At 46.4% G+C, this 57,671-nt stretch carries 57 protein-coding genes and 1 pseudogene (2 of these 58 only partly in view); 30 read left to right on the forward strand and 28 right to left on the reverse strand.

Annotated features, from left to right (window positions below):
• Positions 1-252: the 5' portion of a hypothetical protein gene (locus ACWJJS_RS05040; protein WP_278071274.1), read on the reverse strand. Its footprint begins 90 nt before the window's first position; 252 of the gene's 342 nt are visible here — the first part of the coding sequence; the start codon lies at positions 250-252; its stop codon lies off the left edge, out of view.
• Positions 253-717: 465 nt separating this feature from the next.
• On the opposite strand from ACWJJS_RS05040, the gene degQ reads away from it, so the two are divergent.
• The 5 genes from degQ to ACWJJS_RS05065 all read left to right on the forward strand — a co-directional run bounded on the left by degQ (position 718) and on the right by ACWJJS_RS05065 (position 5,561).
• Positions 718-858: a degradation enzyme regulation protein DegQ gene (gene degQ / locus ACWJJS_RS05045; protein ID WP_003152043.1), complete on the forward strand. Its 141-nt coding sequence runs from the start codon at positions 718-720 to the stop codon at positions 856-858.
• 184 nt (positions 859-1,042) lie between these two features.
• Positions 1,043-1,975, forward strand: a complete 933-nt coding sequence (locus tag ACWJJS_RS05050; protein WP_025650217.1) for a class 1 isoprenoid biosynthesis enzyme — start codon at positions 1,043-1,045, stop codon at positions 1,973-1,975.
• Between the two features lie 152 nt (positions 1,976-2,127).
• Positions 2,128-4,431 carry a sensor histidine kinase gene (locus tag ACWJJS_RS05055; RefSeq protein WP_070082286.1) on the forward strand — a complete coding sequence of 768 codons (2,304 nt, stop codon included), beginning with the start codon at positions 2,128-2,130 and terminating at the stop codon, positions 4,429-4,431.
• 80 nt (positions 4,432-4,511) lie between these two features.
• Positions 4,512-5,156, forward strand: a complete 645-nt coding sequence (locus tag ACWJJS_RS05060; RefSeq protein ID WP_003152052.1) for a response regulator transcription factor — start codon at positions 4,512-4,514, stop codon at positions 5,154-5,156.
• Positions 5,157-5,177: 21 nt separating this feature from the next.
• Complete coding sequence (locus ACWJJS_RS05065) at positions 5,178-5,561, forward strand: hotdog fold thioesterase (RefSeq protein ID WP_003152054.1); 384 nt, start codon at positions 5,178-5,180, stop codon at positions 5,559-5,561.
• A gap of 39 nt (positions 5,562-5,600) precedes the next feature.
• On the opposite strand, the gene mnhG is transcribed toward ACWJJS_RS05065, so the two are convergent.
• Genes mnhG through ACWJJS_RS05100 form a run of 7 tightly spaced genes read right to left on the reverse strand, consistent with a single transcriptional unit; the run spans position 5,601 to position 11,370 of the window.
• Positions 5,601-5,975: a monovalent cation/H(+) antiporter subunit G gene (gene mnhG / locus ACWJJS_RS05070; protein ID WP_003152056.1), complete on the reverse strand. Its 375-nt coding sequence runs from the start codon at positions 5,973-5,975 to the stop codon at positions 5,601-5,603.
• A complete protein-coding gene (locus tag ACWJJS_RS05075; RefSeq protein WP_012118311.1) occupies positions 5,959-6,243 on the reverse strand; it encodes a Na(+)/H(+) antiporter subunit F1 in 285 nt (94 codons plus the stop codon). Before ACWJJS_RS05075 ends, mnhG begins: the two co-directional genes overlap by 17 nt.
• Complete coding sequence (locus tag ACWJJS_RS05080; protein WP_071392239.1) at positions 6,243-6,719, reverse strand: Na+/H+ antiporter subunit E; 477 nt, start codon at positions 6,717-6,719, stop codon at positions 6,243-6,245. Before ACWJJS_RS05080 ends, ACWJJS_RS05075 begins: the two co-directional genes overlap by 1 nt.
• Positions 6,720-6,724: 5 nt before the next feature.
• Positions 6,725-8,206: a Na+/H+ antiporter subunit D gene (locus ACWJJS_RS05085; RefSeq protein ID WP_071392238.1), complete on the reverse strand. Its 1,482-nt coding sequence runs from the start codon at positions 8,204-8,206 to the stop codon at positions 6,725-6,727.
• The gene (locus tag ACWJJS_RS05090) at positions 8,199-8,540 is read right to left on the reverse strand and encodes a Na(+)/H(+) antiporter subunit C (protein ID WP_003152063.1); all 342 of its coding nucleotides are present in this window, start codon (positions 8,538-8,540) and stop codon (positions 8,199-8,201) included. The genes ACWJJS_RS05085 and ACWJJS_RS05090 overlap by 8 nt, the downstream gene beginning before the upstream one ends.
• A complete protein-coding gene (locus tag ACWJJS_RS05095) occupies positions 8,540-8,971 on the reverse strand; it encodes a Na(+)/H(+) antiporter subunit B (protein ID WP_454023373.1) in 432 nt (143 codons plus the stop codon). Before ACWJJS_RS05095 ends, ACWJJS_RS05090 begins: the two co-directional genes overlap by 1 nt.
• On the reverse strand, positions 8,968-11,370 hold the full coding sequence (locus tag ACWJJS_RS05100) for a Na+/H+ antiporter subunit A (protein WP_454023374.1): 2,403 nt from the start codon (positions 11,368-11,370) through the stop codon (positions 8,968-8,970). The genes ACWJJS_RS05095 and ACWJJS_RS05100 overlap by 4 nt, the downstream gene beginning before the upstream one ends.
• 242 nt (positions 11,371-11,612) lie before the next feature.
• Between ACWJJS_RS05100 and ACWJJS_RS05105 the strand changes: the two genes are divergently transcribed.
• On the forward strand, positions 11,613-11,831 hold the full coding sequence (locus ACWJJS_RS05105; protein ID WP_070082282.1) for a hypothetical protein: 219 nt from the start codon (positions 11,613-11,615) through the stop codon (positions 11,829-11,831).
• Between the two features lie 44 nt (positions 11,832-11,875).
• Here ACWJJS_RS05105 and nupQ read toward each other — a convergent pair whose 3' ends face one another.
• The 6 genes from nupQ to malK all read right to left on the reverse strand — a co-directional run bounded on the left by nupQ (position 11,876) and on the right by malK (position 19,324).
• Complete coding sequence (nupQ, locus tag ACWJJS_RS05110; protein WP_077722763.1) at positions 11,876-12,835, reverse strand: guanosine ABC transporter permease NupQ; 960 nt, start codon at positions 12,833-12,835, stop codon at positions 11,876-11,878.
• Positions 12,836-13,882: an ABC transporter permease gene (locus ACWJJS_RS05115; protein WP_012118308.1), complete on the reverse strand. Its 1,047-nt coding sequence runs from the start codon at positions 13,880-13,882 to the stop codon at positions 12,836-12,838. It abuts the gene before it with no gap.
• Complete coding sequence (locus ACWJJS_RS05120) at positions 13,875-15,407, reverse strand: ABC transporter ATP-binding protein (RefSeq protein ID WP_015387787.1); 1,533 nt, start codon at positions 15,405-15,407, stop codon at positions 13,875-13,877. The genes ACWJJS_RS05115 and ACWJJS_RS05120 overlap by 8 nt, the downstream gene beginning before the upstream one ends.
• Before the next feature lie 141 nt (positions 15,408-15,548).
• Positions 15,549-16,622, reverse strand: a complete 1,074-nt coding sequence (locus tag ACWJJS_RS05125; protein ID WP_179156117.1) for a BMP family lipoprotein — start codon at positions 16,620-16,622, stop codon at positions 15,549-15,551.
• A gap of 400 nt (positions 16,623-17,022) precedes the next feature.
• A complete protein-coding gene (locus ACWJJS_RS05130) occupies positions 17,023-17,730 on the reverse strand; it encodes a response regulator (protein WP_003152077.1) in 708 nt (235 codons plus the stop codon).
• Positions 17,723-19,324 carry a malate sensor histidine kinase MalK gene (gene malK / locus ACWJJS_RS05135; protein WP_015387789.1) on the reverse strand — a complete coding sequence of 534 codons (1,602 nt, stop codon included), beginning with the start codon at positions 19,322-19,324 and terminating at the stop codon, positions 17,723-17,725. Before malK ends, ACWJJS_RS05130 begins: the two co-directional genes overlap by 8 nt.
• 174 nt (positions 19,325-19,498) lie before the next feature.
• Here malK and ACWJJS_RS05140 point away from each other — a divergent pair, with 174 nt between their 5' ends.
• Positions 19,499-20,056, forward strand: coding sequence for a YufK family protein (locus ACWJJS_RS05140; RefSeq protein ID WP_007408662.1), 558 nt, complete (start codon positions 19,499-19,501; stop codon positions 20,054-20,056).
• Positions 20,057-20,070: 14 nt separating this feature from the next.
• On the opposite strand, the gene ACWJJS_RS05145 is transcribed toward ACWJJS_RS05140, so the two are convergent.
• From ACWJJS_RS05145 to ACWJJS_RS05155, 3 genes are all read right to left on the reverse strand, one after another.
• Complete coding sequence (locus tag ACWJJS_RS05145; protein ID WP_003152080.1) at positions 20,071-20,484, reverse strand: thiol-disulfide oxidoreductase DCC family protein; 414 nt, start codon at positions 20,482-20,484, stop codon at positions 20,071-20,073.
• 21 nt (positions 20,485-20,505) lie between these two features.
• A complete protein-coding gene (locus tag ACWJJS_RS05150) occupies positions 20,506-22,380 on the reverse strand; it encodes a transglycosylase domain-containing protein (protein WP_014305709.1) in 1,875 nt (624 codons plus the stop codon).
• Positions 22,381-22,469: 89 nt separating this feature from the next.
• Positions 22,470-23,714, reverse strand: a complete 1,245-nt coding sequence (locus ACWJJS_RS05155; protein ID WP_229154426.1) for a multidrug efflux MFS transporter — start codon at positions 23,712-23,714, stop codon at positions 22,470-22,472.
• 150 nt (positions 23,715-23,864) lie between these two features.
• Here ACWJJS_RS05155 and kapD point away from each other — a divergent pair, with 150 nt between their 5' ends.
• A complete protein-coding gene (gene kapD / locus ACWJJS_RS05160) occupies positions 23,865-24,482 on the forward strand; it encodes a 3'-5' exonuclease KapD (protein WP_003152084.1) in 618 nt (205 codons plus the stop codon).
• Between the two features lie 24 nt (positions 24,483-24,506).
• Here the strand turns inward: kapD and ACWJJS_RS05165 are convergent, their stop codons facing one another.
• From ACWJJS_RS05165 to ACWJJS_RS05175, 3 genes are all read right to left on the reverse strand, one after another.
• The gene (locus ACWJJS_RS05165) at positions 24,507-24,893 is read right to left on the reverse strand and encodes a kinase-associated lipoprotein B (protein WP_003152087.1); all 387 of its coding nucleotides are present in this window, start codon (positions 24,891-24,893) and stop codon (positions 24,507-24,509) included.
• Between the two features lie 47 nt (positions 24,894-24,940).
• Positions 24,941-26,224, reverse strand: coding sequence for an ATP-binding protein (locus ACWJJS_RS05170; protein WP_454023375.1), 1,284 nt, complete (start codon positions 26,222-26,224; stop codon positions 24,941-24,943).
• Positions 26,225-26,346: 122 nt separating this feature from the next.
• Positions 26,347-27,510: a MalY/PatB family protein gene (locus ACWJJS_RS05175; RefSeq protein WP_077722758.1), complete on the reverse strand. Its 1,164-nt coding sequence runs from the start codon at positions 27,508-27,510 to the stop codon at positions 26,347-26,349.
• 86 nt (positions 27,511-27,596) lie between these two features.
• Here ACWJJS_RS05175 and ACWJJS_RS05180 point away from each other — a divergent pair, with 86 nt between their 5' ends.
• Positions 27,597-27,857 carry a DUF1871 family protein gene (locus ACWJJS_RS05180; RefSeq protein ID WP_003152094.1) on the forward strand — a complete coding sequence of 87 codons (261 nt, stop codon included), beginning with the start codon at positions 27,597-27,599 and terminating at the stop codon, positions 27,855-27,857.
• A 24-nt stretch (positions 27,858-27,881) separates the two neighbouring features.
• Here ACWJJS_RS05180 and ACWJJS_RS05185 read toward each other — a convergent pair whose 3' ends face one another.
• The gene (locus tag ACWJJS_RS05185) at positions 27,882-28,703 is read right to left on the reverse strand and encodes an alpha/beta fold hydrolase (protein WP_003152096.1); all 822 of its coding nucleotides are present in this window, start codon (positions 28,701-28,703) and stop codon (positions 27,882-27,884) included.
• Positions 28,704-28,855: 152 nt separating this feature from the next.
• Between ACWJJS_RS05185 and ACWJJS_RS05190 the strand changes: the two genes are divergently transcribed.
• The 3 genes from ACWJJS_RS05190 to yugI all read left to right on the forward strand — a co-directional run bounded on the left by ACWJJS_RS05190 (position 28,856) and on the right by yugI (position 31,114).
• Positions 28,856-29,356, forward strand: a complete 501-nt coding sequence (locus ACWJJS_RS05190) for an Lrp/AsnC family transcriptional regulator (protein ID WP_003152098.1) — start codon at positions 28,856-28,858, stop codon at positions 29,354-29,356.
• Positions 29,357-30,526, forward strand: coding sequence for an aminotransferase (locus ACWJJS_RS05195; protein WP_003152100.1), 1,170 nt, complete (start codon positions 29,357-29,359; stop codon positions 30,524-30,526).
• A 195-nt stretch (positions 30,527-30,721) separates the two neighbouring features.
• Positions 30,722-31,114 carry a S1 domain-containing post-transcriptional regulator GSP13 gene (gene yugI / locus ACWJJS_RS05200; protein ID WP_003152102.1) on the forward strand — a complete coding sequence of 131 codons (393 nt, stop codon included), beginning with the start codon at positions 30,722-30,724 and terminating at the stop codon, positions 31,112-31,114.
• Between the two features lie 46 nt (positions 31,115-31,160).
• Here yugI and ACWJJS_RS05205 read toward each other — a convergent pair whose 3' ends face one another.
• Entirely contained in the window at positions 31,161-31,397 is a 237-nt protein-coding gene (locus tag ACWJJS_RS05205) for a DUF378 domain-containing protein (protein ID WP_003152104.1), read from the reverse strand.
• A gap of 230 nt (positions 31,398-31,627) precedes the next feature.
• Here ACWJJS_RS05205 and ACWJJS_RS05210 point away from each other — a divergent pair, with 230 nt between their 5' ends.
• Entirely contained in the window at positions 31,628-32,791 is a 1,164-nt protein-coding gene (locus ACWJJS_RS05210; protein ID WP_039254089.1) for an iron-containing alcohol dehydrogenase, read from the forward strand.
• 87 nt (positions 32,792-32,878) lie between these two features.
• The gene (locus ACWJJS_RS05215; protein ID WP_039254091.1) at positions 32,879-34,051 is read left to right on the forward strand and encodes an iron-containing alcohol dehydrogenase; all 1,173 of its coding nucleotides are present in this window, start codon (positions 32,879-32,881) and stop codon (positions 34,049-34,051) included.
• Positions 34,052-34,352: 301 nt separating this feature from the next.
• Here ACWJJS_RS05215 and ycaC read toward each other — a convergent pair whose 3' ends face one another.
• Together ycaC and ACWJJS_RS05225 are read right to left on the reverse strand one after the other, a co-directional pair.
• Positions 34,353-34,997 carry an isochorismate family cysteine hydrolase YcaC gene (ycaC, locus tag ACWJJS_RS05220; RefSeq protein ID WP_454023376.1) on the reverse strand — a complete coding sequence of 215 codons (645 nt, stop codon included), beginning with the start codon at positions 34,995-34,997 and terminating at the stop codon, positions 34,353-34,355.
• A 124-nt stretch (positions 34,998-35,121) separates the two neighbouring features.
• Positions 35,122-35,688 (reverse strand): annotated as a pseudogene (locus ACWJJS_RS05225) (NADPH-dependent FMN reductase).
• A gap of 397 nt (positions 35,689-36,085) precedes the next feature.
• Here ACWJJS_RS05225 and ACWJJS_RS05230 point away from each other — a divergent pair.
• From ACWJJS_RS05230 to ACWJJS_RS05240, 3 genes are read left to right on the forward strand one after another with little or no spacing between them, the layout of a single operon-like run.
• Entirely contained in the window at positions 36,086-37,438 is a 1,353-nt protein-coding gene (locus tag ACWJJS_RS05230; RefSeq protein WP_007408647.1) for a glucose-6-phosphate isomerase, read from the forward strand.
• Positions 37,439-37,459: 21 nt separating this feature from the next.
• Positions 37,460-37,858, forward strand: coding sequence for a transporter (locus ACWJJS_RS05235; protein WP_070082274.1), 399 nt, complete (start codon positions 37,460-37,462; stop codon positions 37,856-37,858).
• Between the two features lie 22 nt (positions 37,859-37,880).
• Positions 37,881-38,285 carry a YugN-like family protein gene (locus tag ACWJJS_RS05240; protein ID WP_003152121.1) on the forward strand — a complete coding sequence of 135 codons (405 nt, stop codon included), beginning with the start codon at positions 37,881-37,883 and terminating at the stop codon, positions 38,283-38,285.
• Here ACWJJS_RS05240 and ACWJJS_RS05245 read toward each other — a convergent pair.
• Positions 38,282-39,268, reverse strand: a complete 987-nt coding sequence (locus ACWJJS_RS05245) for a potassium channel family protein (RefSeq protein WP_024085731.1) — start codon at positions 39,266-39,268, stop codon at positions 38,282-38,284. The two genes, ACWJJS_RS05240 and ACWJJS_RS05245, sit on opposite strands and share 4 nt — an antisense overlap.
• Complete coding sequence (locus tag ACWJJS_RS05250; RefSeq protein WP_003152123.1) at positions 39,265-39,519, reverse strand: protein mistic; 255 nt, start codon at positions 39,517-39,519, stop codon at positions 39,265-39,267. Before ACWJJS_RS05250 ends, ACWJJS_RS05245 begins: the two co-directional genes overlap by 4 nt.
• Positions 39,520-39,651: 132 nt before the next feature.
• Between ACWJJS_RS05250 and ACWJJS_RS05255 the strand changes: the two genes are divergently transcribed.
• The 7 genes from ACWJJS_RS05255 to ACWJJS_RS05285 all read left to right on the forward strand — a co-directional run bounded on the left by ACWJJS_RS05255 (position 39,652) and on the right by ACWJJS_RS05285 (position 45,562).
• Positions 39,652-39,915 carry a hypothetical protein gene (locus ACWJJS_RS05255; protein WP_014305698.1) on the forward strand — a complete coding sequence of 88 codons (264 nt, stop codon included), beginning with the start codon at positions 39,652-39,654 and terminating at the stop codon, positions 39,913-39,915.
• A 46-nt stretch (positions 39,916-39,961) separates the two neighbouring features.
• Entirely contained in the window at positions 39,962-40,639 is a 678-nt protein-coding gene (locus tag ACWJJS_RS05260; protein ID WP_003152125.1) for a zinc metallopeptidase, read from the forward strand.
• Positions 40,640-40,681: 42 nt separating this feature from the next.
• Complete coding sequence (locus ACWJJS_RS05265) at positions 40,682-41,971, forward strand: hemolysin family protein (RefSeq protein WP_007408640.1); 1,290 nt, start codon at positions 40,682-40,684, stop codon at positions 41,969-41,971.
• An 89-nt stretch (positions 41,972-42,060) separates the two neighbouring features.
• Entirely contained in the window at positions 42,061-43,719 is a 1,659-nt protein-coding gene (locus tag ACWJJS_RS05270; protein WP_353575220.1) for a glycoside hydrolase family 13 protein, read from the forward strand.
• A gap of 121 nt (positions 43,720-43,840) precedes the next feature.
• On the forward strand, positions 43,841-44,257 hold the full coding sequence (locus ACWJJS_RS05275) for a secondary thiamine-phosphate synthase enzyme YjbQ (RefSeq protein WP_031306543.1): 417 nt from the start codon (positions 43,841-43,843) through the stop codon (positions 44,255-44,257).
• Complete coding sequence (locus tag ACWJJS_RS05280; protein ID WP_326358883.1) at positions 44,254-45,285, forward strand: NAD(P)H-dependent flavin oxidoreductase; 1,032 nt, start codon at positions 44,254-44,256, stop codon at positions 45,283-45,285. The genes ACWJJS_RS05275 and ACWJJS_RS05280 overlap by 4 nt, the downstream gene beginning before the upstream one ends.
• A 25-nt stretch (positions 45,286-45,310) precedes the next feature.
• The gene (locus ACWJJS_RS05285) at positions 45,311-45,562 is read left to right on the forward strand and encodes a hypothetical protein (protein ID WP_003152131.1); all 252 of its coding nucleotides are present in this window, start codon (positions 45,311-45,313) and stop codon (positions 45,560-45,562) included.
• 17 nt (positions 45,563-45,579) lie between these two features.
• Here the strand turns inward: ACWJJS_RS05285 and ACWJJS_RS05290 are convergent, their stop codons facing one another.
• Complete coding sequence (locus ACWJJS_RS05290; protein WP_043867366.1) at positions 45,580-46,317, reverse strand: protein-glutamine gamma-glutamyltransferase; 738 nt, start codon at positions 46,315-46,317, stop codon at positions 45,580-45,582.
• Between the two features lie 141 nt (positions 46,318-46,458).
• On the opposite strand from ACWJJS_RS05290, the gene tlpB (ACWJJS_RS05295) reads away from it, so the two are divergent.
• The 5 genes from tlpB (ACWJJS_RS05295) to ACWJJS_RS05315 all read left to right on the forward strand — a co-directional run bounded on the left by tlpB (ACWJJS_RS05295) (position 46,459) and on the right by ACWJJS_RS05315 (position 55,442).
• Entirely contained in the window at positions 46,459-48,444 is a 1,986-nt protein-coding gene (gene tlpB / locus ACWJJS_RS05295) for a methyl-accepting chemotaxis protein TlpB (protein WP_454023377.1), read from the forward strand.
• Positions 48,445-48,628: 184 nt separating this feature from the next.
• A complete protein-coding gene (tlpB, locus tag ACWJJS_RS05300; RefSeq protein WP_173612853.1) occupies positions 48,629-50,617 on the forward strand; it encodes a methyl-accepting chemotaxis protein TlpB in 1,989 nt (662 codons plus the stop codon).
• Between the two features lie 127 nt (positions 50,618-50,744).
• Positions 50,745-52,730 (forward strand): methyl-accepting chemotaxis protein TlpB, encoded by a 1,986-nt coding sequence (tlpB, locus tag ACWJJS_RS05305; RefSeq protein WP_094247551.1) that lies wholly within the window; start codon positions 50,745-50,747, stop codon positions 52,728-52,730.
• A 115-nt stretch (positions 52,731-52,845) separates the two neighbouring features.
• Complete coding sequence (tlpB, locus tag ACWJJS_RS05310) at positions 52,846-54,852, forward strand: methyl-accepting chemotaxis protein TlpB (RefSeq protein ID WP_182069434.1); 2,007 nt, start codon at positions 52,846-52,848, stop codon at positions 54,850-54,852.
• A gap of 65 nt (positions 54,853-54,917) precedes the next feature.
• A complete protein-coding gene (locus ACWJJS_RS05315) occupies positions 54,918-55,442 on the forward strand; it encodes a type 1 glutamine amidotransferase domain-containing protein (RefSeq protein ID WP_003152143.1) in 525 nt (174 codons plus the stop codon).
• Between the two features lie 31 nt (positions 55,443-55,473).
• Here the strand turns inward: ACWJJS_RS05315 and ACWJJS_RS05320 are convergent, their stop codons facing one another.
• Positions 55,474-56,460, reverse strand: a complete 987-nt coding sequence (locus ACWJJS_RS05320; protein ID WP_063637073.1) for a Gfo/Idh/MocA family protein — start codon at positions 56,458-56,460, stop codon at positions 55,474-55,476.
• Positions 56,461-56,639: 179 nt separating this feature from the next.
• Here ACWJJS_RS05320 and ACWJJS_RS05325 point away from each other — a divergent pair, with 179 nt between their 5' ends.
• On the forward strand, positions 56,640-57,671 hold the 5' portion of the coding sequence (locus ACWJJS_RS05325) for an AI-2E family transporter (RefSeq protein ID WP_014305691.1). It continues 129 nt past the right edge of the window; 1,032 of the gene's 1,161 nt are visible here — the first part of the coding sequence; its start codon is at positions 56,640-56,642; the stop codon falls past the right edge of the window.

Below are 57,671 nucleotides of genomic sequence, written 5' to 3' on the forward strand. Positions count from 1 at the left end.
GTCATTTTTGATGCCGGTCTGCTTAATGAGCCGCTTGACCGCTGCGGTGTCAGATGATTGCGCTGCGGTGAGGATGCTGCGCGCAAGCTCTTTTGACGCCGACAGCCGCGCAAGGAGCAGGCGCGCATCCTCCAGCATGCCCGCAGCTTCTTTTGCGGACGCTGTCAAAATATCTGCGTGAACCGGGGCACTGGGCGCTGGATGCCGGTATGGCACGGCGAAAACAGGGCAGCATGGATACACATAATGCATACGGCGGCCTCCTTCCTGAGAAAACATTCGTTATACATGAGTATAGGCGGCGTGATAACGAGTTATGACATGCAAAAAGACCACAATGCGGGGGTTGCGGTCTTTTCGGTGTTTGTCGGTGGTTATGCGACGCTGTTCGCCCATTCTGTTTTGAAATTGCGACGGCAGGGACTATAGTCCCTGCCGGTTTGTCGGAAAACCGTTGAAAAAACAGCAGAACCGCCAGACTGGTCTGCTTTATCCTAAACGTCTGCCTTTATGGTAGTTATATAGTCCTGTTCGCTAAATGCCCTGTTCGGGACTATGGGATTACCATGGTTTGCGGTGTCACGCAGATACTTTTACACATACTTTTCGGTGAAAAATCCCGCAAAAACGTTTACACTATTAGTAACAGATCAAATACCTAGGACTCGTTCACCATACACAATTCATTGATCTTTCAAAAAAAGGAGTGTGGAAACGGTGGAAAACAAATTAGAAGAAGTAAAGCAATTATTATTCCGACTTGAAAATGATATCAGAGAAACAACCGACTCATTACGAAACATTAACAAAAGCATTGATCAGCTCGATAAATTCTCATATGCAATGAAAATTTCTTAAAAAGACTTGGAAACAAGTCTTTTTTTTGTGCATTTTTTATCCATTTCATGGATAAAGTATTATACGATTGTTAAAAAACGAAAAACCTGCTGTCTTTCATCACCTGCATTTAGTAAAATAGAATGGGAGGGTGAAGACAATTATTGAGCAAATGTGTTTAGATGCCAACCAAATCAAGAATAGAATGAAGAGTATAATAGAGCGGAACATATTTAATGAACATCTAATGCAGCTCCTTCTTCGTTTTATTGAACCAAAAAAAAATTTTTCTCTAGCTGAATCAGCTGTTTTGCATTATGTGATCTTTGACGGCGAAAATCAAGAAACCGCAGTGAACTTAGGTGCCGCTATTGAAATTCTTACACTTACTTCCGATATAATTGATGATCTGGAAGATGAGGATAATCGAGATGCTCCTTGGATGAAGATAGATCGTTCACTAGCATTAAGTGCAGCATTTTCATTATACACAGCAGGATTGCAAAGCATTAATTCGATTAGTACGAATCCTTTAGTGATTAAGTATGTATTAAAATATATTCAAGATGCAATGCAGGGTCAACATGATGATTTGATCAATAAACCAGAGACAGAAGATGAATGTTTAGAGGTAATCAAGTTAAAATGCGGAAGTTTATTTGCGTTAGCAAATGTTACTGGTACGCTTTTAGCAACTGGAGAATTCAATAAGTCTGTTGAAAGTTATTCCTATTATAAAGGGATATTTGAACAAATTTCCGGTGATTATCATGCTATTTTTAAGGATAATACTAGTGATATTCTGAAAGATAAACATACATTGATTAATTTATATCTTAAGCGCTTGTTTAATAAGTCTTCTCAAGAATTGCTTCGTATATTCTCAGATCAAAAATTATATTCGCAACTGCGGCTTAATAAAAAAGAGTTTATTCAAAAGCTGTATGATTCTGGAGCATCTCAATATGTTTCGGTTTTATACCAACTATACATGCATAAGTGTGGAACTGAAGTTGAAAATTTAAATTTAGATATAAAGAAGATAAAAATAATAAAAAAACACTTGTTGAATAATAAGAATAATAAGAAGGATGATGAAGATGCAGAATTTAATAAATTATTTTTTGAATTATCCTGATGTATTAAAGAAACTGAAAAGCAATGAAGCTAGCCTTATCGGTTATGACTCTATACAAACGCAAATTATCATTAAAGGGTTTGAGAATTATTTAATGATGGGTTCGGACAATAAAAAATGGGATAATGAATAATAAGCGAAGGGTGTAAATCTTGAAGAAGCTTATAAAGCCATTTACAATATCCATTATTATTTTAAGTGTTATCTATGTTTGTTATGTCGCTTTTATTAACATGAATGGACTTATTGTAGGCACGAAAATTGTAGAAAATAAGCATAAAGTACTCGAAGTTGCTGAAATGTCAAAAACCTCGTATGGAAAATTTGTAGGTTTAAAACAAGGTGATATGATTGTCAAAATTAATAATAAAAAACCATCTTTAAAATATCTAAAAGGGGATACTCTCTATCACGTTAAGAGCTTAGATATAAAAAGAAATGGACAGCAAATTCATTTAGATGATTTTGATATTGTTAATTTAAATGGATACTACAGTTACTTTTTATTTGTCCTTCCCCTTGTATTTTATTTTTTGAGTTTAATATGTATATTTTATATTGTAAAGGTGAGTCAAACCAGAAAATCGATAGCTGGGTATGTCCTAATTCTCTTCCTGTTAGATATCTCAATAGCTTATATGAGTGCTGGTGGTCCCTCAAGAGGTCATGAATTTAACAGATATATAAATTTGTTTACCTTCATTGCCTCACCTATATTTTATCTCCAGTTTATTCAAGAGTATTTCAAGGAATTAGGTAAAAAATTTGCCAATCGCTTGATTTCTTTTCTATATATCATACCGATAATTAATCTCTTAAACGAACCGTTTCGACATATTTATTCATATGACTTCACAACAAATTTAAATTTAGTATCGTTTTTCTTCGTGACTCTCTATGCATTTATATCTGTTTTCTATCATCTGTATAAATTCAAGTATTCAGAACATGCTTATATTCTTAAGATTTTAATTTTAACAAACACGCTCTCTTTTTTACCTTTTTTGCTTTTTTATGTAATCCCAATTATTTTGACAGGAAGTTATATATTAGATGCGTTGGCAGCGGCATCCCTGCTCGTACTTATCCCATTGGGATTGGTATACCAGTTCGTAGCTAACAAAATTTTTGATATTGAATTCATTTTAGGCAGGATGAGGTACTATGGCTTGCTTGCCTTAGTTCCAGCCCTTTTTATTGTTGGGATTTCAGCTTGGTTCGAGTCAATAGATATACAAATGAATCCTGCTCAGCAAACTGTATTTTTCTTTATTGTGATATTTGTCATTTTTTATTTTAAAGAAGTAATGGATTATAAATTTCGGTTAAAACGTTTTTCTGAAAAATTTAATTATCAAGATAGTATATTCAAATATACTCAGCTTATCAGAAGCATAACATCTTTAAAACAAATGTTTAAAGAACTAAAAAAGACGATTCTGGATGTTCTACTTGTCAGTAAAGCTTATGTCTTTGAAGTTACCTCTGAGGGTGACATTTTATATCATGATAAAAAGGATAATGAGCCTGACTGGGAAATGTATTCAAAAGAATTTAAGAAAGTTACTTCAGAGATTGGAAAAATCATTGAGCTAAACCGCGGTTTTTTAATCAAGATAGGAGAACGCGGAGGAAGTTCTTATGTTTTGCTTTGTTTGTCTACTATTAATACACCGAGACTGACACGAGATGAGATTTCATGGCTGAAGACATTGTCTTTCTATACGAGTGTCTCTATGGAAAATGTGATACAGATCGAAGAACTCATGAACCATTTACAAGACCTGAAACAACAAGGCTCAAACCCGGTCTGGCTCAAAAAGCTGATGTTTACGATCGAGGAAAAGCAGCGTTCGGATTTGGCCCGTGATCTCCATGATTCGGTGCTGCAGGATTTGATTTCTTTGAAGCGCCAGTGTGAGCTGTTTCTGGCCGATTTTAAGAAAGAAGAGCCTTGCCACATAGAGGTGCAGGACAAGCTTCATCAGATGAATGAGCAGATGTCGGATGTTATTTTGATGACCCGGGAGACGTGCCATGAGCTTCGGCCTCAGCTGCTGTATGATTTGGGTCTGGTCAAGGCGGTATCCAAGCTTGCCGCGCAACAGCAGGAGCGTGCGCCGTTTCATATCCGTCTGAATACGGGCCGGTTTACGGCGGCGCTGGATTTGGATACGCAGCTGAATTTGTACCGCATTATTCAGGAATTTCTTTCGAACGCCATGAAGCATTCACAGGCGAATGAGGTGCTGATTATGCTGATCAGCATTCAAAATAAAGTGATTCTGCATTATGAAGACGACGGTGTCGGCTGCAATCAGGAAGAAGGCGGCGGACAGTCGATGAGCATGGGTCTTTCGGGTATTAAGGAACGTGTCCGTGCGCTTGACGGACGGATGAAAATCGACACAAGTGAAGGAAACGGTTTTAAAGCGGATATTGAAATGGAATTGTAACCAATTTATCACCAAATCGACTTGGCAGAAGCCAAGTCTTTTTAATAAAATGGAAATGAGTGAGTAAAAGGGAGGAAACCATGAAAAAGATACTAGTGATTGATGATCATCCGGCTGTCATGGAGGGCACCAAGACGATTCTGGAAACGGACACGAATCTTTCTGTCGATTGCCTCAGTCCTGATGCCAGTGAACAATTCGTTCTCCGGCATGATTTTTCAGCTTACGATCTCATATTAATGGATTTAAATCTGGGTGATGACATCAGCGGCATAGAGCTTTCCAAGAAAATCTTAAAAGAGAATCCTCTCTGCAAAATCATTGTCTACACAGGCTATGAGGTTGAAGATTATTTTGAAGAATCCATCCGCGCGGGCCTGCATGGCGCCATCAGCAAAACCGAATCTAAAGAGAAAATCATGCAATACATATATCATGTGCTGAACGGACAGATTTTAGTTGATTTCTCCTATTTCAAACAGCTGATGACCCAGCAAAAAACAAAAACGTCTTCTTCCCCTCAAAGTGAGCAGGATCGCTTAACCCCGAGAGAGCGCCATATTCTCCAAGAGGTCGAAAAAGGTTTGACCAATCAGGAAATCGCTGATGCGCTTCACTTAAGCAAGCGGTCGATTGAATACAGCCTGACATCCATTTTTAATAAGCTGAATGTCGGCTCCCGTACTGAAGCGGTGCTGATCGCCAAGTCAGATAACGTACTATAAATCTTGAAGGGAGAATGACCTATGAATCTGAACAATACATTGCTCGGCGCACTCGGTATTGAAATCACTGAAAACACGCCGGAGAGATGCGTGGCGGTGATGCCGGTGGATAAGAGGACGGTGCAGCCTTTCGGATATCTGCATGGGGGCGCGTCAGCAGCGCTGGCGGAGACTGCTGCAAGTGTTGGGGCCCAGCATTTTATCGACCGGTCGAAACAGGCGTGTGTCGGGCTTGAGATTAATGCCAATCATTTAAAGTCCGTGAAAGAGGGCGGAACGGTCACGGCGATAGCGGAACCCGTTCACACAGGCAGGGCAACCATTGTGTACGGGATTAACATTTTCGATGAACGAGAAAGGCTGATCTGTGTTTCCCGCTGCACGCTGGCTGTTATAACAAAATAAACAAACAGCCGGAACCCTGAATCGTCCGGCTGTTTGTTTTTACAAATATGAATCTTCTTTTCGTTTGATCACAAAGTTTCTGATCCCTTTGTAATCATCCTGAACGCTTCTTTTATCAAGCGCCGCTCCCGAATTGTACGCGGCCCTGCATATGAGGTGCGCTCCGACCGGCGCCGTCAGCAGGATAAAAATGATGCCGAGCAGTATTTTTACAGAAATTTCTCCGGTCAGCATCCACAAGTAGCCTAACACCCCGAGCAATACCAAATTAACGCCGAGTGTCGAGCCTTTTGAAGAGGCGTGGGCGCGCGTATATACATCAGGAAGCCTGAGTGTGCCGAAAGACGCGACCAGGCAGATCAGCGATCCCATCAGAATACAAACGGCGACAGCCCATTTAACGATTTCGATCATTTTCGATAATCTCTCCTTTCTCCAAAAACTTAGCAAAGGCAATCGTGCCGATAAACGATAAAATGCCAAGCAGCAGAATGATGTCCAAAAAGGCCGATGTGTTTAAGAGAATGGATACAAGTGCGGTCATGGCAATCAGATTAATGCCGATCCCATCAAGCGCGACGACCCGGTCCGGTATCGTTGGCCCTTTTATGACGCGAATGACGTACAGAAGAGTCGAAACCGCCATAATGCCGAGTGATAATTGCAGAATAAACGTAAACATCAGCGGCTCACCTCCTGAATGGCTTTCTCAAAAGAGACGCGGATGTCATGGATCGCTTTCTCCGCATCTTCAATGTCCATGGCGTGTATATAGAGAATCGACCGGTCATCGGAGATATCCATCACGAGCGTACCCGGTGTTAAAGTGATTAACAGCGAGAGCAGCGTGATCTCCCAATCCTCCGTCAATTCCGTCTTAAACGCGAAAATGCCCGGGCGGATGTTCAGTTTCGGCGATATAACGGTTTTCAGCACGCTGACATTGGCCAAATATAATTCCTTTATAAAGATCATCGCCAGTCTGATGACTGACCATATTTTCCAAATGTAAAACGGCCGCGAGAAGAAGCGCCGGAAAAAAAACAGCGCCGCCAAGCCCGCGATAAATCCGGTTATAAAACCCGCCGTGCTGAGGCTGTTTGTGAGAAACATCCAGCAAACAGCGAGAAGAACATTTAATAAAAGTTGAAAAGCCATGCCATCTACTCCTTCAAAACAGCTTCAATGTATTTTTCCGGATTCAGCAGATTCTCAGCCGTCTGATTGACATACGGCGAAACCCATTCGGTTCCGAGCCCGAACAGAAGCGACAAAAGGAGAAAAGCGGCTGCCGGATAAAGAAGTCCTTTTGCGGACCGTCCGCCTGCGCCGGGGATTTCTTTTTCTTCCCCCCAAAAAGCCGTCGTAAAAACCTTCAGCACCGAATAGAGCACAAGCAGGCTTGATAAGAGAATCAATACGGAAAACAATGTTTCCCCCTTATCGAACCCGCCTTCCGCGATCTTCAGCTTGCCCACAAATCCGCTGAACGGCGGGATGCCGGCCAAAGATATGGCTGAAATAAAGAACATCCATCCTAAAACGGGATAACGGGTGATCAGTCCGCCCATTTTATGCAGGCTGGCAGTGCCTGTCAATGCGATAAGCGAGCCGGCAAGCATAAACAGCGCTCCTTTAATCAGCATATCGTGAATCAAGTAATAAACCGCTCCTTGAATGGAGGCCGGCGTGTTCATGGCAATGCCGAACAAAATCACGCCGACGGCTGTAATAATATTGTAGATGACGATTTTCATGACATCCGAAAAGGCGATAGATCCGATTACGCCGAATAGCACCGTCAGCATCGCAAGCCACATCATCAATTGGTGGGTAAAGCCCGTATCGTGAATAAAGATCAGGGTGAATACCCTTAAAATGGCATACAGGCCGACTTTCGTCAAAAGAGACCCGAATAAAGCCGAAATTGCAGCCGGCGGGGCGTAATAAGAGCCCGGCATCCAGAAATACAGCGGGAATATCCCGCCCTTTAAACCGAAAACGACGAGAAGAAGGACGCCGATCACGGTTATCAGCCCGGTCTGGCCCGATTCGCTTATTTTTACGCTTAGATCAGCCATATTCAGCGTGCCCGTCACCGCATATAAGTAACCGACGCCGATGACAAAAAACGCGGATGACACAATGTTAAACACGATATACTTCAATGATTCTCTTAATTGAATTTTCGTTCCGCCAAGCACGATCAGCATGTAGGACGCGATAAGCAGAAGCTCAAAAAAGACGTACATGTTGAACAGGTCACCCGTCAAAAACGCTCCGCTTACGCCGGCCAGAAGAAACTGCACCCCTGAATAATAGAAAGCGCGCTCCCTTTTTTCTCCGATGGAGCGGAAGGAGTACAGGGTGACGAGCAGCCCAATTATGGCGGTTGTCAAAACAAGCAGTGCGGCAAGCTGATCCGCGGCGAGCACAATGCCGTACGGCGCTTTCCAGCCGCCGAGTGTCAGCGTCTGAATCCCGTGTGTGAAAACCGTCTGAACGAGAGCGGCGCTGATGACGATGGAGACACAGGAAGCGGCAGTGCTGAATATCCGCATCAGCATCACGTGCCTGTTCATAAAAATCAGCAGCACTGCGGCAAGCAGCGGCACCAGAATGGGCAATATCACAAAGTTATTCATGTTGATCATTTCCCCTCATTCGATCCATATCGTCCGTTTTCAGTTCCTGATAGGCGCGAAACGCCATCACAAGCAGGAAGGACGTGACGCCGAACGAAATAACGATCGCCGTCAGTATGAGTGCCTGCGGCAGCGGATCGACAAACGACGTGCTTTTTCCGCCCAGTATGGGAGGAGCGCCTTTTTTCAGTCCGCCCATGGTCAGGAGCAGCAAATGGACGCCGTGGCTCAAAAGCGCGGTGCCGATAATCACGCGCAGCAGACTTTTAGAAAGCAGCAGGTAGGTTGCCGCCATAAACAAAATACCGGCAATGACAGACATTAAGATTTCCACTATTCTTCCTCTCCAATCGTTTGAATAATGGTCATCGTCACGCCGACAACAACGAGATACACACCTAAATCAAACAAAGTGGCCGTCGCAAGCTCCGTATTCCCGAGCACCGGGAGATGAAAATGGCCGAATGTATGGGTGAGAAAGGGCGCTCCGAATAAGAATGAACCTGCACCCGTTGCAATCGTGATAAGCAGACCCGCGCCCGCCACATAAATAAAATTGACGGGCAAAATCGATTTAACGGTTTTTAAATCAAAGGCCAAAAGCAGCAGCACGATGGCCGAAGACGTAATCAATCCGCCGACAAATCCTCCGCCGGGAGCGTTATGCCCCGATAAAAATAAATAGAAAGAGAAAAGCAGAATGATAAAAGATACAAGTTTCGTTGCCGTCTGAAGGATGATGTCGTTTGTTTTTTGCTGTCTCAACGCTCTTCTCCCTCCTCTTTTACTTTTGTTCTGATCATGCCGTAAATCCCGAGTGCGGCGATCGACAGCACCGTGATTTCAAACATCGTGTCAAATCCCCTGAAATCAACGAGGATGACGTTGACGATATTGTTTCCTCCCCCGAGCTTATGGCTGTAAGCGGTGAAAAAGGAGGAGATGCTGTCTTTTGTTTTTTCGCTGGAAGACGCGATTCCGAGCATTGTCACGATGACGCCGACACCGAGAGAAATGATAAAATTCGTCATCCGGAATGTTCTTGTCTTCTTTTTCCGCCGCATTTTCGGCAGATGGTAAAAACAAAGAAGAAACAAGGCGACGGATATCGTCTCAATGACAAGCTGCGTGAGCGCCAGATCGGGCGCTCTGAAAATCACGAAAAACAGCGCGAGTGTGTACCCGACAACACCGAGTGAGATAATGGCCGTCAGCCGCGATTTGGCGAACACAGTCGCAATCGTTGCGCTCACCATAACGAGGGACAGCATGATTTCATACAGGCCGATCTCAGCCATGCCTTTCGCTGTCATGGAAAAGCCGCCTTTCATGACGAACGCCGCTCCGATGAGAATGATAAACGACGTAAAGATATACAGCAGATAATCCCGCAAAAATCCGGTCATATAAGATGACGTCAGCTGGTAAGATTTTTTTTCCATACTGCCCGTCACCGCATCGTAAAGCTTGTTCAGCGTCAGTTTTTTCGGAAACAGACCGTACAGACGCTCCCATTTAGACAGCGTTACGTAACCGATCGTGCCGACAATGATGATGCCGAGGGTCATCATTACCTCAGCCGTCACCCCGTGCCACTGGGAAATATGGACATGGAATGTATCTCCGCCGGTTAACAGAGCGGGATAAATGGAGTTCATCGCCGGTTCAATCAGGCTGTAAGACAAAACGTTCGGGGCAAAAAACAGACTGACGGCGCAAGCGGCAAGAATCACCGGCGAAATCAGCATGCCGAGCGGAGCTTCATGCGGCGTCTTTTCAAGCTGAGCAGATTTAGGCGCGCCGCTGAACGTTCTGAAAAACAGCTTCATGCTGTAGATGAAAGTGAAGACGCTCCCGATCCATGCGAGAACGGGGAACAGCACGCCCCACGTATCCAGGCTGAAAATATCTGCATGAGCAATCCGCAGCATACTTGTAAAGAACATTTCTTTACTTAAAAAGCCGTTAAACGGAGGGAGGCCGGCCATGGAAAACGTTCCGATCAGTGAAACGGTAAACGTTACCGGCATGAGCGCCATCAGGCCGCCGAGCCTGCGGATATCCCGCGTTCCCGTTTCATGGTCGATAATGCCGACCGCCATAAATAAACTTCCTTTAAAAGTAGCATGGTTAATTAAGTGAAACACAGCCGCGGTGACAGCCGCCGTAAAATACTCTGAATGCTGATAATGAAGCGCGGCGGCTCCTGCGCCGAGCATCGATACAATCATACCGAGCTGGCTGACTGTGGAAAATGCCAGAATCGCTTTTAAATCGGTTTGTTTAATCGCATTAAAGGAAGCCCATACCATCGTGATCAGACCGACTGAGGCAACCGTCCAAAACCAGACGGGTGAAAAAGCAAAAACCGGACTGAATCTGGCAATCAGATAAATACCCGCTTTCACCATTGTAGCCGAGTGCAGATAGGCGCTGACAGGAGTCGGCGCCTCCATGGCATCAGGCAGCCAGATATAAAACGGAAACTGCGCTGATTTCGTAAAGGCCCCCAATAACAGGAGAACCATCGCCGGAATAAAGAACGGATGGCCTGCGATAATATGCACCTGGTTGACCATTTCCCTGATACTGAAAGAATCCGTCATCAGATACAGCAGGATAAAGCCGCCGAGCATGCACAGCCCGCCGCCGACGGTAATCAGCAGTGATTTTTCCGCCCCGTAGCGTGATTTCTTCCGCTTATGCCAATACCCGATTAATAAGAAGGATGACAGGCTTGTCAGCTCCCAGAACATATAAAGCACGATGACGTTATCGACGAGCACAATGCCGAGCATCGCGCCCATAAACATCAGCAGGTACACATAAAAGGGGCCGAGCTTTTCTTTGTCCTTCGATAAGTAAAAAATACTATAAAGCGTCACCAAAGAGCCGATGCCCGTAATCAATAAAGCGAATAACAGCCCGAGTCCGTCAATATAAACGGTATAGTTAATACCGAGGGACGGAATCCATTCGGCCGCATACCGGACGGTTTCCCCAGCCATTGTGACAGGGAGCTTGCTGATAAAGTAAACAAACAGCACAACGGGCACTATCAGCACAAACCAGCCTGTATGGACTTGTTTTACCCGTTTATAAAGAAAGGGAACGATAAATGCAAATAAAAAAGGCGCCAAAATCGCGAAATGTAACAGCTGCAACAGAAGACCTCCTTTGCTTGTTTTTTCATCAAGCAACTGCTTTATGTAAGAATGAATCAATCAATTCACGGTCATAGGACCCAGTACAAATTATATCGCACTTTTTTTTACCCTGCTACGGCATAATGTATTCCTCTTTGTGTTTTTGTGGTCTTTTGAACCCAAAATAAATTTATCAAATATCCGGATCTTTGTATATACATTTCTTTTTCAGATCAAGCTTTACAAAAGGAGCTGGTCAGATGAAGAGAAAGGCGGCGGCTTGTATTGGAATATTTTGTTCTATTATTGCAGGAACATTCATAGCAGATGATTTCTGCAAAACGCGGCAGCAGACGGAGGCAGATGATTGGGAGCGTTTTTTTCTCGGTGCGGAATACGCAGAAGACAAGCTGAGTGCGGCTGAATCAATGCAAACGCCGTTTCAGCCGCGTGAGTATATCAGAATCGTATATAGATGAAAAGAGTTCCGGCACCAGGGTGCGGAACTCTTTTTGTGTGGCAATCAGCGTTTTCCTTTAATATAAGGGATGCCGTTGGCTTTAGGCGCATCCGCGCGGCCGATGAAGCCGGCAAGCGCGAGAATGGTCAGAATGTAAGGAGCCATCAGCATGTATACATTCGGAATGTCTTTGAACAGGGGCAAAAGCGAGCCGATAATGCTCAAACTCTGCGCAAACCCGAAGAACAGCGCAGCCCCGAGCGCGCCGATCGGATGCCATTTGCCGAAAACCAGCGCGGCGAGAGCGATAAAGCCTTGTCCGGAAATGGTGGAGTGCGTGAAATCAAGCGCGATCGTGGAAGCATACACACCGCCGCCGAGCCCGCCGAACAGCCCGCTGATCATGACGCCGATATAGCGCATGCCGAACACGTTGATTCCCATCGTATCGGCCGCCATCGGATGTTCCCCGACAGAACGGATGCGGAGGCCGAACGGCGTTTTGAATAAAATAAACCAGGAAACAAAGGCCAGTACGATGGCTAAAATCGACGTATAATATACGTCAGAAAAGAAAATCTTTCCTAAAACCGGAATATCGCTTAACACGGGAATGTTCGTTTTGTAAAAGGGCTCCGGGATTTTATCAGTCTGCGCTTTTCCGTAGATCAGCTTGACGATAAACAGTGTTGCTCCTAACGCGAGCATATTGATCGCCACACCGGTTACCGTCTGATCGGCGCGGAAAGAAACCGCGGCAGCCGCGTGGATCAGTGAGAACAGTCCGCCGGCAATCATAGCCGCAGCCAAGGCGAGCCACGGAGCGGCGGCGCCAAGCTCGCGTCCGAAAAATAAGTTGAACATGACGCTTGTAAAGGCGCCGATAATCATCAGTCCTTCAAGACCGATGTTGACAACCCCCGATCTTTCAGAAAACACGCCGCCGAGAGCGGTTAAAATAAGCGGAGCCGCATATACGAGTGTTGCCGGGACAATAATGGATAAAATCTGCAGGAAGTCCACTTACTTCGCCCCCTTTTTCTTCAATTTATCAAGGATGAGACGGATGGCGTAGCTTGATGCCACAAACAAAATAATAATGGCGATGACGATGTCAACGACTTCAGAAGGCACCCCGGATTCAATCGGCATATTTAATGCCCCGACTTTAAGGCCGCCGAGAAGACATGCCGCCAGAACAACGCCGATTGCCGTGCTGCCGCCGAGAAGCGCAACCGCAATGCCGTCGAAGCCGACGCCGGTAAAGGCGCCCTTAACCGCCGCATATTGAAAGGTTCCGAGTCCTTCCATCGCGCCGGCAAGCCCTGCGAAGGCGCCGGAAATCATCATGGCGTACATCATATTTTTTCTGACGCTCATTCCGGCGTATTGTGCGGCGTGCTGGTTAAAGCCGACAGCCCGGAATTCAAATCCGCTTTTTGTTTTATGAATGATAAACCACATGAGGACTGCCGCAAACAGAGCGATCAGAATGCCCCAATGAAGGCGGGAGTAATCTGTCAGCTGCTCTAAAAACGGCGAGCGGAGCGACGCGCTTTCATGAATTTTGTCTGTTTTGTCCCGGTGGTCCGTCATGACATCGGAAATGAGATAATTGGTTAAATGAAGAGCGATATAATTCATCATGATCGTGACAATCACTTCGTGGACAAAAAAACGGGCTTTTAAAAATCCGGGAATCAGGCCCCAAATGCCGCCCGCAGCCGCAGCCGCCAATAATGAAAGCGGAAGGTGGATGTAAGCGGGGGCGTCAAAGGAAGCGCCGACCCACACCGCGGCGGTCCAGCCGACAAGGAGCTGTCCTTCAACCCCGATATTAAACAGGCCGGTCCGAAATGCGAATGCCACGGCCAATCCGGACAAAATATATGGCGTAATCTGCCGGATCGATTCCCCGATGTAATACACTTCACCGAAAATGCCGCTCCAAAGAGCCGAATACCCGCTTACGACATTGTAGCCGCTGGCGAGCATGATGACCGCACCCGCAGCTAATCCAAGGATGATCGCAATCAGCGGCACAGCCAGATGAGAAAGTCGATTAATCATGTGTTTTCCCCGCCTCCATTTGCTTACTACCCGCCATTAAAAGTCCGAGCTCCTGCTCGTTTGTTTCGAGCGGATTGACGTTTGCGATGATGCTGCCTTCAAAGATGACGGCGATGCGATCGCTGAGATTCATTATTTCATCAAGTTCAAAAGATAACAGAAGCACCGCTTTACCGGCATCACGCTGCTCAATGAGCTTTTTATGGACGAATTCAATCGCGCCGACATCGAGTCCCCGCGTCGGCTGGGCCGCAATTAAAAGATCCGGATTTCTGTCCACTTCCCGGCCGATAATGGCCTTTTGCTGATTCCCCCCGGAGAGAGCGCGCGCAGGCGTATATTCATCAGGTGTTCTGACATCGTATTCTTCAATCAGGCTTCGCGCTTTGTCATAAATCGTGTGTTTATTTAATATGCCGAAAGAAGAGTAAGGCTTTTGGTAATAACTTTGCAGCACGATATTTTCTCCGATCGGAAAATCAAGGACGAGCCCGTGTTTATGCCTGTCCTGCGGAATATGCCCGATGCCGGCTTCAGTGACTTTCCTGGGCGGCATGTTTTGCAGCTGTTTGCCGTTTAACATGATCGTGCCGGCATTTGTTTTTCTGAGACCTGTAATGGCTTCAATTAATTCAGACTGGCCGTTCCCGTCAACGCCCGCAATGCCGACGATTTCACCGGCTCTGACAGAGAGGGAGAGCTGTTTGACCGCCTCAACGCCGCGCGCGTCTTTCACCGTTACATCAGAAAGCGAAAGCACTTCTTGTTTCGGTTCAGCCGGCTGTTTATCCGTCTTGAATGACACTTCGCGTCCGACCATAAGGCTTGCCAGTTCATCTTGATCCGTATGTGCGACATCAAGTGTTGTAATGCCTTTTCCTTTCCGGATGATGGTGACACGGTCGCAGACTTCCATAATCTCTTTTAATTTGTGGGTGATGAGGATAATTGATTTTCCTTCATTGACAAGATTTTTCATAATCTGAATCAGTTCTTGAATTTCGTGCGGAGTCAGCACCGCGGTCGGCTCGTCAAAAATGAGAATGTCGGCGCCCCGGTAGAGGGTCTTTAATATTTCCGCCCGCTGCTGCATACCGACGGAAATATCGGCAACTTTGGCTTCGGGATCAATGTGCAGGCCGTAACGGTCGGAAATATCGCGCACGTCCCGGGCGGCGCGCTGTCTGTCAATTCGGCCGAAAGTTTTCGGCTCTTTTCCGAGAATGATATTTTCTGAGACGGTGAAGGTATCCACAAGCATAAAATGCTGGTGCACCATCCCGATGCCGAGATCGTTGGCTTTGTTCGGACTGTTGATGTGAACGCGTTCGCCACGCACCCGGATCTCGCCTTTTTCCGGCTGATACAGGCCGAATAAAACGTTCATGAGTGTCGATTTTCCGGCGCCGTTTTCACCGAGAAGGGCGTGTATTTCGCCTTTTTTCACTTGAAGCGTGACGTCATCATTGGCGACGATTCCGGGAAATTCCTTGCGTATATTAAGCATTTCAATGATATAATCCACCGATTTGTCGCTCCTTTTCAGAGATACTTTGATGAGAAAGAGCTTGGCAAAAGAAAAGCTGCAAGAGATGCAGCTTTTCCTTCACCGCTCTTTTCAAAAAAGAGAGGGGATAAGCACGAAAGTCTCCTTATCCCCTGGTTCTTACTCAGCCTTGAAGGATTTCAATTCTTTTTCAGTTGAAGGGATCACGAGTCCGTCCGCGATTTTCTTCTTCCAATCGTCTGTTGCTTTGATGACATCGTCAGAAAGGTTCTCCTTGTGATCCGAGATGCCGACTGCATCTTGCGCCAAACCGTATGTTAATGTTTTGCCGCCCGGGAATTTACCGTCGCTCGCTTTTTTCGTTAAGTCCTCCACGGCAGTATCCACTTTTTTGACCATTGATGTGAGAGTGACATTGTCTTTTGTTCCTTTGACTTGGCCTTCCGCATACTGGTCTTTATCGACACCGATAACCCATACGTTCCGCTTCGGATCTTCTTTTTTCAGATTTTTCGCTTCTGTGAAGACGCCCGTTCCCGTTGCGCCGGCCGCGTGATAAATGACGTCAACGCCTGATTTGTACATGCTTTCAGCCGTCGCCTTGCCGACATCGGCTTTGTCAAACCCGCCCGCATATTTCACTTCGACGGTCGCTTTCGGATTTGCGGCTTGTACACCCGCGCGGAAGCCGATTTCAAATTTTTTGATCAATTCGGACTCCATTCCGCCCACGAATCCGACTTTTCCCGTTTTGCTCGATAGCGCAGCGGCCGCTCCCACGAGGAATGAACCTTCCTGCTCCTTAAATGTAAGGCTCGCCACGTTGTCTTTTTTGACAACGGCGTCAATGATCGCAAAATTTGTGTCTTTGCGCTGATCGGCGATTTCGCTGATGGAATCCTGCATCAGATACCCGACGCCGTAAATCAGGTCAAAGTGTTCCCGCGCTAATTTATTTAAGTTCGTTGTATAATCTGCATCTGATTTTGATTGAAGATAGTCAAAACCGCTTTTGCCTTTTGTAAGCCCGTTGTCTTTTCCGAATGCCTGGATGCCTTCCCAGGCGGACTGGTTAAATGATTTGTCATCAACACCGCCGATATCCGTTACCATGCCGACGGTAAAGTTTTTGCTGCCGGAGCCGTTTGCTTTGTCACTTGAACCGCATGCGCTTAATATGGTTCCGGCCGCTGCAATGAGCGCCATCGCCATTCCGATTTTGCGTTTTTTCAAAGATATAACCCCCCTGTAAAATATGGCTGTGCCGTTCAATTCAGACTTGAGTCCCCGTGCCGGATGCAGAATCGAAAAAACTTTCTGATAATAATGATGAGACGTCTCTCTTTTTCCCGCCTTGAGCGGCTGTCTCTTCCGGGTTCGGGACTTATGACTTATCTGAAAAGATCTGCTAACCAATCATAATTTATCATTTTACCCGCCATAAATAAATAGAAATTTGCTTATTTTTTAAAAAATATAATTTTATGAATCGGCTTCCTCATCTGGATAAAACAGAGGAGGATCAGCCGGGTCATTATCCTTATATAGCATATCAAAAAGGAATCTCAAGCCTTTTGTCACGGGATATGACAGTCAAAAAGCACCGTTCACAGCGAAACGGCGCTTTTTGACATTATAAATATTGTTTGATGCTGCTGACATTGCCGGTGTTGATATGATATTGAAAGACGGGTCTGCCGATCGTGCCGTACGCCATCTCTACATTCAGCACTTGTATGTCTTCCAGAAATTTAAGGTATTTCCGGATGGAGACTTGCGAGATTTCAGTATGCTTGGCGAGATCTTCCGTGGTAAAAGAGCCGTCGCCGAAAGACTCAATGCTCGCCCAGATGAGTTTAAGCGTGCTCTTTGTCAATCCCTTCGGAAGGTGAACCTTTTCCGCCGCTTCTTTCTTTTGAAAAAGCTCGGCATCCAATTCTTTCTGTGTCATGCTTCTGTGTGATTGATAAACTTTCTGCTTGCGTCTGTAGTCGGAAAGAGCGGTTTGAAAGCGGTCAAATTCAAATGGTTTGATTAAATAATCGACGGCGCCGTACCGAAGCGTTTTTTTAATGACGTCCAGCTCGCTTGCGGCCGAAATGACGATGACATCAACCGATTCATTCTGCTTGCGGATTTCCGTTAAAAGCTCAAGCCCGTTTTTTCCCGGCATGTAAATGTCAAGAAGGATGAGATCGATATGATGCTCGCTCAGCACGTGCAGCGCGCTTTGAAAGGATGATGCGATCCCTTTCAGCTGAAATCCTTCAATCTGGCTGAGATAGCGCTTATTTAATTCACCCACCATGGGGTCGTCTTCAACTATGAGTACATTAATCATCATTTTCCTCCTTCGGTTCATACGGAATGCGAAGACTGAAAGTCGTTCCTTCATTCTTTTCACTTGTCACAATCATATGGCCTTTTAAATTTTCTGTTGCCTGCTGGGTGAAATAGAGGCCGAACCCCCGGTTTGTCCCTTTCGTGGAATAACCTTGTTCAAAAATACGGGCTTGGTCTGCCGCAGACATTCCGGCTCCCGTGTCCGTAATCTCTATATCAAGCTGGCGATCCTGAAACCGCATCGAGCACGTAATGTTTTTTTTCGGCATCTGCGCCACCGCGTCGAGCGCGTTGTTTAACAGGTTTCCGATAATCGTAATGAGCTCATGGATGACGGCCGGATCCGCCGCATTCGGAATCAGGCTGCCGAGCTGAATGTCCAGATCAGCGCCCTGCTCGCGTATGTAGCTTTGTTTTCCCAGAAGAAACCCTGCGAGAACCGGACTTTTGACATCACTTATAATCTCGCTTGTTTCCGTCTTCTGCTGAATGGCAATGTCTTTAATGTAAGTGCCGAGATCATCGTATTCTTTTAACTGGACAAGCCCTAAAATGACATGAAGCTTATTCATGAATTCATGAGACTGGGCTCTTAATGCGTTTGCATACATTTTAACACCGGACAGCTGTTCTGCTAAATGTTTGACCTCCGTTTTGTCTCTGAACGTGGCGATCGCTCCGACGGTTTGTCCTTTCAGATGAATCGGAACTTCATTAAATACCAGCTCAAGTCCGTTAATGCGGATATCTCTGTCCTGAAGCGGTTTTTTCGTTTCAATCACCTGTTTCAGTCGGCTTTTCGGGAGAATATCGTTCACATCTTGATCGACCGGATTAGTCGGAATACCCATTTTAATAAAAAGCCGTTTCGCCTCTGCATTGGCAAGCTTTATTTTTCCCCGCGCGTCAACCGCCAGGATGCCTTCCTTCGTTGATTCGAGCATGGCGCTCCGCTCTTCCAGGAGGGTGGCGATTTCATAAGGCTCAAGACCGTACATAATGTTTTTGACGGTGCGGGCGACAATCACGGCTCCGATTACGCCGACAAAAATACTTACGCAGATGATGAAATAAAGCGGTCTCAAACTGTGGCTGACGACATCCTGTATTTTGTTAAGCGAAATTCCGACCGAAACGACGCCCACTTGTTTTTTATCTTTTCCATAGATCGGTACGAAGGCTCTCATGGATTTTCCGAGAGTTCCCGCTGATGTGCTCGTTTTGATATGGCCGTGCAACGCCGGCTGTTCGTCTCCGCCGGTGAATTTCTTCCCGATTTTATTTGCGTCGGGGTGGGTGAGGCGGATGCTGTTCATATCCATCACCACGACAAATTCGGTTCCTGTCGTATGCTGGACATCCAGTGTATAATTCCGGAGCTCTTTCAGCCCTTTTCTTGTTTGCAATGCCTGCGCGACACTCGGTGTTTCCGCGACCAGCTTTGCGGTGCGCAGCGCGGTTGTCCGTTCTTCTTCTTTCACGCGGTCTGCGGTCTGGACGCTGATCGTGAAAAAGGTGATACAAAGTGCGATAAGGACGACAATACAGACGAATATCGTTAATCGGGTTTGCAATTTTAATGTTTTTTTCATAACAGCCTTCCTTACGTTTATCATTCCCGCGTTCTACTTTACTCCGAAAAAGCCTGTTTGTGAAGATCAGGCCCTTATTTCGTAAAAGTGAGGAAAAATGGAATTTTTTATCTTGTCAATGTGTTTTAAGTCCTCCATAATAAGTGAGGTAGATTACAGAAAGGGACTTTTTATATGAAAAATACTTATTGGACGGGTTATTTTCCGCTCGTTGCGATTCTGCTTTTTAGTTCGTCATTATCCATTTCTACCTCGCTTTATGTCATGAAGATACTTCAGACGCTCGGCATGTATCAGGGGATGCTGGATTATTTCTCTGAGAAAGGGATCAGACTGGCGCTTTTTGCAGCGTTCGCCCTTGTGTATTTTATGCTTTTTTCGGCTTTGAAGCTGATTGCAAACACAGTGACAGAGCTGTCTCTTTTGTTTTTCACAAATGACCCTGAAGGGGACAATCTGAAAAAAATCAGATTAGGCTCTTTAATTTATGTAGGCGGAGGAATTCTTTCCTTTGCGCTCGTGCAGAATGGTTTTTGGATTGCGGCGTTATTTGCCGTTGTTACGCTCGTTTATTTGATTTTCATGGTGTACAGAATCTATTCGACACTCTCGATCGTTTCGCTGATCGGTTTTATATTGCTTGAGATTCTGTTTTGGTTTACTTTTGTTATCGGTATTTTGTACATCTTTATCAAGCTTTATAATAGCATAATGGCTAGCTTACCTGTGTAAGCTAGCCATTTTTGTTAAGACAGAAATCTGTTTTTGATCTCAGGGGAGGGGAGCATGCATGCTTCCCTTTTTCCGAACCATTTGTAACGGCGCCGGGCGATGAAAGAATAGGCTCTGTCCCTGAGGGGGCGGGGCACTGCGAAAAAAATTGCTGACAGCCGCCAGGCTCCGCGGAGATGACGCGAAACCTTTAACACGGCTGCGGATTTTTTGTATATCCGCCCGTTTTCGATAAAAATCATGCTGTCAAATTGTTCTGTCGGAAGTCCTTCTGATGCCAAAAGCTCCCGGGCGGTATCTGATTGCAATGATGCAAATGAGATTTTGCCGGCCGGATCGCGTTTAATGATGAATTGAACGGCGCCGCTGCATAAGTTGCAGACGCCGTCAAACAAAAGCACGCGGTCCGGAAGCTGAGCTGGTTTCAAAGCGGATCCCCTCCGTTATCTTTAATAAGCTGCCTGCAGCGTGTTTTTCCAGATCGAAAGCTGAGGGCTTGCGTCATGAAGGTATTCGACGCTTGACGGTGTATCCTTGCCGACCCATACCCCCATCGTATAAGCATCCGTCAGGCCGACAAACCACATATCGTGATAGTCATTTGACGTTCCTGATTTTCCGCCGACGTACGGAGCTTTAAAGTTCGCTTTCTTTCCTGTTCCGCTTTTGACGACGGCTTTCATCATTTCTTTGATCTGCATGTTGGTCCGCACGCTGAATACCTGCGCCGGCTCATCTTTCCATTTTAATATCGTTTTTCCTTTTAAATCAGTCACTTTTGTAATCGCGTGACTCGGCGTATAAACGCCGTTGTTGCCGAACGTGGTGTACGCATTGGTCATTTCAAGCGGCGTCATGCCGTTTGTAAAACCGCCCAGCGCCGCAGGCAGACGGTAATCCGCGCTGACCAGCTTCGCGAAATGAAACGGTTCAAGGTAGCTGAACGCCTTATTAACGCCGACGCGGTCCATGATTCTGATGGCCGGTGTGTTGTACGAGTATTTAAACGCCGTTTCCAGGGTAACCGTGCCATACGTGCGGTTATTATAGTTCTGCGGGCAGTAATCCGCACTGCAGAATTTGCTTGCGTCAATCTTGCTGTGCGGCGTTGCGCCGGTCTTTTCAATGTAAGGTCCGTAATCAAGCAGCGGCTTAATGGATGAACCGGGCTGTCTGTATGCTTGATAGGCGCGGTTGAAATCATATTTATGATAATCTTTCCCGCCTGAAAGCGCGATAATCTGATGTGTCTGATGATTAATCACGGCCGCTCCGCCCTGGACGCCTGCATACGGCAGATTTTGATTCACTTGGGCGACGACCTGGTTTTGCATATACGGATTCAGCGCCGTATAAATCTTCACGCCGTCTTTTAACAATGTGCTGACTCTGTCGGAAAGCTCACTCTGTATTTTTTGTTTCGCCTTTCCGGAAGCTTTTTCAAGACGTTTGTCATAGCCTTCGGATGAGGAAACAAGCTGTGTGAATTCATCATTTACATAGGAAACATAGTCAGGATATTTATTTGTTTTTTCGTTTATATCAAGCTTGATCTTTTCCTTTTCGGCTTTTTTCAGCTGTTTCCCGGATATAACGCCTGCTTTTTTCAATCCGTTAAGCAATCTGACTTGTCGTTTTTTCGTATAATCAAAATGCTTGAGAGGATCATATAATGTAGGGTTATTAGGGATGGCGCAGATAAAGGCCATCTCTCCCAAAGTGAGAGATTTCAGCGGCTTGCTGAAATAAAATTGTGCCGCCGAACCGACACCGTATACGCCGTTATTAAAATAAATTGTATTTAAGTAGCCTTCTAAAATCTCATCTTTGCTGTATTTTTTCTCAAGCTGATAGGAATAGGCCAGCTCCGTCAGTTTTCGGCTGAAGGTGCGTTCATGGCTTAAATACACATTCCTTGCCAGCTGCTGGGTGATGGTGCTGGCGCCCTGGTCAATTTTATGATCTTTGAAATTGGAGGCGGCCGCCCTGACCATCCCCATAAAGTCAAACCCTTTATGCTCATAAAAATGGCGGTCTTCAGAGGTTAAAAACAGCTGTTTTACCTCATTCGGTATTTTATTAAAGGGCACGATCACGCGGTTCTCATGATCGCTGACAATCTCAGAAACAAGGCTTCCGTCCCTGTCATACATGTAACTGTTTTGAACCAGGTTGATCGCTTTTAAGTCAATATGTTTATCGAGCACCTGATCAAAAGGCTTGATTTGTTTTACCTCTTTGCCGGAAGCAATAACTGTAAATGCACACAACGGGATAATGCCGAGCAGCAAAATCCATCCGATTATTTTACGTACCATGGTCACTCTCTTTTCTCCTGATTTCTAGCCATATCGTATCATTCTTTTAAGAATACGAGAAGGTTAAATTTAGAAGAAATCGTGATCGCTGCCGGTCAGCCCGCATTTGACGCTGTATCCTTTTGCAGATGTCCCGCCATCCATAAAAGCCCCGCGCCTATTAAAAAGAGAAAGGCGGTGACGTAGAAAGCAGCCGAAATAGAAAAACCGCTTGAGACCGCACCTCCGAGCAGAGGGCCGAGCACGTTTCCGAGAAAACGAAAGCTGACGTTATAGCCGAGCACCTCTCCCTGGATGCTGCCCGGCGCCCTGACGCGGATCGCGGCCGTAATGCAGGGGAGCGTGCCGCCCATGACCATGCCGAACAGAAATCTGAAGACTAACAGAATGGAGAGGGAGGAGGCGAGCGCCTGCGGAATGAAAAACACCGCTGATGCAATCAAAAGCACGATTAAGATCCGGCTGTGGCCGAAGCGGTCGCCGAAGTCCCCCCATTTCCGGGCAAGCAATAAGCTTCCGAGTCCGGTCGCTGAAAACGCCATTCCGGAGAAAAAGGCTAAATTAACAGGTCCGTGCAGCTCATTGACATATAAAGCGAGCAGCGGCTGGATGCTGAAATTGCCGGTCTGCACGATCATGGTAAGCACCATCATCGCCCAAAGCGCGGGCTGGTGAAAAATATAGGAGAGCACCTGTTTTCTGGAATAGGTTTTCCGCTTGTTTTGTTTCTCGCCGAGCGGCTGCTCATTCACCTGAAATAAAACGAGAAGCACGGATACGAAAATAACAAAAGACGTAATAAAAAATGTGTACGTAAACCCGAAGCTGTCAGCGAGCAGCCCGCCCAGCATCGGTCCGAATAAAGTGCCTGACACCTGACCCATCTGCAGCGTGCCGAGCGTTTTCCCGGCAGTCTCTTTCGGCGTCTGCGCCGAAATCATGGCAAGCGATGTCGGAACAAAGCCTGTTACAAGGCCCATAAGCAGCCGCAGGACAAACAGCTGATAAACCGATGTTACAAACCCCATTAATAAAATGCTGACGGCAATGCCGGTGCCTGTAATCAAAAGAATTTTTTTGTAGCCGTGCTTATCGCCGAATCTGCCCCAAAACGGGGAAATCACAAACGCCATTAAAAACGTGACGCCGAACACATACCCGCTCCATCTCTGCACATACCCGCCCGAATGGGGGCTGATCGTTTCGATATATAACGAAAGAAACGGAACAATCATGGTCATGCTGGCGGAAATAAAGAAATTTGTAATCCAAATGACGACGAAGTTCTTCTTACGGACAGAAATAACATCACCTTCTTTAATTTTCGTGTGTCTAATCATTAGTATATAGGAATGAATCCGGTATTTGTATTTTCGATGCGGATATAGGAAAATTCATTATTTTTAGAAAATGAAGAAAGTTTCAGAGGGGAAACTGATATACTATCATAAAATATCATTTTTGATCGGAGGAAAGGCAGGTGTAAAAAAGTGGATCAGCGCAGTCTGCTCATTATTGATTTTGAATTTACGATGCCTGACGGAAAATACAGCCCGCAAAATTTCTTTCCTGAGATTATTGAAGCGGGGATTGTCAAGACGGTGAATGATGAAGTGACTGAAACGTTTTCGAGTTATATCAAACCGAAAAAATTTCCAAAGCTGACGAAACGATGCAAAACCTTTCTGAACATCACCCAAAAAGACGTGGACGGCGGAATCACGTTTAATGAATTCATCCGCAAATTAAATGAGCTTGATCCTGATAAAAACTGCACGATCGTCACCTGGGGCAATATGGATATGAAAGTGTTAAAGCAAAATTGCATGTTTAACCACATCCCTTTTCCGTTCAAAGGAGAACTTCGGGATCTGTCCCTTGAATACAAAAACTTCTTCGGCGACAGAACATTGACCGGCCTTTGGAAAGCGGCGGAAGAGTATGGCGATAAAGGAACGGGCACGCATCACAAAGCGCTGGATGATGCGCGGACGACATACAAATTATTCAAGCTTGTCGAGCGGGATAAACAATATCTTGAAAAACCGAAACCTCCGACGATCGGTGATCGCGTCGATCTGACTGAACTGTTTCGCCGGGCCACATAAAAAAACCCAATCATGCCGACTGGGTCAAGTTCTTTTAAAATAGTCACGCTCTAACGCGGCCAAGTTGGCGAGCGAACGTTCCGCCCATTCTGAGCCGTCCGCTGTAAGCTGATCTTTCAGCCGGGCAGACGCCGCTTGTAAGGAAGCCGTATAATCAGGAACTTCGCCATCAAACGGTTTGACCATCTGATGCGGTATGTTTGTCTGTTCCCCGAATGCAAGCGCTCTTCTTTCATGAAAGAACGGAACATCCGCCTGCTTCGGATGATGAAGATCTCCTTGAGCGGGATGCGTCAGAACGGCTTTAATTTTCACTAAATAGTGATTGGGCCTGACGTCTGTCACTTCCCCTATGTATGCTCCTGTTTTATAAAACCCTTTTACGATTGTGCCGATTTCAAACGAATTCATAGCGTTCACCTCTCTCTAGTTATTCTATAAAAGATCAACGCGATTGGCTAGTGAACAGCTGCCGGAAGCCTGACTGAAGCCGTTGTGCCCGAGTACTCGCCGCTGGTGAAATAGACGGAGCCTTCATGATGCTGAATAATCGAGAATGTCACGGTAAGCCCGAGCCCGGTGCCGTTCGTTTTCAGCGTATAATACGGTTTGCCGAGTTTCTGCAGTTCTTCATCGGACATGCCGATTCCGTTATCCGTAATCTGAATGAGAATCATCTCTTCCTGTTTTTGGACGGAGACCTCGATTCGGCCGTTTTCAGAGGGCACGGCTTCAATACTGTTTTTAATCAGATTAATGAAGGCCTGTTTCAGTTTTTTTACATCGCCGAACACATATAAATCAGGCTCGCTTTGAACAGTCACGGTCACCGATTTAAAATTGGCATAAGACTCCATTAAGGAACCTGTTTCCTTTACGAGCAGAGAAATATCAAACTTTTCTTTTTCATAGTCATCCTGCTTCGCCATATCGAGATAATTCGTAATGATCGTCTGAGCCCGGTCGAGTTCGGACAGCACAAGTTTCTGATATCCGGAGTGGGATTTGTCCTGAAGCTGCTCGCCGCTGAACAGCAGCTGCACAAAACCTCTGACGACCGTAAGCGGATTGCGGACTTCATGGGCGACGCTTGCCGCAAGCTCGCTGACGACGGCCATTTTTTCTGAGTGAATCAGCCTTGCCCGCATGGACGCATTCTCATCGATGATCTCAATCAAATAAATGCACAGCAAAAGGGCGCTGACTTGAAAAAAAACGGATACTGCCGCCTCATAATAAACGGAAGATAGATTTTGAAAATTGAAAATATTGGTCGCGGAATAGATGAAGACAGATGCGGTTAATAAGGCGGTTTCAGTGCAGCCGATGAGAAGAGCGAAAAGCAGTTTCTTCCGCTTTGAGAAAAAAGGCCATTTCGTTTGGAGCTGGATAGGGATGATGATTAAAAAAGGAATTAAGGATAAGAAAAAAAGAGCGGAAGGTTCAAACCATATGAGCTGAAAAAAAACGGATGCCACCCCTGCGGCAAGTCCTGCTGCGGTACCGGAATAAAGCAGGCAGACGATAATGGGAATCAGCTGCAAACCGTAACGGACGGAATGAAGCTCCTGGATGGGAAAAGCCGTACATAATAATGAAGATGACGCTGCAAATACGGCGACCAGCAGGCGGTTCGCTCTCGGTACAAGCAAATCGGGCTTGCTGAGCCAGAAGACTTGATAAAGAAAAATAGGGAATAAAATAAAAGAGAAGTGAAGCAGGTAATCCTTTACAATCTCCATTTATGCGAAATCCTTTCCTATGTAAATATGAATCTATTATAACATCTTTACCGGCAAAAAAAGTATATATTTCTCTAAAGCGAACGCCCTTATCTCGTCTGATAAAGGCGTTCTTTCCGCTGCTAAGCGAGCGCTGCTTTCATTCTCTCAAGCCCTTCTTTTACGGTTGCGGCTGAACAGCCGACATTAAGTCTCATAAATCCTTCGCCGCCCGGTCCGTATTTCGTTCCCGGCTCTAATATGATTTTCCCTTTTTTGAGCATTCTTTCTTTGAGCTCGGCATCCGAAAATCCGTATCCGCTGAAATCCATCCAGATCAAATAGGAAGCGTCAGGTTTCATCATGCGGACTTTCGGCAATTCTTTTCTTAAAAAGTCCTCAGCCAATTTCATATTCCCTTCAATGTAAGGAATCAGCGCGTCAAGCCAAGGGCCTCCCTTTGTATAAGCCGCTTCGATTGCTGCAACCGCAAATGTGTTGAGGCTGGAAATCCCGTTCTGATGCAATGCGGCGGAGAATTTCGCCCGCTTATAACGGTCGGGAATGATAATGGCGGATGCCTGAATGCCGGCAATATTAAACGTCTTGCTCGGCGCGACACAAGTAACGGAAATCCGCGCAAACTCCTCAGACAGAGAAGCAAAAGGCGTATGCGGCTTTCCGTACAGCATCAAGTCGGAATGTATCTCGTCAGAAACGACGGTGACGTTATGGGCGGCGCACAGCGACCCGAGCTTCATAAGTTCATCCCGGCTCCACGCTCTGCCGGACGGATTGTGGGGATTACAAAGAATCATCAGCTTGACCTCAGAATCGTTCAGCTTTTTCTCAAGATCCTCAAAATCCATGCAGTAGACGCCGTTTTCTTCCCGTAATGGGTTATGTAAAACCTGCCGTTTGTTTTCCTTGATCATCTGATAAAAAGGCGTATACACCGGTGATTGAATCAACACCGGATCGCCCGGTTCGGTAAAGGCTTGTACTGCCATACTGATTGCCGTGACAACTCCGGGACTGAACGTGATGCTTGCGGGATCGGGCCGGTAGCCGTGCCGTGTCTCAAGCCATGAAGCGACAGCTTCTCTTGTGTTTTCGTCAGGAGACGTATAACCGAATATGCCGTGGTCAAGGCGGGCTTTTAAGGCGTCAGTGACCGCTTCGGGAGCGCGGAAATCCATATCGGCAACCCACATCGGAAGTGCATCCGATACGCCGAATAACGCTTCCGCCTTGTCCCATTTCACCGATTGTGTGCCAAGACGGTTTTCTCGAAGATCAAAGTTCATGTATGTCACTCCTGTAGTATCATTATTTTGCACAGCGTATCTATGATAAAATAGATTTGCAAACTTTATTATAAGCGGTGATGAAAATGGAAGAAAGCCAAGCGGTCATGGAAATGATGAAAATCATTGCCAAGTGGGACCCGTTTAAATATGGAGAAGATTTTTATGAGACAGAAGCCGTCGACATCGTTCAGGCCGTCTACAGTGAAGACCGTGCCGACAAGCTGGCAGCAGCCATTCAGGATATCTTTGAAGCTTCATTTGAGCAAAAGCTTCCGATCGAAGGCTGCCAAAAGGCCGCCGAGCAGCTTCTGTTCATAAAAGAAAGCAGCTCCTGCACCCCTTAAAAACCGGCGGTTCCGCCGGTTTTTTTATTGAATAAATTCAAAAATCCGCTCCGAAACAAACTCCGGGCGCTCTTCGGGTACGAGGTGTCCCGTATCCTTGAGTGAATACAGAATGGAATCCGGCAGGTCGTCATGAAGCCGTTTTCCGACTGAGACCGGAACGACCCGGTCTTCTTCTCCCCATATTAAAAGAGCGGGGTTTTGCACTTTCTTCAAATCCTCGGGCTCTAAATCGCCCTCCCTGTGTCTGATGAACCTTGTCATCGCTTTGAAAATCTGGCGGTCTGTAAATGGTTTTTCGTAACCGTCAATCATTTCCTGATCGATAAGCGTCCGGTCGTGCACGACATTTAACAGGTTTTTCAGCACACCGTCTTTTGAAAGCCAATACTTAAGATACAGGTCAAAACAAGGGAGGTGCGTCCCGAATATAATCGACGGGTGCGAGCGCTTTAAATACCCCGAGCTGCACAGCAGGACGATTTTAGAAAAAAGCTCGGGTCTGAGAAGAGACGCGGATAAGGAAATCTGGCCGCCCATCGAATGGCCGATGAGTGCGGCCCGGCTGATACCGAGCTTTTCCAGAAGTCCGATCAGAAGCTTGGCGAGGTTTGCGTAAGTATATACGAAAGTCCTTGACTTTTCCGATTGCCCGAAAGGAGGCAGGTCAACGGCGATAATATCATAATGGTTTCTGAGCAGCGGGATCAGTTTTCTGAAGCTGAATGCCGAAGATAAAAAACCGTGTACGCAGACGAGTGTCTGTCTGCCGGGATTTTCATAATGCTCGTAATACAGCTCAACTCCGTCTATCGCGGCCCGTTTAATCGGTGAAACAGCTTCCATGAGAGCCTTCGCCGTCCTTTCTTTGTTGTAATGTAAAGGCTTTTTTGATTGTCAGATTTTAGCTCTGGTTTCTTTCGGGTTTTTCTTAGCATTTGTCGAAAATCGTGATATAATGTCATGAAGATTTTTGATAATGCAAAGGTGTGAAACGTATGAAGCTGACCGAAAAAGAAACAGAAATATTAGAAATTTTAGACGAAAACAGCCGCGTTGATGCGGAAACGATCGCGAAAATGGCGAACATTCCCGCCGAAGAAGTCAAAAGCATCATTGAAAAGCTTGAAAAGGAAAAAGTCATCATTGATTATGCGGCGATGATCGACTGGCGCAAAGTCGACGGGCTGGAAGGCGTCACGGCGATGATTGACGTAAAAGTCACTCCGAAACGAAATGTCGGCTTTGATGAAGTCGCTGAACGGATATACAGATTCCAGGAAGTTGAATCAGTGTACCTGATGTCAGGGGTGTATGACTTATCTGTCGTCATCCGCGGCAACACGATGTCAGACGTGGCAAGCTTCGTGTCTGAAAAATTGTCCACCCTTGAGTCCGTCGTTTCCACGACAACGCACTTCATCCTGAAAAAATATAAGCATGACGGCAAAGTCTTTGAAAGCGGAGACGATGACAAAAGAATCGTGGTGTCTCCGTAAATGGAAACGAAGACTTCTTATTTATCTGACTACGTGCAGCAGATTAAACCGTCAGGCATCCGCAAATTCTTTGATCTGGCTGCTACGATGGAAGGCGTCATTTCACTGGGAGTGGGAGAGCCTGACTTTGTGACGGCCTGGAACGTGAGGGAAGCGAGTATTCTTTCTTTAGAACAGGGTTATACGGCTTATACGGCAAATGCGGGTCTTTATGAACTGAGAGAAGAAATCAGCCGCTATTTAGATCAGCGGTTCGGCCTGAGTTATTCGCCTGACAGTGAACTGATCGTTACGGTAGGGGCAAGCCAGGCGCTTGATCTCGCTGTCCGCGCCATTATGAATCCCGGAGAGGAAATGTTAATTCCCGAACCGTGTTTTGTCGCATATGAATCACTCGTGACGCTGACGGGGGCGAAGCCGGTGCCGATTCAGACTGTAGCTGCAAAAGGTTTCAAAGCATCAGCAGCCGATTTTGAAGCGGCCCTGACGGACAAAACAAAAGCGCTGCTTCTATGCTCGCCGTCAAATCCGACTGGTTCCGTCTATTCGAAAGAAGAGCTTGAATCCATCGCTGCTTTCGCTGAAAAACACGACTTGATCGTGCTTGCCGATGAAATTTATGCCGAGCTGACGTATGATGAGCCATTCACGAGCATGGGGGCCATCCGCGGCATGAAGGAGCGGACGATTTTGATTTCAGGTTTCTCCAAAGCATTTGCCATGACGGGATGGAGACTCGGATTTACGGCGGCGCCTCCCGTGATCAGGGATGCCATGCTCAAAATTCATCAGCACGCGATGATGTGTGCGCCTTCCATGGCTCAGTACGCGGCGCTTGAAGGGCTGAAAAACGGTCAGGAAGACGTCGAAAGAATGAAAAAAAGCTATCGGAGACGCCGAAACCTGATTGTGGAAACATTGAACGAGATCGGACTCGGCTGCCACCACCCCGGCGGAGCGTTTTACGCCTTTCCTTCCATTCAATCGACCGGCATGAGTTCAGAAGAATTCGCGGAACAGCTGCTCATTGAAGAAAAAGTAGCCGTCGTTCCGGGGAATGTATTCGGCCCGAGCGGCGAAGGCTACATCAGATGTTCCTATGCGACATCCATTGAGCAGATTCAGGAAGCGCTCGTCAGAATCAAACGGTTTGTTGAAAAAAGGGCATAAAAAAAGATACGAACCCGGTTCGCATCCAAATAAAAGGGGGGAATACTAGAAAGCCTTCGTAATCATAGTATACCCCCTTTATCTGTGCTTAAACATGATCATGTAAAAAAGTTCTCTTTGCGAAAAACAAACTTGTATGATATAATTTTAAATTGCGTATAATCTGTATTTAATTTAACTTAGGAGTTGTTATGAATGGCAGCAAAATTTGAAGTGGGCAGTGTTTACACTGGTAAAGTAACAGGATTACAAGCGTATGGTGCGTTTGTTGCATTAGATGAAGAAACTCAAGGACTTGTTCACATTTCTGAAGTCACTCACGGTTTCGTAAAAGACATTAACGAACACCTTTCAATCGGTGACGAAGTACAAGTAAAAGTACTTGCAGTTGACGAAGAAAAAGGCAAAATCAGCCTTTCTATCCGTGCGACTCAAGCGGCGCCTGAAAGAAAAGAAAGCAAACCAAGAAAACCGAAAGCGGCACAAGTTTCTGAAGAAACATCTGCTCCGCAAGGTTTCAACACATTGAAAGATAAGCTTGAAGAGTGGATCGAACAGTCCAACCGCAAAGACCTTATCAAAAAATAAACATAAAAAAAGCACCGGATATGTATGTTCGGTGCTTTTTTTATGTTTATCTGACTTCCGGATTTGCCGCTTCCTCGCGGGATGTTTCTTCGTTCGGCTTAAACAGCAGGCCGAGATTGATCAGACCGGCGATGCCAACAAGACCGTAAATAATCCGCGACAGAGCTGATCCTTGGCCGCCGAAGATGGCTGCTACTAAATCAAATTGGAAAAATCCGATCAGTCCCCAGTTAATAGCGCCGATAATCGTTAATACGAGACAGATACGCTGAATAACACTCATGTAAACAACCTCCTCTATAAATTCGTGAAACAGTTATAGATTGTGACAAAGCAAAGAATCTATGCATACTACATTCTCCGCCGTGTAAATCACACACTGTCTCAAGCTGTACAAGTGCCTTTCCCGGGAAGCCGCTGTCTGTAAACCGTGTGATGTGCCGTCAAAAAAGCGGATTGCTTTACATTGAACGTCAACTTTCTGCATAATATAAATCCAAAGGAGGAGATGTCATGCAAAACTTTACATATTGGAATCCGACCAAATTGATTTTCGGAAAGGGAGAGGTCGAAAAACTTCCTGAAGAAATCAAGCCGTACGGAAAGAACGTACTGCTCGTATACGGAGGCGGCAGCATTAAGCGCAGCGGTCTTTATGATCAAGTAACCGAACTGCTGAAAAAAGCCGGAGTTACCGTACATGAATTGGCAGGCGTAGAGCCGAATCCGCGTGTCTCAACAGTGAACAAAGGTGTTGCGCTCTGTAAAGAAAACAGCATCGATTTCTTATTGGCCGTCGGCGGCGGAAGTGTCATTGACTGCACGAAAGCCATCGCGGCGGGCGCTAAATATGACGGCGACGCGTGGGATATCGTCACGAAAAAACACCAGCCGAAAGAAGCGCTGCCGTTCGGAACAGTGCTGACACTTGCGGCGACCGGTTCAGAGATGAACTCCGGATCAGTCATCACAAACTGGGAGACACAAGAGAAATACGGATGGGGGAGCCCGCTCGTTTACCCTAAATTCTCTATTCTCGATCCGGTAAACACCTTTACCGTTCCGAAAGACCACACTATTTACGGCATGGTCGATATGATGAGCCATGTGTTTGAACAATATTTCCACCACACGTCAAACACGCCGTATCAGGACCGGATGTGTGAATCGCTTCTGCGCACGGTGATTGAAACAGCGCCGAAGCTGATCAATGACCTGGAGAACTACGAGCTTCGTGAGACGATTTTATATACAGGCACGATCGCATTAAACGGAATGCTGTCAATGGGCGCAAGAGGGGATTGGGCCACACACAACATCGAGCATGCGGTATCAGCGGTTTACGATATACCGCACGCCGGAGGTTTAGCGATTCTGTTCCCGAACTGGATGAGACATGTGCTCAAAGAAAATCCGACCCGCTTTAAACAGCTTGCCGTCCGTGTTTTCGATATTGACGAGACAGGCAAATCAGATGAAGAGATCGCACTTGAAGGAATCAGCAGGCTGTCTGATTTCTGGACGAGTCTCGGCGCTCCGAACAGACTCGCTGATTATGATATTTCTGATGAGAAGCTGGATACGATTGCAGATAAAGCGATGGCAAACGGAGCATTCGGACAGTTCAAGTCACTGCAGAAAGAAGATGTGCTTGCGATACTGAAAGCATCATTGTAATAACATAAAGGGGGGCGGCCGGATTGGCAGCTCCTTTTTTTCTGTGTTATAGTAATTCCCTTACGATTTTTTTGGAGGTCATGATAAATGGAGAACTTTACGTACTACAATCCGACGAAACTGATTTTCGGAAAAGGTCAAATCGACCAATTGAAAAAAGAGCTGAAGCAATACGGGAAAAACGTGCTGCTTGTTTACGGAGGCGGCAGCATTAAGCGAAACGGCCTGTATGACCAAGTAACAGGCATCTTAAAAGAAGAAGGCGCAACCGTTCATGAACTTGCGGGCGTTGAACCGAACCCGCGTCTGGAAACGGTAAATAAAGGAATTGAGCTGTGCAGACAGCATGAGATTGATTTCCTTCTCGCAGTCGGCGGCGGAAGTGTCATCGACTGTACAAAAGCGATTGCGGCCGGTGCGAAATATGACGGCGACGCATGGGACATTTACAGCAAAAAAGTAACGGCGCAGGACGCGCTCCCGTTCGGCACGGTGCTCACGCTTGCGGCGACAGGCTCTGAAATGAACCCTGATTCCGTTATCACAAATTGGGAAACAAACGAAAAATTCGTATGGGGCAGCAATGTCACTCATCCGCGTTTCTCCATTTTAGATCCTGAGAATACTTTCAGCGTTCCGGAAAACCAAACCGTATACGGCATGGTGGATATGATGAGCCACGTATTTGAACAATACTTCCACAATGTTGAAAACACGCCGCTTCAGGACAGAATGTGTTTTGCGGTCCTTCAGACGGTAATTGAAACAGCGCCGAAACTTTTGGAAGACCTTGAGAACTATAAGCACCGCGAAACGATTTTATACGCGGGTACGATCGCATTAAATGGCACGCTGCAAATGGGCTATTTCGGCGATTGGGCTTCCCATACGATGGAGCACGCCGTATCAGCGGTTTATGACATCCCTCACGCGGGAGGACTTGCGATTCTGTTCCCGAACTGGATGAGATACACGCTTGATACGAATGTAGACCGTTTTAAAAACCTCATGCTTAATATGTTTGACATTGATACTGAAGGCAAAACGGATAAAGAAATTGCGCTTGAAGGAATCGATAAATTGTCCGCGTTCTGGTCAAGCCTCGGCGCGCCGTCCCGTCTTGCGGATTATGATATCGGCGAAGACAAGCTTGAGCTGATCGCAGACATCGCCGCAAAAGAAATGGAATACGGCGGATTCGGCAATTTCCAAAAACTGAACAAAGATGACGTACTTGCCATCTTAAAGGCGTCACTGTAAGATCACATTCCAGGCCGGAGTGATTTTCAAGCTGCAGATGTAACCGTTTTGGGATTCCCTCTTTCCGGATTTTCTATTAGTTCATTAGGAGCAAGTGAAACACCCTTTGCCATGAGACAACTATGGAAATCGTTTCATCCGTATCACATGATGCGGATTTGACTCCCTGTTTCTGTACATTTAGCAGAAAAGGACCAATTAACTTTGCGATTGCCTGTCATCTATTTACACGAAATCTAAATCATGAAGATGAAGAGCCGCGAATTTAAAAAAGGGGCGCTGATTCAATCAGCGCTCCTTTTTATGCATTTTGTGTACTAAGGTCCCGCTGCGCCCCTATATAGCTTCCCATTAAGTTTTGATAACCGGGAAGATGACTGGAGATTAATGCGCCAAAACCTTCAACGTCGTTGCGCCAATCACGCTGTAACTCGCATGCTGCGCTAAACCAGTTCATAAGCTGCGCGCCGCCATGAGCCATACGGGTTAACGAAGCATCTGCTACTTGCTTATTAAACGTCCCCGAAGCATCTGTCACAACAAACACTTCGTAACCTGCTTTAATGGCAGAAAGCGCAGGAAAAGCAACGCAGACGTCTGTTACCACCCCCGCGATAATCAGCTGTTTTTTGCCGGTCGCTTCAATGGCTTTAACAAAGTCTTCATTGTCCCATGCGTTAATTTGTCCGGGACGGGCTATTTTTGGCGCATCAGGAAAGAGATCAACGAGTTCTTGCATGAGCGGTCCGTTGGGTCCATTTTCAAAGCTGGTTGTTAAAATAACCGGTAAATCAAAGAATTTAGCCGTATCACCGAGAGCCAATACATTGTTTTTAAATTCATCAACGCCATAGTCACGCACGAGCCCGGAAATAAGGCCCGTTTGATGGTCAACTAAAAGCACGGCAGCATCATCTTTTGAAAGACGGGAATAAAGATCAGACATTTTATCATCCTCCTTGAATTAAGGCAAGTCAGTTGGTCAATGGAAAACGGTAAATCTATTCATATGCTGTATAGATAGAAAGTTATTTCTGAGGTGACTTTTCGTGAGGGTGATGATCCTTCAATTAATCCGGAACGGGAACCGGAGCATGATCAATCCAATGGATGAACTGTTGTAAATAGCGTTGAAGATAACGTTTTGTTTGTTCATCCGTAAGTATGTTTTGAGCGGAATCAATTTTCTCATGGACTTGCGAAATCAGCATTTTTTGAAAGGGCAGAACATTGACTTGCATAGCTTCGAGTACTTCTCTCATTTGCATTTGACCAAAAGAGGTGCCGAACCCTCCGGGGGTTGCTCCGATTAAGCCAACCGGTTTTCTGTTTAAAACAGAAGAGGTCCGCGGTCTCGATGCCCAGTCCAATGCATTTTTTAATACCCCCGGAATTCCTGAATTGTACTATGGACTTACAATGATGACGCCGTCAACGTCTTGTAAATCAGCTCTAAAGGATGTTACGGAGTCTGGTGCTCCGGCGATTTCTAAATCTTCGTTAAAAAAAGGAAGACTGTCTATTTCAACCCAGCGAAATTGAGCCGCATTATCGAAGTCAATCAATGATTGAGCAATCACTCGATTATACGAGTTTTTTCGTAAACTTCCACAAATAAGACCAATGGTTTTAGTCATAAAATCACCTCCCGATTTAAAATTATTTTCATCTTAACATGATACCCCAAATATAGACACTATTTTTAAAAATGGACATTTATTCCTTGATATACCTGCACGGCATCCTCTCAAGAGGAGTACTATATAAAAAGAACCGTCCCATCGGTATTGGCGATGGATGTCAACCTGCTCCAAAGTAAAGGTGATACGTTCCTGGATCACCAACATTCGATTCGTTACTTCTTTCACGATTATTACAAATATAACTATTTCGAATCCGGGATATTGTATAAAAAATGAACGCATCTTTAGCGCAAATCCCGTATTCATCATGCCTTCTTCATGACTTGATTTAGCGGGTGAGTTCATATAAAGTGAAAGAGAAAACAATTCACCGTGATGGAGGGACAAGCAAATGACGCATGTACGCTTTGATTACTCAAGAGCGTTACCTTTTTTCAATGAACATGAACTTACATACGCACGTGATTTCGTAAAAACGGCACACCATAATATCCATGAAAAAACAGGCGCCGGAAGCGACTTTTTAGGCTGGGTGGACCTCCCTGAAAACTATGATAAAGAAGAATTCGCGCGCATTAAAAAAAGCGCTGAAAAAATCAAATCAGATTCTGACGTGCTTCTCGTCGTGGGTATCGGCGGTTCATACTTAGGCGCCCGCGCGGCGATTGAAGCGCTCAATCATTCTTTCTATAATGTTCTGCCGAAAGATAAGCGCAAAAACCCTCAAGTTATCTTTATCGGCAATAATATCAGCTCAACTTATATGAAAGATGTTATGGATCTTTTGGAAGACGCTGATTTCTCTATCAATGTCATTTCTAAGTCAGGCACGACGACGGAACCTGCAATCGCTTTCCGGATTTTCCGCAAACTTCTTGAAGAAAAATACGGAAAAGAAGAAGCGAAAGCGCGGATTTACGCGACAACAGATAAAGAGCGTGGCGCTTTAAAAACGCTTTCTAATGAAGAAGGCTTCGAATCATTCGTTATTCCTGATGATGTCGGCGGACGTTTCTCCGTTCTGACTGCGGTAGGCCTTCTGCCGATTGCGGTAAGCGGGGCTGATATCGATGAAATGATGAAAGGCGCTCTTGATGCAAGCAAAGACTTTTCCAGCTCGGAATTAGAAGAGAACGCGGCTTACCAATACGCCGTCGTCCGCAACGTTCTGTATAATAAAGGAAGAACCATTGAAATGCTCATCAACTATGAGCCTGCGCTGCAATACTTTGCGGAATGGTGGAAGCAGCTCTTCGGCGAAAGTGAAGGAAAAGATGAAAAAGGCATCTATCCTTCTTCTGCAAACTTCTCAACAGACCTTCACTCTCTCGGTCAATACGTGCAGGAAGGCAGACGCGATCTGTTTGAAACCGTATTAAACGTTGAAAAACCGAAGCATGAGCTGACAATTGAAGAAGCGGAAAATGATCTCGACGGCTTAAATTACTTAGCCGGCAAAACGGTCGATTTCGTCAACAAAAAAGCGTTTGAAGGCACGATGCTTGCCCATACAGACGGAAAAGTGCCTAACTTAATTGTCAATATTCCGGAGCTTAATGCATATACATTTGGATATCTCGTCTATTTCTTTGAAAAAGCGGTGGCGATGAGCGGTTATCTGCTCGGAGTCAACCCGTTTGATCAGCCGGGTGTTGAAGCCTATAAGGTGAATATGTTCGCGCTTCTCGGCAAACCGGGCTTTGAAGAGAAAAAAGCAGAGCTTGAAAAACGCCTTGAAAAATAAAAAGAAGGGCTGGCCCTCAGCATGACGGGTCAGCCTTTTTTAAACCGTGAAAGGTGTGATGATGAATTGATGCGGCTTTTATGTAAGCATGTCTTCATTTCCGTCTGTTCCGCCGCTATCGTCTATTCGGCACTAAAACTGTCTCCTGAATCCCTCTTGCAAACCATCCTGTTTTTCGCTTTTCCTCTCGGCTTGTTTACGGACATGGTCCGGCTGAAACTGAAGGTTGGCCGGATGCATACGCTGATCACGAAGTGCTGTCTCTATGCCGCCGTTTTCTATATTTCAACGGAAGCCGTTCTCTCCGCAATTGTGACGTATGTTCTGATTGAATGCGCCGTTACCTCTTTTCAGCGTCTGTCTGCCGCTCCCGGTTCTTCCCGGACGCCGTATGAAGATACCGCAGAGCGGGGACGCTAAAGACAAAAAGGAGCATATGCACATGATCAGCATACCATCTTCACTTGAAGGGCAATCGTTTTTACTCCGCGAATTGGAACAGGTGATGAAACCGATCGGTTATACCATCGGAGGCGGCTGGGAGTATGACCGCGGGTTCTTTGATTACAAAATTTCCGATCAGGACGGCTATTTATTTCTCCGTATCCCTGTTGAAGCAAATAAGGGACACCTGGATGAACGGGGGGCCGCCGTTACAATCGGCACACCCTTTTTGCTCAGGCACGTTTATCAGCAGGAAACGGATGATGCAGCAGGCGGCGGTGTTTTTGAGTCATTATTCAACCAATTCTCCGAGCCGAAACGGCGGGATGCGGCAATTGACCGCTCATATACAGATATCGGCATCTCGCTTGTGAAAGAGCTGGAAGACGTCCTGCTGCATTAAAGAGCCAAAAACAGATCAGTATCGAGCACCTGGTATGACAGGGGAGGGGTCAGCATCGGCCCCTCTTCTTTTTGTATGCCGATGATCGTGGTATTCCGTCTGAGATAATAGAGCGCGCAGTCATGATAAGATGAGCCCTTTAGTTCCTCGGGGACGGGAATGATGCGCACCTTTTTCTCCAGCGTCAGATCTGACAGCGTTTGCGGTTTGGCAAGCTGCAGCTTGACCCGGTAATGCTCAAACATCACCCGGCTCGACAGGCGTGATGTGCACAGAATCTTATTGGCTCCTGCGCGCTCGGCGTTTTTGACATACCGTTCCGTTAAAATTTCTACGATACAATAAACAGACGGATGCAGCCCTTTGATGGCGAGAAGCGTTAATACCGACAGCATATCAGCTTCGGATTCATTTTTCTGCTGGTCCGCTGTCAGAATGACGGTATCAGCTTCCGTAATATTCGCCTTATTGAGCGTGCTGTCATCAGCGGCATGTCCGCGGATGAAATGGACGTTTTCAATAAGCGGACCTTCCCTTAATGAATCATCAATCAGGACGACAGTTTTTGACGGTGCGATGTGCTGCAGCTCTTTCAGCAGCATATGCGATTTTTCATTCCATCCGATAAGAATGACGTGCCCCTTGCCTTTAAAGGCGACCTTCCCTTCGACATAGCGGTGCTGTTTGCTGAACACGGCTGAAGAAAGCGTGGCGAAATAGGCGGTCACAAAACTCGCTCCGCTTAATACAAGCACCATGCCGGCAATCTGCCCGAGCGGCGTCTGCGGAACGTAATCGCCGTAGCCGACTGTAGCCACCGTAATCACCGCCCACCAAACCCCTTCAAACACAGACGTGAACTGCTTCGGTTCGAGCATGTATATGAGTTGGCCGAACAATAAAATCAAGGCGATAATGATCAGCCCGATCCGAACATATAACGGCCATCTCAGCCAGGAAATAAATATACGGTTTGATTTCATTCGTCCGGCTCTTCTTTCGACAGAGAGATGGATAAAATCTGCTTAATAATGGTGTTTAGTTTTTCGTCCAGCTGTTCCTGGCCGTATGAGTCACGCGCATGTCTGATTAAATCGGCCGTCTCATCTTCAAACTGAATGAGAGGTTCGTCGTTTTCCGATTCATTATAGAGCTGGATGAAGGCGTCAAGCCCTTCGTTCATTCTGTCTATCGCATTGCTCAGCTGTTCTTTCTCGCCATTTGTCACTTTCATGTCGATCACACCTGTATCTTTTTTTATACAGTATGTCCCAGTTCGTTTGATGTCTTTCAAAAATCGCCGAAAACATATTCACCCTTATTTTTTCATATGATAAAGAAAGCGGACCGAAAAAGGGTGAGTCAAATGACGGTCATTCAAAAACTGCTGGCGGCGCTGGCCGGAGCGCAGCTGCTCGCTTCGGCGGCCGTATTGCTTATTTTCGATTTGAATGGATACAATCACATGTCCGGCGGATTTTCATGGCTTGTTTTTGCAAAAGAGACCGCAGGCACGTTTCCGTTTTACATCGGAATGGCCGGGTGTATCCTCATCATGCTCGGAGGATTGATTCCTGTCAGAAAAAAGAAGCGGATTTCTGTACAGGAAAGCGGGCAATCATTAAAATAATATATAAGCAGATCGTACGATATAAGAGAAAAAGGAAGAGGATAATATGCTGTTTATCTTTTTAACAATTGCTGCATTGGGATTGTCGTTTTGGGCACAATTTAAAGTGAAAAGCAATTTTCAGAAATACTCAGACGTGGAAGCCTCCAGTCAGCGGACGGGGGCGGAAACGGCAAGACGGATTCTTGATATTAACGGTTTATATGATGTGCCGGTAGAACCGGTAAGAGGCACTTTAACAGACCATTACGACCCGACGGAGCGGGTGGTGCGTTTATCTGAGCCGGTATATTACGGCCGCTCCATTTCCGCCATTTCCGTCGCTTCTCATGAAGTCGGACATGCTTTGCAGCATCAGGAATCATACGGCGCGCTTGTGCTGAGGCACAAAATTTTTCCGGTCGTCAATTTTGCCTCCGGGGTTGCCCCTCTGCTTTTCTTGGGCGGGATGCTCCTGGGCAGCTTGAACTTAATCGGACTCGGCATTATTTTGTTTTCGGCCGCTGTTTTTTTCCAGCTTGTCACACTGCCTGTCGAGTTTAATGCCAGCGCGAGGGCGAAGCGGATTATCGTGTCGGAAGGATTCATTCGCAACAGTGAAGAACACGGCGTGAATAAAGTGCTGAACGCCGCCGCGCTGACGTATGTGGCTGCGGCGCTCGTTTCATTATTCGAGCTGCTTCGTTTTGTGATGATTTTCTTAAATGGTCGTGATGAGAATTAACACGAAGGAGGTGGCCCCTTACCGTTTGCGGTAGGGGTTTTTTTGCTTATATTAAAACTGATTCTCATTATGCTGTTAATCGGACTAACGGCCATCTTTGTCGCTGCGGAATTTGCGATTGTCAAAATCCGCGGTTCAAAAATCGCGGAGCTGGTTGAAACCGGAGACAGCCGAGCGCTCGCGGCGCACAGGGTGATTTCAAATCTCGATGAATATTTATCAGCGTGCCAGCTCGGCATTACGATTACGGCGCTCGGACTCGGCTGGCTCGGTGAACCGACGATTCAGCGGCTTCTTCATCCTGTTTTCAGCCTGATCGGAATGCCGTCATCTATTACGCACGTCGTCACGTTTATTGCGGCGTTTATCGCCGTCACGTATCTGCACGTCGTCATCGGAGAGCTTGCGCCGAAAACGATATCCATTCAAAAAGCCGAAGCCGTCAGTCTGTGGACGGCGAAACCGCTCATTCTGTTTTATAAAGTGATGTACCCGTTTATTAAGCTGTTAAACGGCTCAGCCGGATTTTTGGTCAAGCTGTTCGGTTTTCATTCGGTGAAAGAACATGAGGTCGTGGTCAGTGAAGAAGAATTGCGGCTGATTTTGTCCGAAAGCTATAAAAAAGGTCAAATCAATCAATCTGAATTCCGTTACGTCAATAAAATATTTGAATTCGATAATCGGGTCGCCAGAGAAATCATGGTGCCGCGCACCGAAATCGCCGCCATCTCGCTTGAACAGTCAGTTGATGAAGCCATACATTTGATCATCAACGAACGGTATACGCGATATCCGGTTATTAAGGAAGACAAAGATCACATTCTCGGCATTATTAACAATAAGGATTTATTTAAAGCGTATTTTCTCGGCCGCTCCATTGAATTAAAAGAAATTATGCGTCCGGTCATCAGAGTCATTGAAAGCATCCCCGTTCAGGAGCTTTTGATCCGCATGCAGAAGGAGCGGATTCATATGGCGATTCTCGTTGACGAATACGGCGGCACGGCGGGACTTGTGACCGTCGAAGACATATTGGAGGAAATCGTCGGGGAAATCCGTGATGAATATGACCAGGATGAAATGCCCCACATCGTCAAAAAAGGCGAACACCATTATGTGATGGACGGCAAGGCGCTCATAGAAGAGGTGAATGATCTCCTTGATATCGCCATCGAAAATGAAGACATTGACACGATTGCCGGCTGGCTCTTAACACAAAAAATGGAGCTGAAAAATGGTGATGTGTTTCATGCCGAAGGGTGTGAATTTAAGGTGCTGGAAGCGGAAGACCATCATATCCGCTTCGTTGAAATTAAAAAAACTGATTTCTGAGCCTCCTGCTTTTGCAATGAGGCTTTTTTTATGGAAAAAATGCTTCTTCGTCCCGCTCCTTCATATGCTGTAAAGAAAGGAGTGTCGGTATGAAAACGGATTGGTGGAAAACGGCGGCCGTCTATCAAATTTATCCCCGAAGCTTTATGGATTCGAACGGGGACGGAATCGGCGATATTAACGGCATCAGAGCAAAGCTTCATTACATAAAAGAGTTGGGGGCGGATGTGATTTGGCTTTGTCCCGTTTTTGACTCGCCGGGCGCGGACAACGGCTACGATATTCGGAATTATAAACAAATTGCCGGCGAATTCGGGACGATGGAGGATTTTGACCGGCTCCTTGCGGATGTCCATGCGCTCGGCATGAAGCTGATTATAGACCTCGTCATTAACCATACAAGCGATGAGCACCCTTGGTTTATCGAATCACGCTCAGCGAAAGATTCCGAAAAACGGGACTGGTACATCTGGAGAGACGGAAAAAACGGCAAAGAGCCGAACAATTGGGAAAGCATTTTCGGCGGATCGGCGTGGGAATATGATCAAGAGACCGGCCAGTATTACCTGCACCTGTTTGACAAAAAACAGCCTGATTTAAATTGGGAAAACGAAGCGATGAGGCAGTCCGTTTATGAGATGGTCCGCTGGTGGCTTGATAAAGGCATAGACGGCTTCCGGGTGGATGCCATTTCTCACATTAAGAAAAAAGAAGGGCTCCCTGACATGCCGAACCCGGACGGTCTCCCGTACGTCCCGTCTTTCCCGTATCATATGAATGGGGAAGGCATAATGGATCTCTTAAAAGAGCTGAAGCGGGAAACATTTTCTCGCTATCCGATCATGACGGTCGGCGAGGCGAACGGAGTGGCGGCTTGGGAGGCGGCTGATTGGGCCGGTGAAGAAAACGGCGTCTTTCAAATGATTTTTCAATTTGAACATCTCGGCCTCTGGGATACGGAAGATGATCAAAGCATCTCCATTCCGGCGCTTAAGCGCGTCTTGTCCGACTGGCAGAACAGCCTTGAAGGAAAGGGCTGGAATGCGTTATTTATGGAGAACCATGATCAGCCCCGTTCCGTTTCGGTATGGGGTGACGAACGGTTTTTGACAGAAAGCGCCAAGGCACTCGCCGCGATGTATATGCTGATGAAAGGCACGCCGTTTATTTACCAGGGGCAGGAGCTCGGAATGACCAATGTTTCGTTCCCATCCATTGAAGATTATGATGACGCCGCAATTAAATATCTGTATGAAAAAGAGACGTCCCGCGGCGTTCCGCATGAACAAGTGATGAAGATCATCTGGAAGAAGGGCCGGGATAATTCACGGACACCGATGCAATGGAGCGATGAGGCGAACGGCGGGTTTTCTGATGTTTCTCCGTGGCTCGGAGTGAATCCGAATCACACATGGCTGAACGCTGCATCACAATTGCAGGATGAAACATCCGTATACCATTTCTACAAACGGCTGCTCGCCCTCAGAAAAGAACACGGCGTATTGATCAGCGGCACATATGAATTGCTGCTTCCGAATGACCGGCAGATTTATGCCTATCTAAGAAAAAACGGAACAAAAACCGCCCTGATCATCACAAATCTGTCCCGAACCCCCGCTTTATACAGGCATCCCGGTTATCCGCTTGACTCCGCTTCTCTCGTGCTTGCAAACGCGGAAACAGAAGCGCACCGCCATGTGACATCCTTCCTCTTAAAGCCTTATGAGGCCCGCGTATATATATGGTGAAAAACTTCAGTCCCGAGGCTGAAGTTTTTTGTGATCTGCGTTTATCATCGCGATCCGACAGGAAAAGACAAATACAGAAACGAATATGGGAAAGGAAGAGAAAAAGAAAGGAGGCATTCATATGCTGAAAAAATTGCAGATTCAAACAAAAAAAAGGGATGAAATGATCGACATCACACATGAAGCCGAATTGTTTCTCCGCGAAACAGGCGTAAAAAACGGTTTGGCGCTCATATACTGTCCCCATACCACCGCCGGCATTACCATCAATGAAAATGCCGACCCGGATGTGAAGAGGGATATGCTCAGAAGGTTTGATGAAATGTATCCGTGGGAGCACGAACTGGACCGGCATATGGAGGGAAATACGGCGGCACATATGAAAGCGAGTACAACCGGCGCCTCTCAGCATGTCATCATAGAAGACGGGCGCCTGATACTCGGAACATGGCAGGGCGTTTATTTTTGCGAATTTGACGGTCCGCGAAACAGAACATGTTATATCAAAATACTGGCTGAAACGGAGGAAAACAAATGAGTGAGTGGATAAGTCCGTTATCATTAACAAAGCCCGTCATTCAGGCCCCGATGGCCGGCGGGCTGGTCACGCCGCGTCTGGCTTCGGCGGTATCAAATGAAGGGGCGCTCGGAAGCCTCGCTTCAGGATACGTCAGCCCGCAAGCGCTTGAAAAACAGCTTATCGAGATGAAAGAGCTGACGGACCGCTCCTTTCAAGTAAATCTTTTCGTCCCGGAAGAAAGACAGATGCCTGAGGCGGAACTTGTTGAAAAATGGAAAGCCCGCATTCCGAGGGCAAAAGACGCCAAGCCGTTCTCTGATCTGAAAGAAGAATGGAATGATTTCGAGGAAAAAGCGGAGCTTCTGATCCGTTACGGAGTCAAAGCGTGTTCATTCACCTTCGGCCTGCCGCCGGAAGAAACGGCGGAAAAGCTGAAGAAAAGCGGTTGTTTCCTTTTCGGCACAGCGACAACGCCGGAGGAAGCGAAGGCTTTTGAAGAACGGGGAATGGACGCCGTTATCCTTCAGGGAATAGAAGCCGGCGGGCATCGCGGGTCGTTTCTGCCGGTTAAAGGAGAACCGGCTCTCGGCCTTATGGCGCTGATTCCGCAGGCTAAAGACGCGCTGGATATCCCGGTGATTGCGGCAGGCGGCATTTTTGACCGCCGCGGGGTGCAGGCGGCCCGATGTTTGGGTGCGGACGGCGTTCAAGTAGGAACACCGTTTCTCCTTTGTGAAGAAAGCAGCGCCTCACCGGCATACCAAAAAGCCATTGCCGAATCAAAAGGAGCCGATACGCGGCTGACCACCCTGTTTTCGGGAAAACAGGCGCGGGGAATCGTGAATCAGTTCATGAAAACATATGAAGCTGACGAGGGAAAAACGCTGCCTTATCCGCTGCATAATACGCTGACAAAGCCGATGCGCGGGCACGCGGCTCAATCAGGAGACGCGGAGTATATGTCTTTATGGGCCGGCCAGTCCGCCGCGAAACTTGAAGGGCCGACAGACGTGAAAACCGTTTTGGACGGATTGTGCGAATCATAATCCAGAAATCGTGAGGTGATGGATGATGAAGATTCTTCAAATGTCCTATAAAAAAAGAGGAACTATTGAGTTTGTCTTTGAAGATTTTCCGCATTCCAAAGTCACCATGGCGCCGATTAAAGGGTATTACTTTGTCCGCGCCATTAAATGGAGCAGACGGGACAGAGCCGTCACCCGCCATGATTTAGAGAAGTTTGAATGGGCTGCAAACCAAGCGCTCGGCACGACGGCTTTTTACCGGAAAAGAAAAGCATTTCACATCCCATCGTCAAAATGACAGACGATGGGATTGTTTTAATGCATGATCTGATAAAGCGCGGGTGCATCAAGCCTTGTTGCCTGGTTAAGCAGATAAGCCGGCTGCACGGCATTTTTTTTTCTTAAAGAATTCAATCTCTGGATGATTTGTTCAGCGGTCAGAATCCCGAGACCGTGGGCGAAATATTGATCATTCCCCATCACAATGACATTTTCTCCCCGCCACTGGGCCTTTGCAGGGTTAAAATCAGGATTTTTAAAATATAAACAATCTCCCCGTAAAAAGTGGCTGCCGGTTTCCGTGTAGATCGGCAGATGCTCATAGTGCCAGTCATACAAAGTGATATCCCGGAAACGCCGGTTAAACCGTTCTTCACCGATTGTCTTTAAGACGGCCAGATAATAAATCACAACAATGGCGGTAGCGCATTCAAATGCGTAAAACGCCCCGTTTTCAATAATGTCCCGAATCGCTTTTGAAGCGGGAATCCTGTACTTCAGCTCCAGGGCTCCTTCCGGCGTCAGTCTCCAATAAGCCGTATTTCCGTATGTTTTGGCGAAAGTTGCAAATTTCACACCTGATCCGTGCAGTTCTCTTGCGGCTTCCACAATATGGCGGCGCAGCCGCACCTCGAACATCAGTTCAGCAATCGACCCGTAATCGAATTGTACGGGAGAATTGAGCAGGTCATTTATATACGGAACAAGGCTTTCTTCCGTCTGCCAGTTCGCGATGTCCTGAGGCCGAAGCACTTGGCCGGATATGATAATCATCTGCGCGCCCCCTATCTTTTTTTATAAGATATGCAGGAAGCTTGGGCAATGAAAATCAAGTCATAAAAAAGGAGGAAATGTTAACAAAATGTGAAGACTGAGCCGATATATAAGGTATCACACTTGAGGGAGCAGCTTAATATGAAAAAATTCATTAATTGGTGCACAAAGGCATCGATTTCACGTAAATTAATCATTTCATTTATCGTGATCTTAATCATACCGATTCTCGTGTTAGAATTCAGTTCATACCATACGGCGAGCAATTCGCTGGATGATCAGATTTCAGGCAACGCGAAAAATAACATCGAATCTTTTAACACAACCATTACAAATGATATCGGCGCAAAAGCAAAGGCGATTGAATTTTTCAGTGAAACGTTAAAAGGGTCATCCTTCTCAAAGAAAAACATGTCTGCTCTTGAAGAAAAGTTCGGGCAATACACGTCTATTCATAAGGACGTAGCCCGCATTTACGGAGGTACGGAAGACGGCAGCTACGCACAGGCGCCGAAGGAGAATACTCCGGCCGATTACGATCCGAGAACACGCACTTGGTATAAAGACGCTGTGAAGGCCGGCGGCACGCTCGTTGTCACCGACCCTTACACCGCGGCAAGCGACGGCAGCATGGTCGTTACCGTGGCAAAGCAGATGCAGGACGGAACAGGCGTAGTGGCCATGGATATTACGATTGACCAGCTGCTGAAGCAGATGCAGGGAATCAAAATCGGGCAAAAAGGATTCGTGTTTATCACGTCCAAAAATAAAACCTATGTCGCGCATAAAGACCACAAACCGGGCGATAAAGTTTCAACCCCGTGGCTGAATGAGGTATACAGCAAAGACAGCGGCATTATTTCATACCAGCTCGATGATCAAAATAAAAAAATGGCGTTTACGACAAATAAACTGACCGGATGGAAAATAGAGGGGAGCATGGAGCTCAACGAAATTAAAGACGCCTCACAACCGGTGCTGACGATGGGGATGATTGTCCTTGCAGCATCCATTATCATCGGGGGAATTTTAATTCTGTTGATTGTCAGATCCATTACGTCACCGCTGAAACGGCTTGTCCGCTCTTCTAAACAAATCAGCGGCGGAGACTTGACTGAAACCATTGATATCCGCTCGAAAGATGAATTGGGCGAACTCGGCGCGAGCTTTAATGAAATGGGAGAATCTCTGCGCGGATTGATCAGCGCGATCCAAAACTCTGTCGACAACGTGGCCGCGTCATCGGAAGAGCTGACCGCTTCAGCTTCGCAGACAAGCAAAGCGACGGAACATATTACAATGGCGATTGAGCAGTTTTCAAACGGAAACGAAGAGCAAAGCGAAAAAGTCGATTCAAGCTCATCCAAGCTGAATCATATAAACGACGGACTCGCCGCCGTTTCCCGCACATCATCATCCATTACGGAAGCATCTAAACAATCGAAGGAAGCTGCCGGCACCGGGGAAGAATATGTGCAGCAAACCGTCGGGCAGATGAATCTCATCAATCAATCGGTCCAGCAGGCGGAAGCGGTTGTAAAAGGCCTTGAGGCCAAATCAAAAGACATCGCTCATATTTTAAGAGTCATCAACGGCATTGCCGATCAGACAAACCTGCTTGCGTTAAATGCAGCCATTGAAGCGGCAAGAGCCGGTGAATACGGGCGGGGCTTCTCAGTAGTAGCCGAAGAAGTGAGAAAGCTTGCCGTCCAATCCGCCGGTTCTGCCAAAGAGATTGAAAAACTCATTCAGGAAATCACGGCTGAGATCAATACATCGCTTCACATGTTTACATCCGTCAATGAAGAAGTTCAATCAGGACTTGCCGTGACGGACCGCACGAAAGAAAGCTTCCAGAATATCTTCGGCATGACGAACGATATCGCCGAGAAGCTTCAATCGATGAACGGCACGGTTGAACAGCTGTCAGACAGCTCTCAGCACGTTTCAGCTGCAGTGACGGATATTGCGGACGTATCACGGGAAAGCGCAGCAAGCATTCAGGATATTGCCGCATCCGCAGAAGAACAGCTTGCATCAATGGAAGAAATCAGCACATCCGCCGATACGTTGGCGCAAATGGCCGAAGAACTGCGGGAATTAACGAAACAATTTAAAATCAACTAGTAAAAAAGGACGCTTTCCAGGTGGAAGGCGTCCTTTTTTATAGTGACAGCCGGATAATTAAATAAAAAGTCTTACATACAAAGGGAGTACATAGAACTATTTTTCATTTATGACTTAATTTTCAATGTAATAAAAAGGGAGTCGGCCGATATAAACAGTAAATGATTGAAAGAGGTTTACAAAATTGAAAAAAACAGCAAAAAAAATCGCCAGAAAATCAATAGCCAAAAAACTTATTATTTCATTTTTACTGATCTTAATTATTCCGGTAGCAGTATTGGCTGCCGGCGCCTACCGTTCGGCGGCTTCATCCGTTGAAAAGCAAATGATGGAAAGCGCCGAAGGAAATGTGCAAATCTTAAACAATATGATTGATGACCGGATCGGAATGTTTACAAAAAGCTCAGCATATTTCAGCGAATGGGCGACAAGCGCTAAATTTAAAGAAAAAAACCAAACGGAAATGCAAGAAAGGTTCAAACAGTTTATTGAAAGCAATGATAAAGCGTCCGCCATATTTTCTAGCAGCAAGGAAGGAACGTTTACCCGTTATCCGCATGCCGATATGCCGGCCGATTTCAATCCGCTTGAAAGAAGCTGGTATCAGGAAGCCATGGAGAATAAAGGCCAAACCATCATCACGGACCCTTATGAGTCCATCTCAAACAAAAAGATGGTCGTCACCATGGCCCGCGCGGCGCAAGACGGATCAGGCGTCGTCGCCATTGATATAAAAATCGACGATCTCATCACGATGACAAAAGAAGTGAACATCGGAAAAGAAGGATACGCCTTTATCCTCAGCAAAAATAAAAAAGCCGTTGCTTACAGTGATGAAAAAGCCGGCGCGGCGGTATCGGGAAAATGGGTTGATACATTATACAGCGGGCAAAAAGGCGACTATGAATATACGCTGAACGGGAAAGCGAAAAAAATGGCGTACGTGACCAATGAAGCGACGGGCTGGAAGATCAGCGGAACCATGTCCGTGGATGAAATCAAAGATGCGGCAAGACCGGTTCTGACTCTGGCCGTTATCATATTGGCGATAGCCATCGCCGCAGGGATGATTTTCATTTATTTTGTCATCCGCTCAATTACCAAACCGTTAAAACGTCTCGTAGCTTCAGCGGAAAAAATCAGCAGCGGGGATCTGACGGAAACCATTGATGTCGGCTCTCAAGATGAGCTCGGCGTGCTCGGTAAAAGTTTTAATCATATGACAGATTCACTCCGTTCGCTTATTCAGGGAATTCAGGACTCTGTTGAACATGTCGCTTCTTCCTCAGAGGAGCTGACGGCTTCGGCTGAGCAGACGAGCAAAGCAACGGAACATATCACCCTTGCGATTGAACAGTTTTCTAATGGAACGGAAGACCAAAGTGAGAGTATTGATAAAGCGACAGCACAAGTGAATGAGATGAAAGACGGGCTCAGCGATCTGGCGGAAGCGGCAGCCGTGGTGACGGAAACGTCAATTGAATCGGCGGAGATATCCGGCGCCGGTGAGCGGCTTGTCAAGAAAACAGCCGGCCAGATGGGCGCCATTGACCAATCCGTAAGTAAAGCGGAGCAAGTCGTACAAGGGCTTGAACTCAAATCGCAGGACATCACCAGCATTTTGCGCGTCATTAACGGCATTGCCGATCAAACGAATCTGCTTGCTTTAAATGCAGCCATTGAAGCGGCAAGAGCGGGAGAATACGGACGCGGTTTTTCAGTTGTTGCCGAAGAAGTGAGAAAGCTTGCCGTCCAATCCGCAGATTCAGCGAAAGAAATCGAATCCTTAATTCATGAAATCGTCAAAGAAATTCATACTTCGCTCGGAATGCTGGAATCCGTCAATCACGAGGTGAAAAGCGGACTTCAGTTAACGGACGAAACGGAAAAAAGCTTCCGGGACATTTCCGCTAAAACAAATCAGATTGCCGGTGAACTGCAAAATATGAATGCAACCGTGGAACAGCTTTCTGCCGGATCTCAGGAAGTATCAAACGCTTCAGAGGATATCGCGGCAGTCTCCAGACAAAGCGCGGCCGGCATTCAGGACATCGCGGCTTCAGCTGAAGAGCAGCTTGCGTCCATGGAGGAGATCAGTTCCTCAGCCGTCACGCTGGAAAAAATGGCGGAAGAATTACGCGAACTGACAAAGCGTTTTAAGATAAACTCTTAATTAAGTCTAAAAGACTAATTTTGTAATAGGTAAAAAGTATGTTTCGTTATATTTCTTCTTTTTGGATGTGTATATTTACCCATAATTGCCGATATGAAGGGTAAACACGCAAGAGGAGATATAGCAGATGAAAAAAATTGTGCAAATCATCAAGCAGAGATCGCTTACAAGAAAACTGCTCATTTCTTTTTTGGCCATTCTCATTCTTCCTATTTCAACGCTGGCTTTTATCGCCTATCAATCGGCGGTAAGTACGCTTGACAGGCAGATGATGGGAAGCGCACTAGATAATGTGCAGCAGATTAACGATATGATCAACACAAGCATCAGCCAAAAGGAAGACGGAACGGCATATTTCAGCGACTGGCTCACAAAGGATCGGTACAAGCCGAAAAACCAATCGCAAATTACCGATAAATTCACAGAGTACATGAAGATTAATAAAGACGTGGAATCCATCTATACGAGTGACACGGAAGGACATTTCACACGGTATCCGGATCTGCAGATGCCTAAAGGATATAATCCGCTTGAAAGAGACTGGTATAAAAAGGCCGTGGAAAATAAGGGGAAAGTTGTTGTAACAGATCCTTACCGCACGGCTTCCACCAATACGATGGTCGTGACGGTCGTTCAGCAGACGAAAGACGGCTCAGGGGTCGTCGCCATCAATATGAAAATCGATGAGCTTCTGAAAACGACAAAGAAAGTGAACATCGGAAAATCCGGCTACGCTTTTATCCTGACGAAAGACAAAAAAGTGGTCGCCCACCCGAACCGTGCGTCAGGCACAGTACTAAACGGGGAGTGGGCTGAACAGCTGTTCACCAGCAAAAAAGGTGATTTTCAATACAAATACGACGGCCAGGAAAAGAAAATGGCTTATGATACGAACGGGCTGACAGGCTGGAAGATTACCGGAACGATGTATCTGGACGAAATTCATGAAGCGGCTTTGCCGATCCTTCATCTGTCCCTGCTCGTTCTCGTATTAGCGATTGTCATCGGAACCATCGTCATGGTGCTGATTATTCGTTCAATCACAAAACCGCTCAAGCAGCTTGTGACATCATCGAAACAGATCAGTGAAGGCGATTTAACAGAAACGATCGAGATTCAGTCAAAAGATGAATTAGGCGAGCTTGGCAAAAGCTTTAACAATATGGCCGCTTCACTCAGGTCTCTCATCCATGCCATCCAGGATTCCGTGAATAACGTCGCATCTTCCTCAGAGGAGCTGACGGCTTCAGCGGAGCAGACAAGCAAGGCAACGGAACATATCACACTGGCGATCGAACAATTTTCTAACGGAAATGAAAGCCAAAGTGAAAATATCGAAAGCGCGGCGGAACATATTTATCAAATGAACAGCGGGCTTAAAGATATGGCGAAAGCATCTGCCGTCATTACCGAATCCTCCGTCACATCAGCGGAAGTCGCCAATTCAGGCGGAAAGCTCGTCCACCAGACGGTCGGCCAAATGAACGTCATTGACCGGTCAGTGAAAGAAGCTGAACAAGTGGTGCGCGGACTTGAGACAAAATCAAAAGACATTACAAACATTCTCGGTGTCATTAACGGAATCGCTGATCAGACAAACCTTCTTGCGCTGAATGCGGCAATTGAAGCCGCGCGTGCGGGTGAATACGGCCGGGGCTTCTCAGTCGTCGCCGAAGAGGTCAGAAAACTTGCGGTCCAGTCTGCCGATTCAGCGAAAGAAATCGAAAGCTTAATTATAGAAATCGTCAACGAAATCAATACATCTCTCGGCATGTTCCAATCGGTCAATAAAGAGGTGGAGAGCGGACTGGATATTACGAATCAGACCGAAACGAGCTTCAAACGGATTTCTGAAATGACGAACCAGATCGCCGGAGAAATTCAAAATATGAATGCGACGGTAGAACAGCTGACAGCAGGATCACAGCAGATTTCAGGAGCTTCTGAGCAAATCGCGTCCATCGCAAAAGAAAGCTCCGCCAGCATTCAGGATATCGCGGCCTCTGCCGAAGAACAGCTGGCTTCAATGGAAGAAATCAGTTCGTCTTCGGAAACGTTATCCCAGATGGCGGAAGAATTACGTGATATGACGAAACGATTTAAAATAGATTAATAGGTCATAGAACACCCAAATGTGCTGTTTGGGTGTTTTTTTTAGTTTTTTTAATAAATCTTTTGTCCTATCTGACGATATTAGATTTAGCTTTTCAAAGAAGGAGACTGAAAAAATGAAACAACTGATACATTGGATCAAACAGCCATCCATCAGCAAGCCGCTGATCGCGGCATTTTTAGCCGTATTGGTGCTTCCGGTCGGCATACTCGCCTACTTCAGCTACCAAACGGCGGGGAGTACATTAGAAAGAGAACTGACCCACAGCGCCCAGGGAAATGTCAGCGAACTGAACAGCGTGCTGGAAAACATGCTCGAAGGCAAGCTGAAAGCGATTGACTACTACAGCGAATCAATCACAAAGGAAAAACTGAACACGAAAAATAAATCGGTACTGCTCGACAATATGAAGCAGTATGTCACCGTAAATGGCGATGTCGCGTCAATTTACGCCGCGTCTCGCGACAAAGCGTTTGTGAAATATCCGTCCGCTGACATGCCGTCCGATTATAATCCGCTCACGCGCGAGTGGTATACAAAGGCGGTTGAAAAAAGCGGACAGCCGGTGTTTACCGAGCCTTATAAAGACGCTGCAACCGGACAGACGGTCGTTACGATTGCCCAGCAGACAAAAGACGGATCAGGCGTTGTGGCGCTTGATATTAATCTGGGCGACCTGCTGAACGCTTCCGAACGCGTCCAGATCGGTCATAAAGGATTTGCCTTCATTACAACGGGGGATAAAAAATACATCGCCCATCCGACTATAAAAGCGGGAACGGAAGGCTCCGGAGAGTGGACGAAAGAGGTATTTTCCAAATCAAGCGGATCGTTTGAATACATGTTTGAAGGACAGCAGAAGAAAATGGCCTTCACGACAAACAAACTGACGGGCTGGAAAATCGCCGGCACATTTTTTGTCAGTGAGATCCATGACGCAGCCTCGCCTGTCATGAAAATGGCGCTGATCATCCTGGCGGTTTCTCTTATCGTCGGCGGTATTTTAATCTTTTTTATCATTCGCTCGATTGCAAAACCGCTCAAAAAACTTGTCTCGACATCAGCTAAAATCAGTGACGGCGATTTAACGGAAGTCATTGACATCAAGTCAAAAAATGAATTCGGGCAGCTCAGCCAAAGCTTCAATGAGATGTCGGCATCACTCCGGTCTGTCATCGGTGTCATCCAATCATCCGTCGAACATGTCGCTTCTTCATCCGAAGAGCTGACGGCATCCGCCGGACAGACAAGCAAGGCGACAGAGCATATTACTCTGGCGATTGAACAATTCTCAAACGGAAACGAATCACAAAGCGAGAAATTGGAAGAAAGTGCTGATCATCTTTCCAAAATGAATGCCGGCATTGCCGAGACGGCGAATGTATCGGCAGAAATCACTGAATCCGCCATCCAAACCTCTGAAACGGCCGGAAGCGGAGAAGAATTAGTGGCGAAAACGGTCGGCCAGATGAAAACAATTGATCGTTCCGTACAGCAGGCGGAAGCAGTCGTAAAAGGACTGGAAACGAAGTCGCACGACATTAAGAGCATTCTGAACGTCATTAACGGCATTGCCGATCAAACAAATCTGCTTGCCTTAAACGCGGCCATTGAAGCGGCCAGAGCAGGCGAATACGGGCGGGGCTTCTCCGTCGTTGCGGAAGAAGTGAGAAAGCTTGCCGTACAATCCGCCGGCTCCGCGAAGGAAATCGAAACGCTGATTCAGGAAATCGTCAAAGAAATCGCCACATCGCTTTCCGTATTCCAAGCGGTGAATCAAGATGTGAAGGAAGGCCTCGATATTACGGATCAAACGGCCGAAAGCTTCAAAAAAATCTCAGAAATGACGACTCAGATTTCAGGCGCCTTGCAGCATATGAACGGAACGCTTGAGCAGCTTGCAGCCGGGTCGCAAAATGTGACAAACGCAGTGGAGGACATTACCTCAGTCGCCAAAGAAGGGTCCGCCGGCATTCAAGACATCGCCGCCTCAGCTGAAGAGCAGCTGGCCTCCATGGAAGAAATCAGTTCATCCGCCGAAACGCTTGCGCATATGGCTGAAGAACTGCAGCAGGTCACACGGAAATTTACGATTCAGTCTGAAGACGAAGAACAGCTGTAACGAGCTGTTTCTTTTCCTCATCTGAAAAAAGCGATACACTAATATAAAAGAAGGGAGTGGCAGTGATGAGATTAGAAGGCAAAAAAGTCATAGCGCTTGTCAGTGACGATTTTGAAGACTTAGAGCTTTGGTATCCCGTCTACCGGCTGAGAGAGGAAGGCGCGATCGTTCATTTAATAGGAGAAGAAGCGGGCCGTTCATACAAAGGAAAATACGGCGTGCCCGCGACGGCGGATTACGATTTTAAGAGCCTGATTATTCAGGAGTATGATGCCGTGCTCGTGCCTGGCGGCTGGGCTCCTGACAAACTGCGAAGATATCCCGAAGTTTTGGACATCATCCGTACGATGAACGAGCAGAAAAAGCCGATCGGCCAGATCTGCCATGCGGGCTGGGTGCTTATATCTGCCGGAATTCTTGCAGGAAAAAAAGTAACGAGCACGCCCGGCATCAAAGACGACATGACAAATGCAGGGGCACAGTGGCTGGATGAAGCTGTCGTAACTGACGGCCACATTGTATCAAGCCGCCGCCCGCCCGACCTTCCGCAGTATGCAAAAGCGTTTGCTGACCTGTTAGCGTCCAAATAAAAAACATCCGCCCGAATCCGGGCGGATGTTTTTAGTTTTGATCGGCGGGAAAGACGATTCCGATTTGTTTTCTCGCTTCTTCCATAATGCTCGCCGTAATGAAAGAACGTTCAAATGTATTTTCGGAAGACTCCCGCTGTCCGTTTCGAAGAAGATTGATGAATTCAGCCGTTTCGTAGTACATCGAAGGTTTCAGATCAGGGACTGAAATGTCTTCCGTCCGGCCGTCACGATAGCGGATTTCCGCCCGTTCCGGTCCGTGAATGCTGTCCAGAACGATCGTGCCGTCTTCACCCTGAATTTCCGCCGGGGCAAACGAATTTGAGATTTTCGAATGCATCAGCACCGCTTCAAATCCGTCGTATGACAGAATGACCGTGCCTTCGCCGTCAACGCCGGATGCTAGTTTATGACCGGTCGCAATGACGTTTTTCGGTTTGCCGAACAGGACGACGGCCGGATAAATGCAGTACACGCCGATGTCCATTAACGAACCGTTCGATAATTCAGGCTTAAACGCGTTAAGCACCGTACCGTTTTTATATGCATCATATCGTGATGAATATTGGCAGTAGCTTGCCGTGAATCTCCTGACGGGTCCGATTTTATGTAAGTGGTGTTGAAGCATGCTGAAGTTCGGCAGGAACGTCGTTTTCATGGCTTCCATCAAGAGAACGCCGTTCGTTTTGGCTGCGTGAATCATTTCATCCGTTTCCCTTGCGTTAGACGCAAACGGTTTTTCGCACAGTACATGCTTGCCGTGTTCCATAAAAAGGACCGCCTGCTCTTTGTGAAATGCATTCGGGCTGGCGAGATACACCGCGTCATAGGCTTTGCTTTCCGCCATTTCTTTCAGGCTGGTGAAATAATGAGCAGCGCCGTGTTTGCCGGCGAATTCCGCCGCACGTTCCTCAGTTCTGGAATAAACCGCCGTTAATTGAAAATCATCAATAGCAGAAGCCGCTTCCAGAAATCGTTCTGTAATCCAATTCGTTCCGACTGTTGCAAATCGAATCATTGCTATCGCTCCTTCTATGTATTGGCTTACATTATAGCTTTTTTTCTGGGAAACATAAATGGAAAAAAGGCTGCCAGCTAAAGGGGTAGGAAAAATTCCCATAGAGACCGGTTATTATTTTTCATTACAGGAACGATAGTGTACAATTTAAGTAAAATACATATGATGGAGGAACAATAGTGGAAACATTGCAAACATGGGGCGGCAGATTTAAACAGTTTTTCTTAGACAATAAATTTGTCTTGTTTTTGCTTGTATTGCTGCTCATCGGTCTCAATATCCTTGTCTTTATGAAGACATCATTTATTTTCACACCCATTATCGTCCTGCTCAAAACGATTGCGCTCCCCGTCATTTTGACAGGAATTGTTTATTATCTGCTTAATCCGATCGTAGATATATTGGAAAAAATAAGAGTGAAAAGAGTCTATTCCATCCTGCTCCTTTACCTCATTATTATAGGGCTGATTTCGATTACGGTCGTTTCAATTATTCCGTTTTTAAAGGAACAGATCATGAGCCTGATCGACAACCTGCCGAAATATGTGGACATCGTTGAAGATCAGACGAAAAGCCTGATCGGAAGCGATTTTGTAAATCAGGCGCAAAAGACGATGAATATCAACATTTCCGATCTTGCCAATAAAGTATCGGCGCAGGCGGCGACAATTGCAAACAGCACATTTACCGGAGTCGGGAATTTTATCGGCGCGCTGACTGAAGTGATCATTTCAATTGTGACCGTGCCGTTTATTCTGTTCTATTTGCTGAAAGACGGCAAAAAACTGCCGATCTATATCTTAAAGTTTGTGCCCACCCGTCTGAAAGAACAAACGTATACGATGCTTAGTGAAATGAACCACAGATTAAGCTCCTATATCAGAGGACAGGTCATCGTCAGCTTCTGCATCGGGTTTTTATTATTTATCGGCTATCTGATTATCGGACTTGATTATGCTTCCCTGCTTGCGGTCATTGCCGCTTGTACGAGCGTTGTTCCGTATTTAGGGCCGACCATTGCCATCACGCCGGCGATTATTATCGCGTTGGTCACTTCGCCTCTTATGCTGCTGAAACTTGCGATTGTCTGGACCGTTGTCCAGCTCGTGGAAGGTAAATTAATTTCGCCGCAGATCATGGGGAAAAATCTTCACATTCACCCGATTACCATCATCTTTGTTCTTTTAACCGCCGGAAAGCTGTTCGGGGTT

This window comes from Bacillus sp. JK106, assembly GCF_053663355.1.

Coding starts and splice junctions, on each gene's coding strand:
- ACWJJS_RS05050 (WP_025650217.1), top strand. CDS start 1,043: ATGAAGAGTATAATAGAGCGGAACATATTTAATGAACATCTAATGCAG.
- ACWJJS_RS05060 (WP_003152052.1), top strand. CDS start 4,512: ATGAAAAAGATACTAGTGATTGATGATCATCCGGCTGTCATGGAGGGC.
- ACWJJS_RS05065 (WP_003152054.1), top strand. CDS start 5,178: ATGAATCTGAACAATACATTGCTCGGCGCACTCGGTATTGAAATCACT.
- mnhG (WP_003152056.1), bottom strand. CDS start 5,975: ATGATCGAAATCGTTAAATGGGCTGTCGCCGTTTGTATTCTGATGGGA.
- ACWJJS_RS05075 (WP_012118311.1), bottom strand. CDS start 6,243: ATGTTTACGTTTATTCTGCAATTATCACTCGGCATTATGGCGGTTTCG.
- ACWJJS_RS05080 (WP_071392239.1), bottom strand. CDS start 6,719: ATGGCTTTTCAACTTTTATTAAATGTTCTTCTCGCTGTTTGCTGGATG.
- ACWJJS_RS05085 (WP_071392238.1), bottom strand. CDS start 8,206: ATGAATAACTTTGTGATATTGCCCATTCTGGTGCCGCTGCTTGCCGCA.
- ACWJJS_RS05105 (WP_070082282.1), top strand. CDS start 11,613: ATGAAGAGAAAGGCGGCGGCTTGTATTGGAATATTTTGTTCTATTATT.
- ACWJJS_RS05115 (WP_012118308.1), bottom strand. CDS start 13,882: ATGATTAATCGACTTTCTCATCTGGCTGTGCCGCTGATTGCGATCATC.
- ACWJJS_RS05130 (WP_003152077.1), bottom strand. CDS start 17,730: ATGATTAATGTACTCATAGTTGAAGACGACCCCATGGTGGGTGAATTA.
- malK (WP_015387789.1), bottom strand. CDS start 19,324: ATGAAAAAAACATTAAAATTGCAAACCCGATTAACGATATTCGTCTGT.
- ACWJJS_RS05140 (WP_007408662.1), top strand. CDS start 19,499: ATGAAAAATACTTATTGGACGGGTTATTTTCCGCTCGTTGCGATTCTG.
- ACWJJS_RS05155 (WP_229154426.1), bottom strand. CDS start 23,714: ATGATTAGACACACGAAAATTAAAGAAGGTGATGTTATTTCTGTCCGT.
- ACWJJS_RS05165 (WP_003152087.1), bottom strand. CDS start 24,893: ATGAATTCGTTTGAAATCGGCACAATCGTAAAAGGGTTTTATAAAACA.
- ACWJJS_RS05170 (WP_454023375.1), bottom strand. CDS start 26,224: ATGGAGATTGTAAAGGATTACCTGCTTCACTTCTCTTTTATTTTATTC.
- ACWJJS_RS05175 (WP_077722758.1), bottom strand. CDS start 27,510: ATGAACTTTGATCTTCGAGAAAACCGTCTTGGCACACAATCGGTGAAA.
- ACWJJS_RS05180 (WP_003152094.1), top strand. CDS start 27,597: ATGGAAGAAAGCCAAGCGGTCATGGAAATGATGAAAATCATTGCCAAG.
- ACWJJS_RS05185 (WP_003152096.1), bottom strand. CDS start 28,703: ATGGAAGCTGTTTCACCGATTAAACGGGCCGCGATAGACGGAGTTGAG.
- ACWJJS_RS05190 (WP_003152098.1), top strand. CDS start 28,856: ATGAAGCTGACCGAAAAAGAAACAGAAATATTAGAAATTTTAGACGAA.
- ACWJJS_RS05195 (WP_003152100.1), top strand. CDS start 29,357: ATGGAAACGAAGACTTCTTATTTATCTGACTACGTGCAGCAGATTAAA.
- yugI (WP_003152102.1), top strand. CDS start 30,722: ATGGCAGCAAAATTTGAAGTGGGCAGTGTTTACACTGGTAAAGTAACA.
- ACWJJS_RS05205 (WP_003152104.1), bottom strand. CDS start 31,397: ATGAGTGTTATTCAGCGTATCTGTCTCGTATTAACGATTATCGGCGCT.
- ACWJJS_RS05210 (WP_039254089.1), top strand. CDS start 31,628: ATGCAAAACTTTACATATTGGAATCCGACCAAATTGATTTTCGGAAAG.
- ACWJJS_RS05215 (WP_039254091.1), top strand. CDS start 32,879: ATGGAGAACTTTACGTACTACAATCCGACGAAACTGATTTTCGGAAAA.
- ycaC (WP_454023376.1), bottom strand. CDS start 34,997: ATGTCTGATCTTTATTCCCGTCTTTCAAAAGATGATGCTGCCGTGCTT.
- ACWJJS_RS05230 (WP_007408647.1), top strand. CDS start 36,086: ATGACGCATGTACGCTTTGATTACTCAAGAGCGTTACCTTTTTTCAAT.
- ACWJJS_RS05235 (WP_070082274.1), top strand. CDS start 37,460: ATGACGGGTCAGCCTTTTTTAAACCGTGAAAGGTGTGATGATGAATTG.
- ACWJJS_RS05240 (WP_003152121.1), top strand. CDS start 37,881: ATGATCAGCATACCATCTTCACTTGAAGGGCAATCGTTTTTACTCCGC.
- ACWJJS_RS05245 (WP_024085731.1), bottom strand. CDS start 39,268: ATGAAATCAAACCGTATATTTATTTCCTGGCTGAGATGGCCGTTATAT.
- ACWJJS_RS05250 (WP_003152123.1), bottom strand. CDS start 39,519: ATGAAAGTGACAAATGGCGAGAAAGAACAGCTGAGCAATGCGATAGAC.
- ACWJJS_RS05255 (WP_014305698.1), top strand. CDS start 39,652: ATGACGGTCATTCAAAAACTGCTGGCGGCGCTGGCCGGAGCGCAGCTG.
- ACWJJS_RS05260 (WP_003152125.1), top strand. CDS start 39,962: ATGCTGTTTATCTTTTTAACAATTGCTGCATTGGGATTGTCGTTTTGG.
- ACWJJS_RS05270 (WP_353575220.1), top strand. CDS start 42,061: ATGAAAACGGATTGGTGGAAAACGGCGGCCGTCTATCAAATTTATCCC.
- ACWJJS_RS05275 (WP_031306543.1), top strand. CDS start 43,841: ATGCTGAAAAAATTGCAGATTCAAACAAAAAAAAGGGATGAAATGATC.
- ACWJJS_RS05280 (WP_326358883.1), top strand. CDS start 44,254: ATGAGTGAGTGGATAAGTCCGTTATCATTAACAAAGCCCGTCATTCAG.
- ACWJJS_RS05285 (WP_003152131.1), top strand. CDS start 45,311: ATGAAGATTCTTCAAATGTCCTATAAAAAAAGAGGAACTATTGAGTTT.
- ACWJJS_RS05290 (WP_043867366.1), bottom strand. CDS start 46,317: ATGATTATCATATCCGGCCAAGTGCTTCGGCCTCAGGACATCGCGAAC.
- tlpB (WP_454023377.1), top strand. CDS start 46,459: ATGAAAAAATTCATTAATTGGTGCACAAAGGCATCGATTTCACGTAAA.
- tlpB (WP_094247551.1), top strand. CDS start 50,745: ATGAAAAAAATTGTGCAAATCATCAAGCAGAGATCGCTTACAAGAAAA.
- tlpB (WP_182069434.1), top strand. CDS start 52,846: ATGAAACAACTGATACATTGGATCAAACAGCCATCCATCAGCAAGCCG.
- ACWJJS_RS05315 (WP_003152143.1), top strand. CDS start 54,918: ATGAGATTAGAAGGCAAAAAAGTCATAGCGCTTGTCAGTGACGATTTT.
- ACWJJS_RS05320 (WP_063637073.1), bottom strand. CDS start 56,460: ATGATTCGATTTGCAACAGTCGGAACGAATTGGATTACAGAACGATTT.